Origin of the sequence: Paenibacillus sp. FSL L8-0663, assembly GCF_038008125.1 — a bacterium.
GTDB lineage: Bacteria > Bacillota > Bacilli > Paenibacillales > Paenibacillaceae > Paenibacillus > Paenibacillus polymyxa_D.
Genome location: NZ_JBBOYM010000001.1, coordinates 3,991,313 through 4,048,983, shown reverse-complemented (window position 1 = coordinate 4,048,983; position 57,671 = coordinate 3,991,313). Strand labels below are relative to the sequence as shown.

General features: G+C 43.6%; 56 protein-coding genes (2 of these 56 running past the window's edge). 41 read left to right on the top strand and 15 right to left on the bottom strand.

Going from position 1 to position 57,671, the window contains the following annotated elements:
- On the bottom strand, positions 1–2,646 hold the 5' portion of the coding sequence (locus MKY75_RS17790) for a polymorphic toxin type 43 domain-containing protein (RefSeq protein WP_165181854.1). Its footprint begins 360 nt before the window's first position; the window shows 2,646 of its 3,006 coding nt (coding positions 1–2,646); its start codon is at positions 2,644–2,646; its stop codon lies off the left edge, out of view.
- Positions 2,647–3,435: 789 nt separating this feature from the next.
- Here MKY75_RS17790 and MKY75_RS17785 point away from each other — a divergent pair.
- From MKY75_RS17785 to MKY75_RS17765, 5 genes are all read left to right on the top strand, one after another.
- A complete protein-coding gene (locus MKY75_RS17785) occupies positions 3,436–4,713 on the top strand; it encodes an ABC-three component system protein (RefSeq protein ID WP_165149684.1) in 1,278 nt (425 codons plus the stop codon).
- A 3-nt stretch (positions 4,714–4,716) separates the two neighbouring features.
- The gene (locus tag MKY75_RS17780; RefSeq protein ID WP_164964587.1) at positions 4,717–5,199 is read left to right on the top strand and encodes a three component ABC system middle component; all 483 of its coding nucleotides are present in this window, start codon (positions 4,717–4,719) and stop codon (positions 5,197–5,199) included.
- 3 nt (positions 5,200–5,202) lie between these two features.
- Complete coding sequence (locus tag MKY75_RS17775) at positions 5,203–7,215, top strand: DUF3732 domain-containing protein (protein ID WP_164964586.1); 2,013 nt, start codon at positions 5,203–5,205, stop codon at positions 7,213–7,215.
- Positions 7,216–7,447: 232 nt separating this feature from the next.
- Entirely contained in the window at positions 7,448–8,233 is a 786-nt protein-coding gene (locus MKY75_RS17770; protein WP_164964585.1) for an FRG domain-containing protein, read from the top strand.
- 14 nt (positions 8,234–8,247) lie between these two features.
- The gene (locus MKY75_RS17765) at positions 8,248–9,336 is read left to right on the top strand and encodes a DUF262 domain-containing protein (protein ID WP_164964584.1); all 1,089 of its coding nucleotides are present in this window, start codon (positions 8,248–8,250) and stop codon (positions 9,334–9,336) included.
- A gap of 349 nt (positions 9,337–9,685) precedes the next feature.
- Here the strand turns inward: MKY75_RS17765 and MKY75_RS25620 are convergent, their stop codons facing one another.
- Positions 9,686–9,829, bottom strand: a complete 144-nt coding sequence (locus MKY75_RS25620) for an IS3 family transposase (RefSeq protein ID WP_425312629.1) — start codon at positions 9,827–9,829, stop codon at positions 9,686–9,688.
- 679 nt (positions 9,830–10,508) lie between these two features.
- Here MKY75_RS25620 and MKY75_RS17760 point away from each other — a divergent pair.
- The 7 genes from MKY75_RS17760 (at position 10,509) to MKY75_RS17730 (ending at position 18,706) form a co-directional block, all read left to right on the top strand.
- Positions 10,509–10,814, top strand: a complete 306-nt coding sequence (locus MKY75_RS17760; protein ID WP_185156361.1) for a hypothetical protein — start codon at positions 10,509–10,511, stop codon at positions 10,812–10,814.
- A gap of 404 nt (positions 10,815–11,218) precedes the next feature.
- Entirely contained in the window at positions 11,219–12,613 is a 1,395-nt protein-coding gene (locus MKY75_RS17755) for a TldD/PmbA family protein (protein ID WP_165149686.1), read from the top strand.
- Positions 12,614–12,615: 2 nt separating this feature from the next.
- On the top strand, positions 12,616–13,959 hold the full coding sequence (locus MKY75_RS17750; protein WP_165149688.1) for a TldD/PmbA family protein: 1,344 nt from the start codon (positions 12,616–12,618) through the stop codon (positions 13,957–13,959).
- A 216-nt stretch (positions 13,960–14,175) separates the two neighbouring features.
- The gene (thrC, locus tag MKY75_RS17745) at positions 14,176–15,567 is read left to right on the top strand and encodes a threonine synthase (RefSeq protein ID WP_165149690.1); all 1,392 of its coding nucleotides are present in this window, start codon (positions 14,176–14,178) and stop codon (positions 15,565–15,567) included.
- A 381-nt stretch (positions 15,568–15,948) separates the two neighbouring features.
- Positions 15,949–17,325: an NADP-specific glutamate dehydrogenase gene (gene gdhA, locus MKY75_RS17740; protein WP_165149692.1), complete on the top strand. Its 1,377-nt coding sequence runs from the start codon at positions 15,949–15,951 to the stop codon at positions 17,323–17,325.
- Between the two features lie 283 nt (positions 17,326–17,608).
- A complete protein-coding gene (locus MKY75_RS17735) occupies positions 17,609–18,001 on the top strand; it encodes a MarR family winged helix-turn-helix transcriptional regulator (protein ID WP_029515555.1) in 393 nt (130 codons plus the stop codon).
- Positions 18,002–18,052: 51 nt separating this feature from the next.
- Positions 18,053–18,706 (top strand): nitroreductase family protein, encoded by a 654-nt coding sequence (locus MKY75_RS17730; protein ID WP_069010473.1) that lies wholly within the window; start codon positions 18,053–18,055, stop codon positions 18,704–18,706.
- Positions 18,707–18,849: 143 nt separating this feature from the next.
- Here MKY75_RS17730 and MKY75_RS17725 read toward each other — a convergent pair whose 3' ends face one another.
- The 3 genes from MKY75_RS17725 to MKY75_RS17715 all read right to left on the bottom strand — a co-directional run bounded on the left by MKY75_RS17725 (position 18,850) and on the right by MKY75_RS17715 (position 22,844).
- Positions 18,850–20,007: a VanZ family protein gene (locus MKY75_RS17725; protein WP_165149694.1), complete on the bottom strand. Its 1,158-nt coding sequence runs from the start codon at positions 20,005–20,007 to the stop codon at positions 18,850–18,852.
- A 7-nt stretch (positions 20,008–20,014) separates the two neighbouring features.
- Entirely contained in the window at positions 20,015–21,358 is a 1,344-nt protein-coding gene (locus tag MKY75_RS17720; protein WP_165149696.1) for an amino acid permease, read from the bottom strand.
- 181 nt (positions 21,359–21,539) lie between these two features.
- Complete coding sequence (locus MKY75_RS17715; protein WP_165149698.1) at positions 21,540–22,844, bottom strand: VWA domain-containing protein; 1,305 nt, start codon at positions 22,842–22,844, stop codon at positions 21,540–21,542.
- A gap of 179 nt (positions 22,845–23,023) precedes the next feature.
- Between MKY75_RS17715 and MKY75_RS17710 the strand changes: the two genes are divergently transcribed.
- Positions 23,024–25,018 (top strand): AraC family transcriptional regulator, encoded by a 1,995-nt coding sequence (locus MKY75_RS17710; RefSeq protein WP_340886131.1) that lies wholly within the window; start codon positions 23,024–23,026, stop codon positions 25,016–25,018.
- A gap of 173 nt (positions 25,019–25,191) precedes the next feature.
- Here the strand turns inward: MKY75_RS17710 and MKY75_RS17705 are convergent, their stop codons facing one another.
- Positions 25,192–26,244 carry a 2,3-butanediol dehydrogenase gene (locus tag MKY75_RS17705; protein WP_029515549.1) on the bottom strand — a complete coding sequence of 351 codons (1,053 nt, stop codon included), beginning with the start codon at positions 26,242–26,244 and terminating at the stop codon, positions 25,192–25,194.
- 340 nt (positions 26,245–26,584) lie between these two features.
- Here MKY75_RS17705 and MKY75_RS17700 point away from each other — a divergent pair, with 340 nt between their 5' ends.
- Both MKY75_RS17700 and MKY75_RS17695 read left to right on the top strand, forming a co-directional pair.
- Complete coding sequence (locus MKY75_RS17700; protein ID WP_013311372.1) at positions 26,585–27,622, top strand: LacI family DNA-binding transcriptional regulator; 1,038 nt, start codon at positions 26,585–26,587, stop codon at positions 27,620–27,622.
- A 118-nt stretch (positions 27,623–27,740) separates the two neighbouring features.
- Positions 27,741–28,391 carry a hypothetical protein gene (locus MKY75_RS17695; protein WP_029515548.1) on the top strand — a complete coding sequence of 217 codons (651 nt, stop codon included), beginning with the start codon at positions 27,741–27,743 and terminating at the stop codon, positions 28,389–28,391.
- 140 nt (positions 28,392–28,531) lie between these two features.
- On the opposite strand, the gene MKY75_RS17690 is transcribed toward MKY75_RS17695, so the two are convergent.
- Positions 28,532–29,461, bottom strand: a complete 930-nt coding sequence (locus MKY75_RS17690) for an AraC family transcriptional regulator (protein WP_340886130.1) — start codon at positions 29,459–29,461, stop codon at positions 28,532–28,534.
- 267 nt (positions 29,462–29,728) lie between these two features.
- On the opposite strand from MKY75_RS17690, the gene MKY75_RS17685 reads away from it, so the two are divergent.
- The 4 genes from MKY75_RS17685 to MKY75_RS17670 all read left to right on the top strand — a co-directional run bounded on the left by MKY75_RS17685 (position 29,729) and on the right by MKY75_RS17670 (position 32,492).
- Positions 29,729–29,959 carry an Atu4866 domain-containing protein gene (locus tag MKY75_RS17685; protein WP_340887100.1) on the top strand — a complete coding sequence of 77 codons (231 nt, stop codon included), beginning with the start codon at positions 29,729–29,731 and terminating at the stop codon, positions 29,957–29,959.
- Positions 29,960–30,008: 49 nt separating this feature from the next.
- Positions 30,009–30,746 carry an SDR family oxidoreductase gene (locus MKY75_RS17680; RefSeq protein ID WP_340886129.1) on the top strand — a complete coding sequence of 246 codons (738 nt, stop codon included), beginning with the start codon at positions 30,009–30,011 and terminating at the stop codon, positions 30,744–30,746.
- A gap of 223 nt (positions 30,747–30,969) precedes the next feature.
- Positions 30,970–31,248, top strand: coding sequence for an ArsR/SmtB family transcription factor (locus tag MKY75_RS17675; protein ID WP_029515545.1), 279 nt, complete (start codon positions 30,970–30,972; stop codon positions 31,246–31,248).
- Between the two features lie 71 nt (positions 31,249–31,319).
- Positions 31,320–32,492 (top strand): MFS transporter, encoded by a 1,173-nt coding sequence (locus MKY75_RS17670; RefSeq protein WP_340886128.1) that lies wholly within the window; start codon positions 31,320–31,322, stop codon positions 32,490–32,492.
- A 101-nt stretch (positions 32,493–32,593) separates the two neighbouring features.
- On the opposite strand, the gene MKY75_RS17665 is transcribed toward MKY75_RS17670, so the two are convergent.
- The gene (locus tag MKY75_RS17665; RefSeq protein ID WP_340886127.1) at positions 32,594–33,406 is read right to left on the bottom strand and encodes a GNAT family N-acetyltransferase; all 813 of its coding nucleotides are present in this window, start codon (positions 33,404–33,406) and stop codon (positions 32,594–32,596) included.
- 439 nt (positions 33,407–33,845) lie between these two features.
- Here MKY75_RS17665 and MKY75_RS17660 point away from each other — a divergent pair, with 439 nt between their 5' ends.
- Entirely contained in the window at positions 33,846–34,217 is a 372-nt protein-coding gene (locus tag MKY75_RS17660) for a hypothetical protein (RefSeq protein WP_029515541.1), read from the top strand.
- Positions 34,218–34,444: 227 nt separating this feature from the next.
- Here MKY75_RS17660 and MKY75_RS17655 read toward each other — a convergent pair whose 3' ends face one another.
- Positions 34,445–35,449 (bottom strand): chitosanase, encoded by a 1,005-nt coding sequence (locus MKY75_RS17655; protein WP_340886126.1) that lies wholly within the window; start codon positions 35,447–35,449, stop codon positions 34,445–34,447.
- A gap of 265 nt (positions 35,450–35,714) precedes the next feature.
- Between MKY75_RS17655 and MKY75_RS17650 the strand changes: the two genes are divergently transcribed.
- From MKY75_RS17650 to MKY75_RS17625, 6 genes are all read left to right on the top strand, one after another.
- Entirely contained in the window at positions 35,715–36,497 is a 783-nt protein-coding gene (locus MKY75_RS17650; RefSeq protein ID WP_340886125.1) for an isocitrate lyase/PEP mutase family protein, read from the top strand.
- 42 nt (positions 36,498–36,539) lie between these two features.
- On the top strand, positions 36,540–37,100 hold the full coding sequence (locus MKY75_RS17645) for a bifunctional transcriptional activator/DNA repair enzyme AdaA (protein ID WP_340886124.1): 561 nt from the start codon (positions 36,540–36,542) through the stop codon (positions 37,098–37,100).
- Positions 37,101–37,125: 25 nt separating this feature from the next.
- Positions 37,126–37,611, top strand: a complete 486-nt coding sequence (locus tag MKY75_RS17640) for a methylated-DNA--[protein]-cysteine S-methyltransferase (RefSeq protein WP_307347490.1) — start codon at positions 37,126–37,128, stop codon at positions 37,609–37,611.
- A gap of 13 nt (positions 37,612–37,624) precedes the next feature.
- Entirely contained in the window at positions 37,625–37,912 is a 288-nt protein-coding gene (locus tag MKY75_RS17635; RefSeq protein WP_023989726.1) for an antitoxin Xre/MbcA/ParS toxin-binding domain-containing protein, read from the top strand.
- 124 nt (positions 37,913–38,036) lie between these two features.
- Complete coding sequence (locus MKY75_RS17630) at positions 38,037–38,621, top strand: hypothetical protein (protein WP_340886123.1); 585 nt, start codon at positions 38,037–38,039, stop codon at positions 38,619–38,621.
- Entirely contained in the window at positions 38,612–39,601 is a 990-nt protein-coding gene (locus MKY75_RS17625; protein ID WP_340886122.1) for a stalk domain-containing protein, read from the top strand. Before MKY75_RS17630 ends, MKY75_RS17625 begins: the two co-directional genes overlap by 10 nt.
- Before the next feature lie 87 nt (positions 39,602–39,688).
- Here the strand turns inward: MKY75_RS17625 and MKY75_RS17620 are convergent, their stop codons facing one another.
- Positions 39,689–40,246 (bottom strand): YdhK family protein, encoded by a 558-nt coding sequence (locus tag MKY75_RS17620; protein ID WP_340886121.1) that lies wholly within the window; start codon positions 40,244–40,246, stop codon positions 39,689–39,691.
- A gap of 289 nt (positions 40,247–40,535) precedes the next feature.
- On the opposite strand from MKY75_RS17620, the gene MKY75_RS17615 reads away from it, so the two are divergent.
- From MKY75_RS17615 to MKY75_RS17605, 3 genes are all read left to right on the top strand, one after another.
- Positions 40,536–41,375 (top strand): MetQ/NlpA family ABC transporter substrate-binding protein, encoded by an 840-nt coding sequence (locus MKY75_RS17615; protein ID WP_069010487.1) that lies wholly within the window; start codon positions 40,536–40,538, stop codon positions 41,373–41,375.
- A 69-nt stretch (positions 41,376–41,444) separates the two neighbouring features.
- Positions 41,445–42,620, top strand: a complete 1,176-nt coding sequence (locus MKY75_RS17610) for an aminotransferase class I/II-fold pyridoxal phosphate-dependent enzyme (RefSeq protein WP_340886120.1) — start codon at positions 41,445–41,447, stop codon at positions 42,618–42,620.
- Positions 42,621–42,642: 22 nt separating this feature from the next.
- Positions 42,643–42,969 carry a phosphorylase family protein gene (locus MKY75_RS17605; protein ID WP_340886119.1) on the top strand — a complete coding sequence of 109 codons (327 nt, stop codon included), beginning with the start codon at positions 42,643–42,645 and terminating at the stop codon, positions 42,967–42,969.
- An 18-nt stretch (positions 42,970–42,987) separates the two neighbouring features.
- Here the strand turns inward: MKY75_RS17605 and MKY75_RS17600 are convergent, their stop codons facing one another.
- The 4 genes from MKY75_RS17600 to MKY75_RS17585 form a co-directional block, all read right to left on the bottom strand.
- On the bottom strand, positions 42,988–43,473 hold the full coding sequence (locus tag MKY75_RS17600; RefSeq protein WP_029515531.1) for a DUF5381 family protein: 486 nt from the start codon (positions 43,471–43,473) through the stop codon (positions 42,988–42,990).
- Positions 43,466–44,302, bottom strand: coding sequence for a hypothetical protein (locus tag MKY75_RS17595; RefSeq protein ID WP_029515530.1), 837 nt, complete (start codon positions 44,300–44,302; stop codon positions 43,466–43,468). Before MKY75_RS17595 ends, MKY75_RS17600 begins: the two co-directional genes overlap by 8 nt.
- Positions 44,303–44,337: 35 nt before the next feature.
- Entirely contained in the window at positions 44,338–45,423 is a 1,086-nt protein-coding gene (locus MKY75_RS17590) for a WXG100 family type VII secretion target (protein ID WP_241113381.1), read from the bottom strand.
- Between the two features lie 265 nt (positions 45,424–45,688).
- Complete coding sequence (locus MKY75_RS17585; protein ID WP_029515528.1) at positions 45,689–46,438, bottom strand: hypothetical protein; 750 nt, start codon at positions 46,436–46,438, stop codon at positions 45,689–45,691.
- Positions 46,439–46,597: 159 nt separating this feature from the next.
- Here MKY75_RS17585 and MKY75_RS17580 point away from each other — a divergent pair, with 159 nt between their 5' ends.
- The 5 genes from MKY75_RS17580 (at position 46,598) to MKY75_RS17560 (ending at position 50,211) form a co-directional block, all read left to right on the top strand.
- Positions 46,598–47,524: a cell division protein ZipA C-terminal FtsZ-binding domain-containing protein gene (locus tag MKY75_RS17580; protein ID WP_340886118.1), complete on the top strand. Its 927-nt coding sequence runs from the start codon at positions 46,598–46,600 to the stop codon at positions 47,522–47,524.
- A gap of 20 nt (positions 47,525–47,544) precedes the next feature.
- Positions 47,545–48,246 (top strand): DUF1963 domain-containing protein, encoded by a 702-nt coding sequence (locus MKY75_RS17575; RefSeq protein WP_029515526.1) that lies wholly within the window; start codon positions 47,545–47,547, stop codon positions 48,244–48,246.
- A 99-nt stretch (positions 48,247–48,345) separates the two neighbouring features.
- On the top strand, positions 48,346–48,816 hold the full coding sequence (locus MKY75_RS17570; protein WP_029515525.1) for a DUF6097 family protein: 471 nt from the start codon (positions 48,346–48,348) through the stop codon (positions 48,814–48,816).
- A 52-nt stretch (positions 48,817–48,868) separates the two neighbouring features.
- The gene (locus MKY75_RS17565; protein WP_029515524.1) at positions 48,869–49,348 is read left to right on the top strand and encodes a hypothetical protein; all 480 of its coding nucleotides are present in this window, start codon (positions 48,869–48,871) and stop codon (positions 49,346–49,348) included.
- 65 nt (positions 49,349–49,413) lie between these two features.
- Positions 49,414–50,211, top strand: coding sequence for a hypothetical protein (locus MKY75_RS17560; RefSeq protein ID WP_029515523.1), 798 nt, complete (start codon positions 49,414–49,416; stop codon positions 50,209–50,211).
- 29 nt (positions 50,212–50,240) lie between these two features.
- On the opposite strand, the gene MKY75_RS17555 is transcribed toward MKY75_RS17560, so the two are convergent.
- Positions 50,241–50,663, bottom strand: coding sequence for a hemerythrin domain-containing protein (locus MKY75_RS17555; RefSeq protein WP_029515522.1), 423 nt, complete (start codon positions 50,661–50,663; stop codon positions 50,241–50,243).
- Positions 50,664–50,832: 169 nt separating this feature from the next.
- On the opposite strand from MKY75_RS17555, the gene MKY75_RS17550 reads away from it, so the two are divergent.
- The 7 genes from MKY75_RS17550 to MKY75_RS17520 form a co-directional block, all read left to right on the top strand.
- Positions 50,833–51,621, top strand: coding sequence for a YwiC-like family protein (locus tag MKY75_RS17550; protein WP_049816889.1), 789 nt, complete (start codon positions 50,833–50,835; stop codon positions 51,619–51,621).
- Positions 51,622–51,635: 14 nt separating this feature from the next.
- Positions 51,636–52,751: a TIGR04053 family radical SAM/SPASM domain-containing protein gene (locus MKY75_RS17545; RefSeq protein WP_069010498.1), complete on the top strand. Its 1,116-nt coding sequence runs from the start codon at positions 51,636–51,638 to the stop codon at positions 52,749–52,751.
- Positions 52,735–54,156, top strand: coding sequence for a protoporphyrinogen oxidase (gene hemG / locus MKY75_RS17540; RefSeq protein ID WP_029515519.1), 1,422 nt, complete (start codon positions 52,735–52,737; stop codon positions 54,154–54,156). Before MKY75_RS17545 ends, hemG begins: the two co-directional genes overlap by 17 nt.
- Before the next feature lie 109 nt (positions 54,157–54,265).
- Positions 54,266–54,985, top strand: coding sequence for an iron-sulfur cluster repair di-iron protein (gene ric, locus MKY75_RS17535; RefSeq protein ID WP_029515518.1), 720 nt, complete (start codon positions 54,266–54,268; stop codon positions 54,983–54,985).
- 29 nt (positions 54,986–55,014) lie between these two features.
- A complete protein-coding gene (gene modA, locus MKY75_RS17530) occupies positions 55,015–55,869 on the top strand; it encodes a molybdate ABC transporter substrate-binding protein (RefSeq protein WP_340886117.1) in 855 nt (284 codons plus the stop codon).
- Positions 55,866–56,543: a molybdate ABC transporter permease subunit gene (gene modB, locus MKY75_RS17525; protein WP_340886116.1), complete on the top strand. Its 678-nt coding sequence runs from the start codon at positions 55,866–55,868 to the stop codon at positions 56,541–56,543. Before modA ends, modB begins: the two co-directional genes overlap by 4 nt.
- A 197-nt stretch (positions 56,544–56,740) precedes the next feature.
- Positions 56,741–57,671, top strand: partial view of a nitrate reductase subunit alpha gene (locus MKY75_RS17520; RefSeq protein ID WP_340886114.1) — the start only. The gene runs 2,744 nt beyond the window's last position; 931 of the gene's 3,675 nt are visible here — the first part of the coding sequence; it begins with the start codon at positions 56,741–56,743; its stop codon lies beyond the right edge, outside the window.

Below are 57,671 nucleotides of genomic sequence, written 5' to 3'. Positions count from 1 at the left end.
GCCTGAACCTTTCCAAGTAGGAACATTACCCGTCCCCTCAGTTTTAGGAGGTTTCTCCTTGGGTTTGCCTGCTTTTGAAGGCATAACTTCTGATGCGTTCTCAATAGGTTCGGATGCATTTTTTGTGGTGATGCCCTTCTGATCTATTCGTTGTTGAATTCTCCTCACATTTACTCTTGCGAGCCTAGCGTTCTCAGATGCCCCTTCTTTGCTCATTTTGGAGAATTCATTTTTAAAGGCTCTACCTTCACCACCTCGACCGTCGAGTGCAAACGGCTCTGCTGTTAGGTTTGCATAGCTCATCCATCGTTGTTCTTCCGGTGTGATGCCCTCTTGATTAGATAGAACCAAAAAATCTCCTGGATAGTTTTGTTTCCAGTCATCGTAGTATTTAAAATCTGGATCTCCATTCGCCATACGAACCACCCCGTCCTCAGCACGGTAGCTTCCTAGCGGAATTTCAGGTCTGCGATCACCTTCTAATGAAGCCCAATAGACATAATCACTATAAATTCTCTCATACTCTTCATCTGTAAGCTCTGGTGGCGCAGCTTCTTTTTTCGCTTTAAGGGCTTTAGCTCTAGCTTCTTTTTCTGCTTTAAGAGCAGCTTCAGCCCTTGCTTTTTCTTGTTCTTTATATTCCCTCAGCATACTATCTTTAACACTTTTAGGTACCTGTTGATAGGCATGAACCATGGTTTTCGATGTTGTCAGCAAGTTTTGGATCAACTCTAATCGGCTGCCGGAATGTACTATTTGACGTGCGCTTGTATACACTTTCCCCAGAATCCATTTGCTATAGTAGGCATGTCTCGCTTGCTCATGTTCATACTGAGTGATTAACCCTTGTAATGCTAGACCAGCCAAGTGTTTCAACGGATGAATGCCGTTCCCCTTACTGCCTCCAACGGTAGGGGTTCCTTTGCTCCGAACAGGGATCGCTGCGGTTGCTCTCAGAATCACACCTCCTGCAGGTCCACTTAGCGCTCCTGCAACAACGCCAGCCACTTTTCCCATCACTGGAATGGAACCTAATAGCTTGGATACTGTCCCCATCATGGCATTCGCCTGTTGAAGCTCTGCTGGACTGGTGACTTTTGCTTTAGGGGTAGAGGCTTGGCTGCTAGATGAATCCTTGGCTGCTGATTGAGCTGCTTCAAATGCTTTGATGCTCATCAGTGGCGGCTCAGGCACAGGAGGGAGGTCAGCAACGAAAACAGGTGCTTTTACCGTTCCTTCCTGATAAATCACTGGAGCTTTGGTATCCGTCTCACCATCCAGTACCATGCTGCTGGCTCCACCTTTTAAGTATAGCGCCGTGCCAGCTTCGAGTGATAGTTCCTCGCCTGCACCGAGCTTCACATGACCACCCTGAATCTGCACATTCCCCGGACTGTCGATGGTAATGCCGTTACCTTCATGAAGTGTAATGGAAAATTCACCGGAGGTGGATAGAGTCAGCTCATGCTCAGACATTTCTACGCTGCTACCTTGCACATGTTGCCATACCTTCACATTCGGCTGTCCATTGGTGTGGCGTTGTTGTCGCAGCGAATCCGTTACATAGGCATCCTGTTCGCGGTGTGTTGGCAGATACAATTCCACCAGTTCTCCTACTTCAGGCATATCGTACCAGCCGCTATGTTCTTCGGCAACATAACGGGTGGCTACCGGAAACCAGCACGCTTTGGCAGGATCTTGCTTCGGATCAATTTCCAGTTGAAGCTGTACAAAATCCTGTTGTACCTTCAGCACCGTTCCTGTCAGCGAAATCCCGGTGGTCTGATCGTTTTCATACCGGGCATAGCGAATATTCTGTTCAGCTTGAAGGTCATAACGAGTACGCAGTAAGCCATCTGCTAAGGTTGTCACGGCTCGAACCACGACCAGTTCTTTGCCTTGTCCAATAGGTAACGTGATGAGGTCGCCTAGTGCATAGTATTGAAGGCTTTCAATCATATAGGTGACATACGAGCCAGCACGTTCTCCCGGCTTTTCCGCATTCAACTCATGAAACGTTTTCCGTACTCGATAAAATACATCTCGCTCCACCTTATGCTGCTTGCCTTCTGGCATCCCGAAGAAAACCTTGGGCGAGGCTGCGGTTACCTCTGGCACAAGTACGGAACCAAAGCGAGAAGCGAGGCGTTTTAAAAACGCCCAATCCGTCTCATCATATTGTAAAACAAATGTCTCCAGTTTGGCATAGTTGCTTACCGTATCAATGGCATCTCCGTACTGATATTTTCGAACCAGCGCAGTGACCAGATCATCATAGGTGCGGTGAATATCTTGATAGGAGCGCCTTTTACATTTAATATCCATCTGGTATGAATGGGAAGCGGCCTCCAGTTCAAACGTATACACGCCTCGTACACAGTGTACGGACATACGTGTAACAATCCCATGAAACAGCCTTCTCAGCGATTCTCCCTGATCATTCAACTGACGAATCACAATCGGCTCTTGCTCCATATCCTGTCCGATGCATGCAGCTCCCTGTTCTTCGGAGAGCATGCCACTGATGTGTAAATAGGCATGATCGTTGATGGTACGTGTTATTTGAAGTTGTTCGATGTGTAGGGGCTGAAAGGGACCATAAAAGCGTAGGCTTTCATATCCGATCCCATCTGATAATACGCTCAAGTGAGTTCATGACTCCTTTCTAGATGCGATGGGGATTTCCAAGTAAAGCACGTCTTCTTGAAATTGCTTTTGATTAAAGAAGCCGCAGATGAGTATAACAGTGAGTCCATATAAATATGTATAACAAGGTTTGTACGCTAAAAAGGGGCAGGAGGTGATATTTAATAAACAACCCAGCATATGTATTTATCGGTTAAAAGCGAGATTTAGTTTACAGAATGACCCATTCGTTGGGAGATTTACTATTTGCATTTTTGGAAGTAAGAGAGGTGGGAGGCAAGCTTTAAGTAGAGTAAGTAATATCCTTTCCGTCGTTTTGGCATACGTGAAAGTAAATGTTTGTAATATGTCTGGAGCATGTGTTGAGGAATCTTAGGTGAACATATTATAGAAATAACAGTTGATTATGAGATTAATTGCTTAATTTGTTGGGGGCTTATTTTAAGATGATTTCACTTCATACACTAACTGTTTGTAACCCTTAAGTAGTTCTAAAGTAGTAGGATGTGGATGAAGTAATTTGAATAACTAGCTATTCTGTTTCTCTGCACTTGATTAAAGCTAATAACCTTTCAAGATATTTTTGCTGAAAAAGCCTCGTAAATATGCCTATATATGGCTCTGTTTTGTTTGTAAGTAAACAATATGGGGGGATATTTGACTAAATTTTAATTACACAAAATCAAATTGGGGAAGCCTAATAAAAATGTATTCAAAGTAAAACATATGTTCGGGAGGAAAATGTTACATAATGTCGAAAATAGATACTAGTTCAAAAGGTTTATTTTTTTGAATTTTAGTTTTAACGGACTATTTTTAAAGGCCAAGGAGAGGATTGTCATTTCTAATCTGAAAGATAAGCACGAAAAGCACGTAGCTCCCGGTAGCCTTGCAGGATATCTCTTCCAACCCGAAAGAGCCTTGTTTTGGCTAGTAAATAGCAAAAGTGGAGCGAAAATAGGGATTGAGACAGAAGATGATGTTGTGAAACAAGCCAAAAGCGATAATGAAAATAATGTGTATGAACAAGATAAGCATTCTATTTCTAAAAATATACCGTTTGGTAACCATAGTAAAGATTTGTGGAATACTCTCCATATTTGGTTAAAAGCAATTTCAAGCAAAGAAATAGATGTGAAAAACGCTGAGTTTCACTTGGTTACAAATAAAATTATTGAGGACGGAATAGTAAAGTCAATTGCTACTGCTCAAACTAAAGAGGAGATCACTAATTGTGTGGAAAGTTTAAGGAATATAGCTTTGGGTGTTCCCACTGGTGTAAAAGTTTACGCAGAGAAGGTTTGTGAGTATGATGGCGAAACTATAAGTATGTTGATTGAAAAAGTTGTTCTGTGCGATGGGAATGCTAATAGCTATGGCGACGGATTAAAAGAAGAGATGAGATCAAAATTACTTATACCAGAAAGTTTACCTTTTTCAGAGATATACGACTCGTTACTCGGATGGGTGCATAATTTTGCAATGAATTGTTGGAGAAATGACAAACCAGCTTGGTTACCAAGAGACACTTTTGCAGAATATTACCAAAGAATAATTTCTCGATATAAGCTTAAGACATTTGTTGAAACGGACCATTCATTAATTCCACTTTCTTTAGTCGATAAAGAAGCTCAATACAACGAACTTTTTGTAAGGCAACTTTATATACTAGCACTTGAGCAAGATAATGACATACTTACTGATTCAATTGAGGATTACTTAAGGTGTAAACATGAAAGAACAAGATTGAGTATCCAAGGGAACATTACTAAGGAGGAAATGGATAGATTCGATCAAAATCTATTTGAAAGATGGAAAATTATTTTTGCTGAATTTAACCGTAAGTATAAAAGAGGACAGAAAACATGCGATGATATAAACGATTTTGGTGCAGATATGGGTTTTAGTATTCTGACAAAAACATTAGATCATAGAGAGCCGTTAGCGGATCAACCAACAGAGCAATATTATTTAACCAGAGGGAGTTATCATAGATTAGCTAATAATAATAAGCTACAAATTGGTTGGCATCCTGAATATAAAATGCTGCTTGGACAAGGAGAATAAAACTTGACTGATTTAGATGAATACGAAGTGGTTCAAAATATTGCGTTGGGTTCACTTGCTCTTTGGTCTTTTTCAGTAGAGTACTATAAAACATTGGAAGAAAAAAGAGGAATTGATTTGCCGACACTTATGTTAGTGCTACCCTTAATTTATAATGAGTCCATTACAAATTCAGTATATAAAAGGAAATTCAAAGGAGGGCTTTTTAATTCATTAAATGATGATAAAGCTCTCTTTGTAGGTTTACAAGAACGTATGCAAGATATGTCAGCACTCTCACTAAAATCACTTAATCTATGCCTTTCTGGAAAATTATTGATGTATCAGCATAATAGTTATGAGTTTGTTCCTATTAGAATGGGAACCTCTAATCTTGGTTACGCAGAGTCTATAAAAAAAATATTATCTGCTTCAAAACGTTTTGGCTATTGGTTTGCAACTATTGAATTCAACGAATTATGTCAGCTTTTAAAAGTGAGGTTTTAACATATGGACTTTAAGATTAATAATATTATTTTATGGCCAAGAGATTCTAGCAAAAAAATAAGGAATCTAGAATTTAAACTAGACAAAATAAATGTAATCACAGGTGACAGCCAAAAAGGTAAATCTTCTATAATACCAATTATTGATTATTGCCTTGGAAGTTCCAAATGCACAATCCCAGTTGGGTTAATTAGAGAAAAAACTGAGTGGTTTGGAATTGTTGTTAGTGTTGAAGGAAAGAAGACTTTATTTGCTCGAAAAGAACCAGGAGTCCATAGTCAAAGCTCAGAAGTCTTTATTAGGGAAAATGTTGAAACTGACAAATTACCTAGGCCGACGGCAGAAAGAAATGTAACTTTTCTTAAAAACAGATTAAATGAGATTGCCGCTTTGCCTTATCTTACTTTGGCAGACGATTTTGATGAGAATGCTGCAGGGAAAAGAGCAAGTTTCAGAGATTTTTCCGCATTCCAATTTCAGCCTCAACATATAGTTGCTAATCCGTATACACTATTTTATAAAGCTGATACTTATGATAATCGAGAGCGTTTGAAAAATATTTTCCCGTTAGTACTTGGTGCTTTAGATAAAGAAACCCTAATTTTAAGGCAAGAACTAAAAGAACTTGAACAGGAATATTCTAAAAAGATAAAAGAATTAAATGAAGTTAAACGTACTACAGAACATTGGATTTATAGAGTGAAAAGTTATTACTCACAAGCAAAAGAGTATGGGTTACTTCCAAATGCTCCAGACTTTATGATTGGATGGTCGACTCAAGTCTATATTAAATATCTAGAGGAAGTTCCTCAATTAGTTAGCTCCAAAATTTTCTTAATTGAAAGTCAGGCTACTAACAGTGCTGTTAATGAATTAAATTTACTTCTGAATGAAGAACTAGAGTTATCTCGTGAAATTGGAACTCTTCGACAAAAGCTCTATAAGATGTCGAGGCTTTTTGAATCTGAGAAGCTTTATCATGACTCCTTAGAAAAACAGCAGGAAAGATTACAACCAACTAACTGGCTTCAAAAATTGGTGGAACCTCGTACTACATGTATTTTCTGTGGTTCTGAGAACAGTAGCGCTTATGAAGAACTTAATAGGCTATATAATTATCAAACTAAAATTAGTATAAGTTCGAATGACATTGTAAGATCCTACGATATGTTAGATAGAGAAATCGTAAAAATTAGAGCAAGGTTAAGCGAACTAGAAAAATCTCTAAATAACATCAGAAAACAGAAAAATAATTTAGAAGTAGAATCAGAGGAAATTAGGAAAATTAGGCAAACAGAGCAAGAGGTTTTTCGTTTTGTTGGAAGATTAGAAAAGGCATTAGAAGATTATAGATTTGTTCATGAAGATCACAATTTGCAAGATGAAGTGACAGAACTTGAAAAGCAGATAAATATCTTAAAAGAAAAAATAAATCCTCAACAAATTAAGATGAATTTGAAAGAAGCATTAAAAAATATATCTAGTAAAATAAATAGATATGCTGATTTTCTTGGAGTGGAAGATGCAGATCACCCTATTTCATTGGATATTACTAATTTAACGTTAAGGAAGACCTCTGGTAAAAGAGAAGATTTTTTGTGGGAAATTGGTAGTGGTGCAAATTGGATGGGATATCATATTGCTACGATGCTTGCGTTGCATGAGTTCTTTAAAGGGTTAAATTGGAATCCTGTTCCTCATTTTTTAGTAATAGACCAGCCCAGTCAGGTATATTTTCCTGAAAAAGTTATCGAAAACGAAAACACAAAAGAAAACGATGAAATTGAAAAAAAACAGATACCGCAGTTTAAACAAGAAGATGTAGTTAGAGTAGAAAAAATATTCACTGCGCTGTCTACTCATTTAAGTTTAAAAACTCTTAATAACTATTCCACTCAAATTATAGTAATTGAACACGCTGATGAGATTACGTGGAAAAGCGCTGAACATGACATACATGTGGTTGCGAGGTGGAGAGATGGAAATGATGCATTGATCCCCGAGGAATGGTTATGAATAAAATTTAATTAAAAGCTAAAGTGAGTATAGAGTCCTTTTTATAAGATGATCTGATAGCCACGAAGAGTGGACTATCTCTGAAGAGTAGATATTTGATCTCTACATCTTCCTGTCTGTTTCTCAAACAGGTAAATGTACCATGACTTTATAAAACCCGAGAAACATGGATTTTAAGATAGAAATTAATTGGTAAATTTTGAATTACCTATAAAGGAGAGATAAATTAAATATGGTAGGAACAAATACAGTCCCGGCTGTAAGTATTATTCCCCCAGTTACATCAATAATTGATTATTTAGAGAAAGTCCAGAATCTCTATTCGGGGAAAGATTTACTATGGTTTCGCGGACAGGGTAAAGATTATGAAAGATTGGTACCCAAATTAGTTCGACAAGAAAATGGACTAAGATTAGAGGAAAGTATATATTTTAGATTTCAATCACGAGCTATTCCTCTTCTGGATAAAGTCCCTAGTTCCTATTTTGAATGGCTTTTTGTAATGCAACATTATGGTATACCAACAAGACTATTAGACTGGACGTCTGACGCCCTGATTGCACTTTCATTTGCTGTAATGAACCGTATCGAAGGCCAAGATTATAATGCAGTAGTGTACTGTTTGGAGCCGTATAAATTAAATAATGAATTTACAAGAACCCATCAAAAACCTGAAAAGTTTATTCCAAATATAATCATGGAAGAAGTTGTGAATATTTTTAGTTTGAGAGGTAACAATCACTATAGATTTCCTCTAGCATGCGTGGGCCCTTTAAATAATATAAGGATTGTTGCTCAGAAAGGGGCATTCACGATTTTTCCAGCAAGACCTAATGAAGAGCACTCATTAAAACATCTAACTGAACTAGGAGATTTTATCACTACAATAGAAATTGATAAAAATTTTATAGCTCAAATCCAGGATGAGCTTAGAAAATTAGGCTTAACGCAGAATTCAATATATCCTTCCTTAGAAAATCTTTCATCTGAGATTTCCAAAGAATTTAATTTGTATTGAGGAGGGGCTAAAAGATGTTTGAAATAATACCTGCTAGAAGTGAGTCTAATCAATCAATATTAGACTGGTATAGAAGAAAGGAACAAATTGACTTTGATCCTCCTTATCAGAGAGTAAGTGGACTGTGGGATGTAAATGCAAGACAACTGTTTATTGATTCAATAATTAACGGATATGATGTTCCTAAATTCTATGTTCATAAACCATGGAACTTAAATGATAAATATCTCTACTCAATTATTGACGGTAAACAAAGATTGCAATGTATTTTTGATTTTATTGAGAATAAATTTCCCCTTTCTAAAGACTTTACTTTAGATGACGTGGAATCTGGAGATATATCAGGGAAAAGCTATGATTATCTAGCGGTAAATTATCCTAAAATAGTTGATCGTTTAGATAGATACACTCTAGACGTAGTTCAAATAATAACCAACGATGAAGAAAAGATTAGGGAATTATTCTTACGACTAAATGAAGGGATTGCATTAAATAATTCTGAGAAAAGGCTTGCTAAAGAAGGATATCTTAACAGGGAAATAAAACTTATTGTATCAAGACATAGTTTCTTTAGTATGCTACGGTTTAAAAATTCTAGGTTTTCATATGAGGAACTTCTTACAAAACTTTTATTGTTAGAATATAGTGATGTCTTGTCTTCGCTTACTAAAACCAATCTAGATAAATTTGTAGAAACATTTAAAATTCAAAAAGAAGAGATAGATAAAGTGATACTTAGAACTATAAGTGGACTTAAACTTATGAGCGTAATATTCCAGGGGATAGAAGATTTATTAACACAAAAAACGACTATACCAATTTATTATTTATTTATTAGAGATAATTGGGACAAAAATCCAGAAAAGTTGAGAAAATTTATATATAGTTTTGAGAAGATTAAAATGAATAATCGGAAGATGAGCTTCGAACGATTAAATCCTATATTAAATGAATATGATAGGTTAAATCAACAAGGCGCAAACTCATTAAATGCAATAAAAGAAAGATTATCTATATTAAAACAATATTATAATATTTATAAACGCCAAGGTTTTGTTGATGAATTAACCTTAATTGATTCTCATGAGTTAGAATGGGAATAAATTTAAAAATATTAATTTTATATCTATTATTTCAATTTTATAAAAGAACGCAAGTTGTTTCTTAGAATGGGTTTAAATAAAATTAAATCGGAATATTTGTAGTTGTAGATTTTAGAGATCTAAAACTTGTTATTATTTCAGAGGCAGTGCAGTATTTTCTATACGAAATTTCAAATGGAAGATGGTTAGTATGTGTATATGATTTATCTAACTCATCATCATTGTCTATATTTTCCCTTAGCTTAAGTATGAGTGTAGAAAGTGCTTATTCAATTCAAAATAAAAGCCTGACATCCGTAAAGGGGGGGGACCCCCTATTTGTGAGGCAGAGACCAAAATACCTTACAAATTACGCAGCCAGCCGTCGGAAACCCATCGGTGACTGGTAATTTAGTTTCGCTTGAATATGAGTTGAGATATAGTAGGTAATATATTCTCGAACCCGTTCATACAACGATTGCCGTTGTTGACAAGTTAGGCATCGAGATAGAATGTTTCAGACTTAAGTGTAGAAATGAAACAATTCGATGGGGGCATTATCAGCGGGCGTTCCATGTCAGAGATGCTAAAGGTATTGCCTTATCCTTTGACTGCCTTCTGGTAGGTCTGAGATATGTGCACACTACCTTGATCCTTTATAAGGATCATATGCTAGGTGAACTTGGAAGTTGGTGCAACTTATCCAAAATAAAAGACTTGTCTTGTTTACCTGCTATACTCTAAGTCTCACAATCTCACTGTTATATAAGTCCAAGATGCTCGATAAGTACAAGGTTTTCCCGCCGAATGGAAGATACGTAATCACTTTTGTTGCCATAGCAAAAACATCACCAAAGTTCTCCCATATCTTGAGACATAGGGCATTCTCTTAAAGATATTTTATTTTAACCCAGCCTATGAGGTCAGTTCTAAGTTTTGTAGTCGTAAGGATAGATCGTATCGGGGGTGTTCTCACTGATTACCCAGCATATGTGAAGTATTGCATGTTTACTGTACAAGGGTTTTGAGTATCATAAGTTTATTCTTTATTTTCTCCCGATATTTTCCGTCCTAATTCTTCCATCCTGAATTGCTCTCTAGGTCGCTCACTATTATTCTCTCATTGTTACGTATCTACGTACCACATCCGTCATCATCCTTTGCTACACTTTGAATAAAAAGGAGATGATAACTTGGATACCCAACCCAAGATACTAAAGAGCGTGGAACATACAAACCCATCTGAAAATACGGCTGAGCAATATGAAAGTTTGGTACAGCAGGAAGACGAACACATAGAGAGACTTAAAACATGCACAAAGCTCATTTGGGATGCGCTAGCTATCATTTCTCAAAAGGCAAGTGTACTGCACATGGAAACCGTCAAAGAAGCGGCCGATCATCTTCATATCATGGAACTGGATTTACGAAGAGAACTGTTTAAAGTTCGTTTGAAAAAAAGTATTTTGGCGAACAGAATGAAGCAAACCCAAACATAGCAGCGGAGGGGGCGGAATCGTTCTGAAGAAGCGCAGCGTTCGCCTTTAAACCCGGATTTTTACCGCTAAAATATAATCAAAAAAAATCTGGGGCAACAGCGATCGGAAGAATGATCCGTCTACGTAGCGGCCTCATATGCACTTACTTGCTCAATCCACCCAGTAATCAAAACGCTCAAAAACCCGACATGACCCTTCTCGGTCTGATCGGGTTTTCTCATTTCAATCCCTCCCTCCCCCGCGCATAAATCTTCACTCCCCCCGCAATCACCCTACGCCCAGATAGTTACACCCACTCCCAACATCATGTATAGTAAAGTTATGGGAAATAAACATGAACCCGCATATGATCTTGATCGCTTAGACGTACAATATGTAACATGGCAAAAACGAGGAGGAACGTGATGATACATCCAACACAGATTCAGGATATGCTGCAAGCCGCGCTGGAGACAGGCGGAGACTTTGCAGAGGTGTTCGTCGAGGACCGCACCAATGGACAATTGGGTATGACTGGGGGCGTCGTGGATACGGCGCTGTCGGGCCGGGATTTTGGGATTGGCATTCGGATCATGAAGGAGCACTTTTCGGTGTATGCGTACACCAGTGATATGAGCGAACAGAGCCTGATCAGACTGGCCAAATCGGCTGCCAAGGCTATTCGTGGCGGTGGAGCACCAGGTACACACACGATTACACTTCATCCCCATGTCATCCCTAACCAACATCCAATTGCGATCATCCCTGACGGTTCACAGAAACGTGCCAAGATCGACATGATGAGACGGGCGCATGAGGCGGCAAGCCAATACGATCCTTCCATCACGCAAACCTCTGTTGGGATTAGCAACTCGATCCAGAACATCTTAATCGCCAATAGCAACGGGCTGCTGGTGGAGGATACCCGCACGTATACACGCATGAGAATAAGCGCCATTGCGACTGATGGGGAGCATAGACAATCCGGGTTCCGTGGGCCGGGAGCGTATGCTGGGACTGAATTTCTGGAGAACCTGAATATCGAAGAAAATGCCAGACACGCCGCTCGGATTGCGTCCACAATGGTCAAAGCGGGATATGCGCCTAGTGGCAGACTGCCTGTCGTAATTGAGAACGGCTTCGGCGGCGTTCTTTTCCACGAGGCGTGTGGGCATGGGCTGGAATCTACGGCAGTGGCCCATGGAACCTCCGTGTTTGCCAATAAGATCGGGCAGCAGGTGGCTTCACCGCTCGTTACAGCTATAGATGATGGAACGATTCCAAATGCGTGGGGCTCGCTCAATATCGATGATGAAGGAGCGTCGACACAGCGCAACGTACTGATCGAGAACGGCATTTTAAAAGGATATCTGATTGACCGCATGGGCTCGCGCCAGATGGGTGTACCTGCGACAGGGTCAGGACGAAGACAGTCCTATAAATTCGCGCCTGCATCTCGTATGAACAATACGTTCATTGCGAATGGCGAGTCTACCCGTGAAGAGATCATTGCCAATACAGAGTACGGGATCTATGCCAAATCGCTGGGCGGTGGTTCGGTGAATACCTCGACGAGCGAGTTTAATTTTGCAGTCGAAGAGGCTTATATGATTCGCAATGGTAAAATTGCCGAGCCGGTCAAAGGCGCAACGTTGATCGGCAAAGGGATTGAAACCCTGCAAAATATTGATATGGTCGGCAACAATCTGGATCATGGTCAGGGGATGTGCGGCTCGGTTAGTGGAAGTCTTCCGGTGAACTGCGGACAACCGACGATTCGAGTATCCGAAATGACCGTCGGCGGACGAAAGGGGGAATAGCGATGAATATTCAGCAATTTCAGGAAGCGTTGTTCGCGAAAGGTCGGGAAATGGGCTACGCGGATATGGAAATCTACTATGTAAATGGAAGTTCTACCTCGGTGAAGGTACTGAAGGGAGAAATTGACCAATATACCATCGTTGAAAATGGCGGACTTTCCTTCCGTGGTGTCATTAACGGCAAAATGGGCTATGCCTCTACGGAGAAGCTGGAACCGGATGTGATCGACTTCTTATTGGAAGAAGCACGCAGCAACGCGGACATATTGGAGAGCGAGGAGCAGGATGAGCTGTTTGCAGGCTCTGAGAGCTACCCTGAGCAGCCTGCTTATGCCTCAACGCTGGCTGACACAGTTCCTGAGATTCTAATCGAAGCGGCGCTAGAAATGGAGCGTACAGCGCTTGCCGCAGACCCACGGATTGTGATGGCTCGGCATTGCTCGGTCAGCATTCGTGAGAATGAGGTCCTGATTGTGAATACCAAAGGACTGCACTGCCATCGTCACAAAAGTCTGGCGACCGCTTATGTGTATGTGATTGCAGCAGACCAAGGTGAGACCGTTACCGGGGGTTGGCATGATTATTCCCTGCGGAGCGTGGAGGAAATCGATATTGTGGATGTGGCGCATAAAGCCGTAAAAGAGGCGGTTTCCAAGCTGGGTGCGCACACGATCCAATCGGATAACTATCCAGTCATTTTCCGTCATGATGCAGCAGCGCAATTGCTGGCTGCGTATACGTCGGTATTTTCTGCGGAGTCGGTGGATAAAGGCTTTTCACGCTTGGCTGGGAAACTGGGACAAAAGGTGGCAAGCGAACATATCACACTGATTGATGATCCGCTAATGGAGAATGTTCCGGCAGGCAGCACGTTTGACGCGGAAGGCAGTGCGACCCGCCGCAACGAGATCATCAAGGATGGAGAACTGCGGACGTATTTCCATAACCGCAAGACGGCCCGTAAGGCTGGGGTGGAGAGTACCTCTCATGCTTCCAAAGGCAGCTATAACGGTAAAATCGGGGTGTCGTATCATAATCTGTACGTGGCTCCAGGCGCGTCTTCGTTGGAAGACATGATTCGCAAGATGGATCGCGGGCTGATGATCGTTGAGCTGCAAGGGCTGCATGCAGGTACGAATACGGCGTCCGGTAATTTTTCGCTGGCTTGTCTGGGCTACTGGATTGAGCAGGGGCAAGTGGTCAGAGCGGTTAATCAAATTACCGTATCGGGCAACTTCTTTGACGTACTACAGCAGGTAGAGGAAGTGGGCAACGATTTGCGTTTTACAGGAAGCTGCACATCTCCTTCGCTCAAGCTGGCTGCACTCTCGATTTCAGGCTCCTAATGGCTGAAGCAGCCTGCTTTTTTTCAGACTTACGACCTGTTCCTGACGTTCTGATTGTCTAGCAATGATAGATGCCTGATGCATCGGGGTATGGTAAAGTAGGAGAAAGTCTTTAAAATATGAAAAAAAGGCTTGGTTACAGCACCGCGACAGGGTATTATAGACAATAATATATTCGAAAAAAGGTTCGAATTGAATTTTTATTGGGGGATGTATATGAGATATATAAGCACTAGAGGTCGAGTAGAAGCCAAGGGATTTATTGATACTGTGCTCATGGGGTTAGCTGACGATGGAGGTCTAATGGTACCGGAGCAGATTCCGACCGTGTCGGCAGCTACTTTGGAGCAATGGGCGACATTGAGCTACAGAGAGCTGCTGCTGGAAGTTTTTGCGCTGTATATCAATGATGAGATTCCTCGTGAAGATTTGGAGCAGCTGGTAGAGCGCAGTTATGCAAGCTTCCGCCATCCAGAAGTTACGCCAGTGAAGAAGATCAACGATTCCCTATCTATTTTGGAGCTGTTCCACGGGCCTACGTTCGCGTTCAAGGATGTGGCGCTACAATTCATGGGGGAATTTTATTCCTACGTGTCCAAAAAGCAGAATGAAATCATTCACATTTTGGGTGCAACCTCGGGCGATACCGGGGCAGCAGCGATTCAGGGCGTGCGCGGCAAGGAAGGAATTAAAATCTGTATTTTGCACCCACACCAAAAGGTGAGCAAGGTACAAGAGCTGCAAATGACGACGGTAGACGATGAGAATGTACTGAATCTGTCCGTAAAAGGGAACTTTGATGATTGTCAAAAGGTCATTAAGGACCTGTTTGCCGATCTGGATTTCAAAGCCAAACATCATTTGCGGGCGATTAACTCAATTAACTTTGTGCGCATTTTGGCGCAAACCGTATATTACTTCTATGCTTATTTCCGGGCACAGGAGTCTGCGGGTACGAAGAAGATCAATGTCAGCGTGCCATCCGGCAACTTTGGCAATATCTTTTCCGGCTTTCTTGCGAAGAAAATGGGTCTGCCCATCCATAAGCTGATCATTGCCACGAACGAAAATAATATTTTGGAGCGCTTCGTGAAGACTGGCGAATACCAACCGGGCGATTTCAAAAGCACATACAGTCCTTCCATGGACATTCAGGTGGCAAGCAATTTCGAAAGATACCTGTACTACTTCCTCGGGGAGGATGCGGCCAAGGTATCTGAATACATGGATAAGCTCAAAACCGAGGGACGGATTGTGATCGGTGCAGAGGATTTGAAGCGTGTCCAGCAGGATTTTGAAGCGCTGGGTGCTTCGAATGAGCAGTGTCTGGAGCTGATCAAAAAATACAAAGCCGAGTACGATTATTTGCTCGACCCGCATACAGCTTGTGGTATTGCCGCGTATGAGGCGTATAATGGCGCAGACGAAGTATGTGTGACCTTTGCAACAGCACATCCGGCCAAATTCGATGAAGCGATCCGTCTGGTGGACATCAAGCAGGAGTTCCCGGCGCCAATTGAACAATTGTTCTCCAAGCCGCAGCATCAGCAGGTGGTAGAGCATGACGAAGCAGAAATTGTGCGTCAGCTTGAAGCCTTTTATGTGTAACAGAATGGGAAAAGAGGCTACGCCCTGTGCGCAGCCTCTTTTTTTATATCCATATTTTCCAGATATGATGTATGTATTAGTTTGAATTTGTTCACATTATAATGCCATATAGAGTAAGGTGTTTGGGCCTTAGAAATCGTGAAAAAAGCCCGTAAATCAAGGGATTTAGCTTCAGGAAACTAACAGGCAATGAGAGGTTCATAGAGTTATTTAATGAAGGATACAAAAATCTTTTATAGGCGAATTTGCTGTATTATTATAAAAAATCATGTATAGTTAACTAAATTTTATGAATACATAAGGTTCCACTCTCAAAGGTGCAGAATCAAGTCGTTCCGTCATTTAACAGAGGGGCTAATTATAAAAGGGGTGTATTAAGTAATGACCATGATCCGTCCAGAGCAGAGTCAACAAGCAGCAGCCGAATATGTGCAGTCCGTTTTTGAGAAGGTTATCGCGCGCAATCCTCATGAGAATGAATTCCATCAGGCCGTCAAGGAAATATTGGATTCGCTAATTCCGGTATTGGCTAAGCACCCTAAGTATATGCAGCAGGGGCTTTTGGAACGGCTAGTGGAGCCGGAGCGGGTCATTACCTTCCGAGTACCTTGGGTGGATGATGCGGGGGTTGTACAGGTCAATCGTGGCTTCCGTGTGCAGTTTAACAGTGCGATAGGGCCTTATAAAGGTGGACTTCGCTTCCATCCGTCTGTCTATCTGGGAATCGTCAAGTTTTTGGGTTTTGAGCAGATTTTCAAAAATGCATTGACGGGTCTTCCCATTGGTGGTGGTAAAGGCGGCTCAGATTTTGATCCCAAAGGGAAATCAGATAACGAAGTGATGCGTTTTACACAAAGCTTCATGACGGAATTGTATAAATATATTGGTCCAGATGCCGACGTTCCGGCAGGGGATATTGGTGTAGGCGGACGTGAGATTGGCTATATGTTCGGGCAGTACAAGCGGATTCGCGGAGGACATGAAGGCGGCGTCCTAACGGGCAAAGGAATTCATTACGGAGGCAGTCTCACACGTACGGAAGCGACCGGCTACGGTTGTGTGTATTTTGTAAACGAGATGCTGCAGGCTCAGGGATCGTCCTTTGAAGGAAAGCGTGTCGTCGTGTCGGGATCGGGGAATGTATCCATTTATGCGATTGAAAAAGCACAGCAACTCGGTGCTACAGTGGTGGCATGTAGTGACTCGAATGGCTACATCTATGATCCAGACGGTATCGATCTGCAGCTGGTGAAGCAGCTGAAAGAAGTGAACCGTCTGCGGATTAGCGAGTATACGCAAGAACGTCCAGGCGCAATCTATACAGAAGGCTGTTCGGGGATCTGGTCGATCCCATGCGACATCGCACTGCCATGCGCCACTCAGAATGAAATTGACGAGCAGGCAGCCCAATTGCTGGTAAGCAATGGCGTAAAAGCTATAGGCGAAGGTGCCAATATGCCATCCTCGTTACAGGCCATTGAAGTGTTTTTGGACAATGGAGTTCTGTTTGGGCCAGCCAAAGCTGCCAATGCAGGTGGAGTAGCCGTGTCGGCGCTCGAAATGTCACAAAACAGCATGCGTCTGTCTTGGACCTTTGAGGAAGTGGATGCCAAGCTGCATGATATTATGAAAAATATCTATGCTAACAGCGTAAAGGCGGCTGAGGAATACGGCGTGCCGGGCAATCTGGTTGTCGGAGCCAATATCGCAGGATTTGTGCGTGTGGCTGATGCTATGCTGTCTCACGGGATTATCTAACTCAACGGCACAACTCCTTATCTCTATTGTACAATGATTGAATAACCTAGCTAATAAAAGCAATATTGAAGCTGAGCGACTCTGTGTGAGTCGCTCAGCTTTAATTTGGAATGAGACACTTTATTTTTATCAGGGACTTGATTTATTTTTAAAGAGGATGTATATTACTTGATAGATCAATAATTGATGGATCAAAGGTTGGATCATGAAGCCCAGCGATATGCTTAAGGGAGGAGAGATTGATATCACCCAGACACCATCCGAGCCTGAGTATATTTTTGACATGCTGTTGTTGCTGAACAAGCAGATTAGCTCCAAGTTTGAGCGTTGTGCAGGAGTCAGCGCATCCAGATTGCAACTATTGTGCAAGTTGTATCAAGTGAAGGAAATCAGTCAAACTCTGTTGCAAAAAGAGGTTGGCATTGACGCTGCAGCCGTAACACGCCATTTGAAACAACTGGAAGCGACAGAAATGGTCACTCGACGCACAAAGCCAGAGGACAACAGGGTTACCTTGGTAAGCCTGACCGATTATGGGCGTGCACGCATTGTCATCTTTAAGCAGGAGCGTTCACAGTTTGTAGCTCAGATGCTACAGAGCTTCGACGAGACCCAGCGGCACCAGCTAGCTGATATGCTGCAAGTGATGAATAGTCATATATCCGATATGGACTGACAACATTTTTTTAACATTACTATACCCACAGAGGGATAAGGAGAGATTGGAATGAATAATACGAATACATCCAGTACTGTAAAAACGAATGATTTTAAAGAAATCGCCCTGGGACGCCGTTCGGTAAAAGTATACGATCCGTCCGTGAAGATCAGCCGTGAGGAAATGACTGAGATTTTGACAGAAGCTACACGCGCACCATCTTCCATTAACCTGCAACCTTGGCGTTTCCTCGTCATTGACAGCCCTGAAGGTAAAGCCACACTGGCACCATTGGCCCGTTTCAACCAACGTCAAGTGGAGACATCTTCGGCAGTGATCGCTGTGTTTGGAGATTTGAACAACTTTGATAATTTCGAACAAATTTTCGGAGAAGCTGTAGAACTGGGCTATATGCCAAAAGACATTAAAGAAATGCAACAGGAAAAAGTAGCAGCTCACTTTGCAGCGCTTGATCCCGTTGTGAACAAAGAAACGGTCCTGATCGACGGTGGTTTGGTATCCATGCAGCTTATGCTGGTGGCGCGCGCTCATGGATACGACACCAACGCTATCGGCGGTTATGAGAAGGATCAAATTGCTGAAGCCTTTGGTCTGGACAAAGATCGTTATGTCCCTGTTATGCTCATTTCCATGGGTAAAGGAATCAACGATGGTCATCCTTCCACACGTTTACCTATTGATCAAATTGCACAGTGGAAATAAGTTAAGTTATATCTATATGCAACATAAAAATATACGCAAAATAAAAACAGGCGGAGCAAAGGCACATCCCTTTGCTTCGCCTGTTTTTTTATTCGCCAGGATGCAATGCAGATCCGGGGCTTGATGACGTGTCGATCCTCTGGTTATTTTTGTACTATATTCGCTCCCGACGTCTGTGTTGGGTCAGCGGGGTCATTCTGAGTAGGATGGTAGCGCTTGGGCCATATAATCTGGTGCGAAGTATGACTAAGCTCCTCATAAAATAACGGTGCTTTCTTGAATAGGCGTATGACTAGATGGAAAAAGAACCATCCGTTCATCACCAACAGCACAAGGCTGATCATAACATTTATCCAAGGAGACAGATGAGATCCCAGTACAGATCCACCTAGTACGTAATTAAGTCCAAAATACAACCAATACAAGAGACTGTAGCGCTTAATGAGCTCCCACAGGGCAACTCTTTTTCCTCTCCCTATCAGATGAATGCGTACCAGCCACTTCCCCGGAGTTCGTCCATTTGTCAGGTAAGGAACCACCATAAAGTAAATTCCACTGGAAACCCAGAAAGCAGCAGATACATGCATGGACTCCATAATGCTGAGCAACCCTGCCCAAAGGATAGAATCCACGAAAAAGGCAACACCCCGTCGGGTATAGGACACCCGTTTGGTCGTAATGTCCAAATGCTTGTCCAGATGCTCCAAGCGAGGCAGGAAGCGTGAAAACCATTCGCCTAATAGAAAGCCTAGCATACCGCCCAATGTATTAGCCAGCAGATCGTCCACATCGAATACACGATACGCATGGTCAAAAAATCCATATAATCCTGTCAGCTGTGTCACCTCAAAGAAGAGGGACAGGGTGAAAGACAGAATCAGACACCATCCCCATCGTGCACGGAAATAATAACGTAAGAACATACCGAAAGGCATGGTCATCACAACGTTAAAAACGACTTGTAGAAAGGCACGCTCCTTCAGCAAATGAACATAGCTGGAGGGATGAGCGGGTGAGACGGATGTTTCTCTTATAATGTCTTGAACGAACTGCAAGGGCATTAACTGCAACGCTCCCCCGGTTAATGCAGCATTATGACGCGATGCCGGAAGCGGTAATATGACCAGAAAGAAGGCGTTCATCAAGTATAAAAGCATCAGGTAAAGCAGCCATGCTCTAGCCTTGTGAATATAGCCATGCCTGCGATATTGCACGATTAGGAAAGGCAGTGTGAACAATAACGCAGCAAAAGGAAACGCAAGAAAGGCATATGAAACAGGAAACAGGTACGATTGAATCATGTGCTGCTTACGCCTGCTTTCTCCGGAACTTCACCAAAGACCAAATGACCAGAAATACCATGAAAGCCACGCACACGCTAATGCTGATGCGATTTTGCGGGTCAAGCAAGAATAGAACCGCGATTATCCATAGGCATCCCACTGTAATCGCCGTTACATAAGGGAATCCCCATATCTTGAAAGTAGGCTCCACTGGATAAGATTTGCGCAATTTCAATTGGGACAGACAAATGCAGCTCCAGACGAGCAGCACGACGAAGCCCGGCACAGCCATCAAAATACGGAACAGCCCGTCCTGAGCGATATAAGCAACCATGGAACCGACAATCAGGACTACAGCGCAGAATTTGAGACTATTCACTGGAACCCCATTAGAAGATACGCGAGCGAGTGATTTAGGACCTTCTCCATTGACCGCCAACGAATGCAGCATACGTGTAGCCCCGTAAATCCCCGAATTGGCGGCAGACAGTACAGCAGTGATCAGAATAAAGTTCATGACATGAGCCGAGCCTTGAAGCCCTACAGAAGACAATACCTGTACAAACGGACTGGTATTCGTATCCAGTTGGTTCCAGGGAATCAAGCCACAAATAATGAGAATGGGCAACGTGTAGAACAGAACAACGCGAAGAATGAAGCTTTTAACCACTTTAGGCAGCACCTTTTCCGGGTTTTCTGTCTCCGTCAACGTCAGTCCAATCAGCTCGGACCCTCCGTATGAAAAGGTAACGACCAGCAGCGCTGAAAAGATAGCCAACCAGCCATTGGGTAGAAATCCGCCGTGCTGCACATAGTTGCTTAGATAAGGTGGAGTTTCAGTGTGAATAATCCCGAACAGTATACAGCCACCCAAGGCGATGAAGATAATAATCATGGCTATCTTAATACCCGCAAGCCAAAATTCCAGCTCCCCTAAACCGCCGACACTCAGCATGTTGACGACAATAATGAAAGCCGCACTCACTAAACTGAGTACCCATAGAGGGACATCTGGCAACCAATATTGCAGGAAACTTCCCGCAGCAATGACCTCAATGATACAGACGGCCAGCCACATGAAGCAATACAACCAGCCGATAATAAAGGACAGTCGTTCTCCAAAAGCTTTGCGAATAAAATCCTTCATATTCATGTTGGGATAGACGGTAGCCATCTCGGCAATTGCGCCCATAACGACCAAGAGCAGGAGTCCAGCGAAGACATAGGATAGAATAACACCTGGTCCCGCCAAGCTAATCGTTTCGGTGCTTCCTTTAAAAATACCCGTCCCGATGACTCCACCCATAGCCATAAAGGTAATATGCCGTGGGAGCAGCTTTTTGTGCAAAGTTGCTTCATTTGATTTCAATATGAAATCCTCCTTCATATAATGTATAGCTTCAGCATGGCCCAAACAGGCTTACTTCAATTAGACTTATACTACATGAAAATATCCAATTAGGAAATGAAAGAAATAGGATCTGGTAGGGAGATTGAAATCGATAGAGGACAAACTGAAGAAAATCGCGTATTATACAAGCTTCTAGGAGCTAGCTTCGTAATATTTTCTTAGCTCGTACCTTTTTAAGCCATCCAGGGAACTCGTTCAGTAGACGGTCGTATAATTCGCTGTCCGTCACCGAGTCGAAGTCATCCAAGGCAAAGAAATCAGCATTATCCACTACGCGGCCGCGCATCTTATCCAACTTTCGAAGAATTCCGTAATCGGCTTTACCAAGACCTACAAATTGCCAGAAAATCGGAGTGCTTGAGCTTTTAATCAGCAGCTGTTCTATTTTTTTTTGTTCATAAATACCTCCATCACTAAAAAAGATAATGTAGGTCGGGATCATGTCGTTGGGATCTTCTTTTGTGTATTTAAGTATGATATCCTTCATGACTTCTGGCTCGTTATTGCCCCACCCCAGCTCACTATCTTCACTAGGCTCAGCATAATTCCTATGAATGTAATTCTCGAAATTCCTCTCTGTGACGCTTGGAGCACGCTTGGCTTTGTCCGCAAAAAACCATACATCCATTTCACCATCGTCATCCATACAGGCGGCTACAGCCAACACACGTTCGCAGGCTTTTTGCACAGTCCCACCCGTGTACAATTTGAACATAGAAATAGAAGCATCGAATACAACCGCTACACGTGCTTTTTCACGGTCTATTTTTTTCTTTTTCAGTGAAAATTGTACATTCTGCTTGTGCAGATTAATTCTTGCGTTAATGGGGGCAGTCTCTTTTCCGCCAGCTTTAGCACCTACCGCGCTTAAGATCGCCGATGTAGGGATGTTCATCTGAACGGTATCCACTGGCGATTCCGTTTCCTCCACGGTCACACCATGAGCTTCGGCAAGCGGCTTTAGTCCTCCGTTGAAACCACGCCCAACTGCGCGAAGCTTGAAGCCAGACGTATGACGATACACTTCTGCCAGCACAAGCGATGTCTCACTGGTGGCTTCGGTGATGCTGTAGGTGATATGGGATTGCTTGCCTTGAGCAGTAACTGAGCAGCCGACCACATCGGCAAAAGTACCTGGGCCGTCCAGTGTGGCCGCAAACACACATTTTTCCACCCCGGTTCGTTCCAGTTCCTGGAGCGCTACAGTAAACTCAGTGGTTCTGTCATTTGGACGCTGTAACCGTACATGGCCGTGCGGGTCAGCGGGTTGATTGTAAAAAACGAAATAGTCATCTGAGGAAACCTTTCCGTCTGCTCCTACCATAAAACAGCTAACATCCAGTTCGGCAGGTGCATGCTTCCATGTAATGGTGACCCGCACTGTATCTTCCTTACCGAATGGTGCATTAGCTCCTGTACTCAATGCAACGTTGGGACCGCTCATGCTGTCAAACCCCCTATGTATTTTAAATCTTGTATTATACAAATTGTACCATGGAAATGGTATATTCACTTTGTTTCGTGCAGGAATATTTGTCTCATGGTAGACGCAGTAAAAGATGATATATAATGAGGTTGGTTTGGATACAAAGTATGATATTTATGAAGCGGAGGCCTTGACAAGTGAAGCAGGACCGGAAAAAGCAGACAGGTTCCCACACCGGGACGAGTAAGGAGCATGAGGCTGACGAGCTGAACGAGCTGCTGTCCTTATGGCTCCACTCGTCGATCCGTGTCATGGATGTCCGGCATATTCGACTGGAGCCAGAAGAGTTGCTTCAACCGTATCGTCTTCCAGCGCAGGCTTTTGTATTTGTATTGCAGGGTAGCGTGCGTTTGGATGGTGATTGGAAGGATACGCCACATTCAGGGTACGTACTGCATGGCAGCAAAGGCTTTGTACTGAATATGAAACCCTCGCAATGCGGGATTGAATATATCCTTGTACTATATAAAGCGACTTCACTATCGGGACATACGGTGTATAATCATCCTTCGATAGTTCATGGTTTTTCACCGCCTTATCCGGTTATACTGTATCAAAAGCTTCAACTACTGAAGTACGCATGGCAGGATCAAGAGGCGCTATCCAAGATTCAGGCTCAGGGTCGGTTCTATGATTTTGCATATGAATGTATGAGGCAATTGCAGGAACCGAAGGCTCGAACTTCTGCGCGGGGTATCGTGACACAGGCCATTCGATTTATGCAGGATTGTTACGCGGAGTCCATTACGCTGGAACGTTTGGCCGGATTATTGGAATGTAGTCCGCGGCACCTGACCCGGTTATTTAAAAAACAAACAGACTGTAGCCCGATTACGTACTTGATTCAACTGCGAATGGACAAGGCGAAGGAGCTTTTGCGGAAGACGGATGCCACTTTACAGGATATTGCTGTCAGTGTGGGGTACCCGGATGTCTATTTCTTTAGCCGAGCATTCAAAAAATATACTGGCGTATCCCCGGTTCACTATCGGGACAGCCTATATTCATCTGCTTTTATGGGAGATACACGTCTAGATAATCCATTGAGCATGTCCGAATGTTCCATTGATTCGATAAGTGGCGCCCTGCATACTGGTATTGAGGATAATAATCATTATCAAAATTATGATGAAGGGATTTTACGAATGAATAGAAACGCAAAGCATTCCATGGCATTTATTTTATTGCTTAGTTTTACCCTGCTGCTCAGCGCGTGCTCAGACACATCCAGTCCTACGGCAACCGATGGTGCTTCGCAAGGGAACAATAATACATCAGCGGAACCAACATCACAGGAAAGGGTGCTGAAGGATGCACTCGGGCATGAGGTGAAGATTCCGGCTCAGCCTCAACGTGTGATCGCTTCTTATCTGGAGGATCATCTGGTGGCGTTGGGTGTTAAACCGGTAGCCCAATGGTCGGTGGGTAAAAATTCAGTTCAAGCTTACCTGCAAAAAGAACTGAAGGATGTTCCTACCATCGCTTCAGATCTTCCGTTTGAGGCGGTTCTGAACTTCAAGCCTGATTTGATCATTATGGACAGTGCGAGCATGGTGGAAGGCGACAAATATAATCAATACTCTAAAATTGCTCCAACCTACGTGGTAGGCAGTAATATGAACAATGATTGGCGTCAAGAGCTGCTGACCGTGGGTGAGGTGCTGAATAAGAGCAATGAAGCGAAGCAGGCATTGAGCAACTACGACAAAAAAGCAGCAGAGGCTAAAGCCAAGCTGAGTCAGACGGTGGGACAAAAAACTGCGGCGGCATTATGGGTAACGGATAAAAACGTGTATGTCGTAAACCAGAATCTATCCAGCGGTGATGTATTGTATAAGGATTTGGGATTCAAGATTCCACAAGTCGTACAGGAGATTTCCAAAACGGCTAAGGCGAACTGGAGTAATTTATCGCTGGAGAAGCTGGCCGAGCTGGATGCGGATTATGTCTTTATCGTGAACAGCAAAAACGTAAGTAAAGAAGATATTGTAAAAGATCCTGTATGGGCGGGAATTCCAGCCGTTAAAGAAGGCAATGTATACGATTTTGGCAAGGATTCCAGCTGGTTGTATACAGGTACAATTGCAAACAGTCAAATGATTGACGATGTTCTGAAAAATGTAACTAAGTAATGTAACTTAATAAACTAGATTATAATAAAACAGCGCTATTCTCACTTAACGGCAGAGGCCACAGTAGGAGAGCGCTGTTTTGTCTTTTTAATTCCGTATGGACTCTTGCCGTGCAATCCGGTTTTATAATAAAAGATGTCTGCATAGAGCAGACATCTGGTTTATTTTCTAAATTAGGCTTGCGGAGATACCAGGATTTTAACCTGATTTTTCTCTTTCAGGAGACCTTCAAAACCTTGCTCAATCACTTCTTCAAGCTTAATACGTTTGGTAACCAGCTTGTCGGCTGGGAAATATCCTTTTTCCATCAGGCTGATAACAGCCGGGAATACATCACGGTAGCCGATAATACCCGTCAGATTGCGTTCCTTCATGACAATATTGTTCGGTTTAATCGGAGCTTCTTTTTCAAAAATGCTGACGATCATGATTTGTCCGCTGATTTTAGTAGATTCAATAGCTTGAGTCAGCACAGGAGGTACTCCAGTGACTTCATAGGCTACATCTACGCCACCGTTGGTCCGTTTGTGCAGCTCTTGCACCACATCATAAGTCTTAGGATCAAGCACAATAGCACCCAACTCTTCAGCTTTAGCTTTACGCTCCTCAGAAAGCTCTACTGCATAAATCTCAGATGCGCCCGAAGCTTTCAACGCTTCAATAACCAGCAATCCGATAGGACCAGCGCCAAATACTACAGCTTTATCGCCGACTTTCAGTTGGCTTTGACGAACAGCATACAAAGCAACGGCCGAAGGCTCTACCAATGCGCCTTGCTCAAAAGATACGCTTTCTGGAATTTTGTGAACCATGTGCTCGTCAGCTGCGACATATTCAGAAAATCCACCGCCGCCGCCTGCCAGACCGAGGAAGCCCATTTTATCGCAAAGATTATATTTGCCTTGTTTACATGCATCACATTCTCCACATGCAAAAACCGGTTCTACAACGACACGGTCGCCAACCTGAATCTTGGTTACACCTTCGCCGATTTCGACGACTTGTCCAGAGAATTCATGTCCCATTACGATCGGTGCTTTTTCGCCAGTCAATGGATGCTGAGCATCTTGGGGAATAAAGATTGGTCCTGCTACATATTCGTGAAGATCACTTCCGCAAATGCCACACCATTCTACTTTGATTTTTACTTTTCCTGCCAGAGCGGCGGGCTGCTCAATGTTTTCCAATCGTAAGTCTTTTACTCCATGCCATCTCAATGCTTGCATGTTTGTCATCTCCTTGAAGAATATATGATCATTGCCTCTATAAAAGTGAATGAATTAGGAAACGTTTCCGAAAAATAATATGTCACAAATTTTACACATTGTCAAACCAAATTCATACAAAAAGCACTTGATTTTTTTGTGAATATAATCACTTGTGACTGCAGTGCTATATTTGGCTCGTTACTTTTATACAAAGAGATTTTGTGGATTTTTCAGTTGAAGCAAAGACAAGAAGAAAACGACTTCAATTTTTAGACACTCATTCTGTGCTATAATATCAGTATTAAGACTTTATTTTAGAAAGTCAGAAAACGATTCCGTTCTTGAAAGGATTTTGGGCGTGACAGATCAAAAGAAAGTAACCATAGAGGATGTAGCCAAGCGGGCAGGAGTCGGTATTGCGACTGTCTCCAGAGCTATTAACGATAGTGAGGGCATCAGCCCGAGAACGAAAGCCTTGATTTTGCAAGTGATTGAAGAGATGGGGTTTACGCCCAACACCTCGGCTCAAAGCTTGAAAGTGCGTCAGACACGACAAATCGCGCTGGCCGTGCCGGACATTCGTAACGCGATTATTCCAGAAATTGCATGGTCCGTAGAGCAGGCCGCCAAGCAGCATGGTTACCGTGTCGTGCAAATTAATACCGCCGGGAATGCCAGAATGGAGCTTGAAACCGTTCGTGAGGTCAAGAAGCTGCATGTCGACGGGCTCATCATTATGCCGCTGGCGTATCCGAAAATGTTGGTAGATCTGATTAACAAAGCTAGCGTTCCCGTGTCCATTATTAACTATGGCAAGAAGCTGGGCGAAGATGTCAAAGCGGATATCGTCAGTCTGGCCCGGCAAGAGGGAAGACTCGTGATGGAGCATTTGCTTAAAATCGGCAGAACAAGAATTGCCTATGCAGGTGCTGCGAAGGACAAAATCGAGGAAAGATACTTTGCTTATGAGCAGTCTCTCCAGCATGTGGACCCTTCACTCGTTTATTTTGGCGATGATTTCTCTTTTGAGACAGGGCTGCGTGCTGCCGATTATTTTTACAGCTTGAAACATATGCCGGATGCTATTTATGCGGTTAATGATATGGTGGCGATAGGGATCGTCAATCGATTTAAGGATTTGGGCGTAAAAGTGCCGGATGAGGTTGCTGTAGTTGGTATTGATAACAATCTGTGGGCTATGGTAACGACTCCTCAGATCAGCTCAGTTTCCATCATGGGGGAAGAGGTGGCACGATTGGCTGCGGAGCTGCTGCTCAAGCGGATTCAGGAACAGACACCTGGGGATTATGAGCGTGTGCAATTCGAGCCTCGTCTGATCGTGAGGGAATCGAGCGTCTCCGTGATCCGTAAGCCTACGGTGGGACGTGACGCGTAAAAGTCTAGATGGAATCTTCCTATTGTTAGATGGATGAACGGTTGCAGGCGTAGCAAGATAGGAGTGGATTTTGGGCAATTATAACGACCATTGTTTGTTCAGACAGGAGAGTGGATTCATGTTAAAAGGGAATGGGTTCGTTTCTGCAGCTTGTACTGCACTAATGCTGGCTGTAACCATAGGGTGTACTCCCCAGCCAGTGGGACAGGATGCTGAAACTGTGGCGCCGTCCGGAGCAAACCATGGGGAGTCTAAGCAAACTGCAGCCGATACGCAGCATACCCAGCAAAGTAAAGAGGAGCTTGTGCTGTCCTTTTATAAGGATTCTTCCCTCAGTGATGAAGCAAAAGTACGTCATATAACGGACCATTTAGCAGGAATCCAATGGGGAAAGATGAACGAAAACAATGAACATCAAAGCCTGGAAATGATCGAATATTTGTATAGGCAGCGAGCTTTTATTCCATCGAAAAGTTTTCCAAATGTGATCCGAGCTTCTGAAGGTTTGGATGGAGCTTTAAGCGAAAGCTATGCTGCCCTTATGGGAGATTTGTTTACAAGAGACAGAACTGCGATGACTCGAGCATTGGCAAATATGGACAAAACCAACCGCACACAAGGTATAGGAAGCATCGGGTATGCTCTCAGCTATAGAGAACCCAAGGAAGTCAAAAAAGAGATTCAACAATGGCAGGCAGGACAAAAGCTTACTACGGCAGAGAAGGATGTCATTCGAGCTTTGTTCGTCAAGCTGGATAATCCGTATTGATGCATGCATAGAGGGAATATTGAACAGCCGCGTCTCTACCGGAGGAGCGGCTGTTTGTGCTGTTTTTTTACATCCTGCCATCTATGATGGGATAAGCGTTAGTAGGACCATTGGTTTCATATGTTCATCTAACAACGTGATCAAGTGGTCTGGTGATCCTGATCCGAGCGCAAGCGTTTGATGTCACTAATTGGAGGCAGGCCGAACAAGCGGGCGTATTCGCGGCTGAATTGTGAGGGACTCTCGTAACCTACCTGAAAACCTACATCTGCCGCATCCGCTGATTCGGATAACAACAGGCGGCGGGACTCTTGTAGACGTAATTGTTTTTGATATTGCATGGGGCTCATAGCCGTAACCTCTTTAAAATGACGATGTAGTGACGAAGGACTCATATTCGCTAGTTTGGACAATTCTTCAATACGCAACGGCTTATCATAATCCTGCTTAATCCGCTTTATGACTTCTGCGATTCGGTTGGAATGGCTGCCGATCATGACCAGTTGTTTTAAGGATTCCCCCTGATTACCCTGTAAAATCCTATACAGTATCTCACGAATGACTAATGGAGCAAGCACCGGAACATCTTGCGGGTTTTCCAAAAGATGCACTAGCCTCACCACGGCATCCAGCAGTAGAGAGTTGGTTTGACTTACATACAAGCCTCGTCTGGAATCAGGCATGGGGCTTGTGGGAAAAGCAGATTCCTTGATCAGGTCCAAAACCTGATGCGGATCAAAATTGAGCCGGAGGCACAAATAAGGAGCTTCTGATGACGCTTGGATGACCTGCCCCGAGATCGGCAAATCCACCGACACAACAAGGTAGTCGGATGTGCCGTAATGGTAGCTTTCCTCTGCGAGCATCACGACTTTTCTGCCTTGTGCCACAATACATAAGGCAGGTTCATGGACTTGATGTACCGGAACGGTTGTATTTGAACTTCGGACGAAGTGAAGCGAAGGTATGGCTGTAGTGAGAACTCCGTCCTGATTTGAAAATCGTTCTATAAGCCTTGCCAATTCGGCTTGTTTTTCCATGGTAGAACCCTCTATTTTGGTCGCCCCCATCTTGACACATCCCTTCTTTCAACGTAGCCCGTTTTCATTTTCAGTAGTTTATTACATATTAAGGGTCTTTGGAGGATTAGGCAATAATTTGCTCTGATTCTTCTACCAGCCCGATGGACATTCCTCTCATAATAAGATGCAGATACAACACCTAATGAGCAAATGAGAAAAATGAGCAAATGAGAAAAAAATAAAAATGCAAAGGAGTGAAATAGTCATGGAGAGCAAAAAAAGGAAAAAAGTGTACACGCTTCGCAGCATCCCTATATAGGGATGTGGGTAACTGAAGACGGAAATATCCGTCAGGAACTCTTGCCTAATGGCCGTTATGATGAAGCACGGGGTCAGAGGCAAAGTGCCTATACAGGAAGCTATATCATCGTAGAAGATGACTATATCGAGTATGTGGACGACACTGGATTTACGGCAGATGGCGAATTTAAAGATGATGTCTTGTATCATGCAGGGATGGTTTTTTACAGGGAAGAGAAAAAGTAATCTATTTTATCTTTTTTCAGTGACATTTTAAACTAGAGGAGGAATAAGCATGTTGGATATTAAAGGGAAAGTCGTAGCTATTACGGGGGCAAGCAGTGGGATCGGTGAAGCTACTGCCCGTTTACTTGCTCGCCATGGGGCTCATGTGATATTAGGGGCCAGACGCACAGAGCGACTGGAGGCTCTGACATCCGAGATTCGTTCTAAAGGTGGATCGGCTGATTATCAGCAACTGGATGTGACGAAGAGGGACCAGATGGAAGCGTTCATTAACTACGCGGAAAAAACATTTGGGCGTGTGGATGTCATTTTGAACAATGCGGGAGTGATGCCTCTTTCAAAATTAGAGGCCCTGAAGGTAGAGGAATGGGATCGCATGATTGATGTAAATATACGAGGCGTTCTGCATGGGATTGCGGCAGGGCTTCCGATTATGAAAAAGCAAGGATTTGGTCAGTTTATCAATATCGCCTCTATTGGCGCGTATAGTGTAACCCCGACTGCAGCGGTGTATTGCGCTACGAAGTATGCGGTTCGGGCGATCTCTGAAGGATTGCGCTTGGAGGTGGGGGGAGATATTCGCGTGACGTTGGTATCGCCGGGAGTAACCGAATCTGAGCTTGCTGACAGTATTTCAGATGAAGAGGCCCGGCAAGGAATGAAAGAGTATCGTCGTATTTCGATTTCGCCTGATGCCATAGCCCGTTCCATTCTGTATGCCATGGAGCAGCCAGCGGATGTAGATGTTAATGAAATTATTGTCAGACCCACGGCAAGCCTGAATTAACGCCATGGCATCCACGACGTTTCTCCCTCTATACTCAGTTTTTTTTCCTCCATCCTTTATGGATGGGGGATTATTTATCGGATGAGAAAGACCATCATTCACACCTCAGAGTGTAAAAAAGCTGTACCTTTATAATAAACGGGTTTACTTTTACAAATGTTTGTGATAACTTTATTTCGACAAACATCGAAATTAAGACTGGAACAGAAGGGAGCCGAACAGGGTGAAAGATACAACGGAAATGCAACAAGCTGTAAAAATATATAAAGCACTTGGAGAACCAACTCGTCTCAAGATAGCACTTCTGCTAAAAGAGGAAAGTGGCCAATGCTGCTCTGTGCTGGGCGAGAAGCTGAACAGTGTAGCTATTTCAACGCTATCGCATCATCTGAAGCAAATGGCAGAGTCGGGGCTGCTCACATACCGTAAAGAGGGGACGTTTATCTATTACAGCTTGGATGTGGAAGCAGCGCAGAAATATGCCCCGTTCCTGATGACATAATTTTTTTTAGTCTTAATTTCGATATTTGTAAAAATATAAAAACAATATAAGAAAAGAGGCGTTATTTAAAAATGCAGAGCACGTGGAAAGTGTATATTTTGGCCATTGTTAGTTTTTTGGTAGGCACATCCGAATACATTATCTCAGGCATTTTGGATCAGATTGCGACAACCATGGGGATTACGGTGTCCGCAGCGGGACAGTTGATTACAGTCTTTTCTCTTGCTTACGCGATTGGCACGCCGATTCTGATGGCAGTAACCGCTAAATGGGACAGACGCAAGCTGCTCCTGAGTTCGCTCGGATTATTTGCAGTAGCTAATGCCCTCTCCTTTATTCTGCCGGGTTTTGGAATGTTTATCGCCGCACGTATTCTTATGGCCCTCGGGGCGGGGATGGTTGTGGTTACAGCACTGAGCATTGCTGCGAAGATTGCTCCAGCCGGCAAGCAGGCCAGTTCTATTGCTACGATCACTATGGGTTTTACAGCCTCGCTGATTATCGGGGTGCCGCTTGGAAGAATGATATCTTCTGCATATGGCTGGAAAACCGTATTTCTCGGCATCGCTTTGACAGCGATTATTGCTTTGATCGTTATCGCTATGACAATCCCTCGCTTAAAAGGAGATCAACCGATTCCCTTACTACAGCAATTTGCTCTTCTGAAGAAGCCTGAAGTTGCTTTGGGATTGGCGATTACCTTCTTTTGGGGAGGGGGATATTTCCTCGCGTATACTTACATTTCACCGTACTTGCTGAATGTATCAGGTGTAGGGGATAATATGCTAAGCTCAGTATTACTTGCCTTCGGGATTGCCAGCCTGATCGGGTCGAAAATCGGTGGATACAGCGCAGATAAAAAGGGTATTTCCTTTACATTATTCGGGGGCATGGTGTTGCATGTCTTTTCCTTGCTTTTACTTCCTGCCGCCGCTCATTCCCTGATCGCAGTATTTGCTTTATTGATCCTTTGGTCGTTCGCTGCCTGGACAACTGGACCTACTCAACAATATAACTTGGTCACTCTTGTGCCTGAATCTTCCGGTGTGATGCTGAGTCTCAATCAGTCTACGATGCAGCTTGCCATGGCGGCCGGAGCTGGGATCGGTGGTGTAGTTGTTGGTCAGGTTTCGCTGGCTTCCATCACCTGGTTTGGAGCAGCAGGGGTCGTTATAGCTATTGTGGCTGTATATTTACTTTCACGAAGATCCTCAGTCCACACGGAATTGGGTGTTACGGAGTAAAGCTTATAGATAAGTGAAAAGGAGGCCCAGTGATGAAGGTGACATTGTGGTCTTCTTTGATTTTGAATGAACAATAATATGCTCTCTTGCAGTAGGAGGGCTTATTCAAACGTAATATCAGTGATTTTGCCGGCTTCCTTAAAGCCGATATTTTTATAAACTTGATTGGAAACCGAATTTTTTAAATCTGCATATAGCATGGGTACTAAATGCTCATTTTCCAAAATCGAACATAGCTCGGATACCATTCCGCTGGCAAAACCTTTCTTTCGTAAATTAGGCGGGGTATACACAGCATTAATGCGAGCATGTCTCGGCGAGCGGTGAGCAATATTAGCCATGGACACAGGCATGTTATTTACAATCCAAAGATACAAATTTCCTGTCCCGATGGTCTTCTCCGCAACCGATATTTGACTAACCGGATCAATAAAACTACCTAAAGCTTCTTCTGAAAAACCAGCTAGAAACTGGGCAACTAATTGTACATCCTCTGGGATGGATTGTCGGATCATTCCCTCAACGCCCGAGGGCTTTTTATATTTAGGACAGAAATAAGATTCCATGACCATATGGGTATGTACCTGAGCAGCATGACGACGTTGTGCGTAAGCATTTGCGAACTTCTCGACTGTTTCGGCATCACCACATACACCTGATAGGGTGGTTCCTTTTAAATAACGTAAGAGTTCTCCTATATAGGTCAATTTATGATTATCTGTAGTTTGTTGTGAGATCCATAACCAGGCCTTATGTCCGGGTGATTGAGCAAAGACCATATTTTTATCGGACGTTTTGAGGCATGTTGATCCTTCTGACTCACAAATTCGATGGATCAAATGGTATCGAACTTCATCAGCCAAAAATAGATTTTGATTTAATATATCGTCGTTTGGGACTAGTTGCTCAATCATGACTCTGCCTCCTAATGAGCTGTGACCTAAGCACTTGTAAAGTGCTATGAAGCTATGAAGATTCGGTTGTTATATCTACTAGGATTTAAACTTCCGCGCTATACGCTTCTTATTTTTTTGTCGCCAAATCCATCTTTCGATAAAGTTTTTTTCTTTTCTTTCCTGAAGTGTTTCCTTCATACCCTTAATAAGAAATTCGGATCTTCGCTTGTCGTTTCTGCTAATTTCACGTAGTTCCTCAATAAATTTATCGTCCATGTCCGCATCTCCGTTAGTTCAGGATTTTCCAAATTGCTAAGCTAGATTATACAGAACATATGTTCCTTTTTCAAGTCTGCATCGCTCTATTCAATCACATAACCATTTTTAGATGGATGCTGCGAGGCCCGCGCCAATCGGATGGTGAGGCATAAGATAAGTTGAAAGGAGGAATTACAACATGGACAACAAAGCATATGTATCTCAAACGTATCCACGACTTACAGTTTACAACGAAGAAAATTTTCGGGGTTCCAGGAGAGTATTCAGAGGAAACCTAGGCATTCGTAATACCGATAACATTCTCGACGGCATCGAAAGTCTGCGTTTCTTTTCTACCAGCAGCAATGCTACACTGGTACTCTTTACAGGCACGCGGTTTAGAGGTAACTTCCGTGTGTTTAGAGGCAATCGCAGCATCGCCGACCTGGATGATCTGATTCGTGGGAATGATGTGGAATCTATTATCTCTACCAATCAACGTTTGACGTTGCAACAAATCCGTAATATCCGCAGTAGCGGTAGACTTCCATCTGGCTACCGAATCATCTAACGGCCTTATTTCGACTTCATAACCATTTTACAAGACTGTTTCAGGAGCTTGCAACTTTCGGGCTTTTGGGACAGTCTCTCTATTTGCACACGCGACCCACATATTTGAATGATGAGAGGAACTGTTTGGGAAAATGGGACCTTGTTAGTAGTCAACACCAACTCAATATTTATGAAAATAAATAAAGGAGGACATACGATATGCCCTCCTAATGACGTATATTGTATTTACTTCAGTTCCCAATTCGTTGCTTTGATCACGGCTGCATCTGCGTTCTTAAGATCTGTTTCGCCAGAAGCTAAGAGAGAACTCCATTGTTTCACACGATTCTTACCATTGGGAGGTTGGTTATAATCGTTGGTATCGACAACCAATGTACGCTTAGCATAGAAGCTAGTCATGAAATTCTTCTCATTCATACTACTGCCTGAACGTGAGAGGATTCCTTCAAGACTACCTGAATCACCAGTAGCGCCTTGATTGAGTGCTGTGTCGACAAATGATCCAATCGTTAGAGCAGTATTAAATCCGCGTTTATGTGCTTGCTGTACACTATATTCGATATAGGTGTCATAGAACGTACGCCACATGGCTTCTCTCCAAGCTTCATTGTTTTGGAGAGCGTTGATCTTCTTCTTGATTACACTATCGCTATCGCTGAGCTTTAGAATCGAACCATTCATCTTCCCCTTTAGACCAGCACGTGTTAATCCACCTGCAATGGAAGGGTTGCTAGCTCCACTAGCAGCATCAAAAGCTTTAAATAAGTACGGGCCATCTGGTCCCGTATCATTTGAACCGCCTGTTGTTGCTCCAAAGATACCAATGGTGTACCCACGATTATCGCCGATATCTTCAGCATAGCCATAGAATTCAGTCCATTTCAAAGAATCTTGCTCTGGTTTGTTCACTAGCTTCATAATATTATCCCACTGCTCACCGTCGAGTCCTGTATTAGCCTTCAGGAACTGAAGTGTTGAAGGTGAGAAATTAGCATCATGGTCAATAGCTGTAACCGCTGCTTGGCTAGTAGCTTCTTCGCTGGTAAGGGATAATGGCTGTATACTAGCTTCATTTGAGTTGTCGAATCCCTCATTTAAATCGATCGTTTTCTGCACCGGAGTCCCATTCTCTTCAGCAAAAGCCTTGCTAGGTGAAGAGCCGGACAAGCTAGAGAAAGAAGCGACTACAGTAAAGCTTAGCAAGATCATAAGGAACTTTATTTTATACATATAACTCCTCCTATAAAATGTAATTGTGAAAGGCTAAAAGCGTAGATTTCCATCTAACTCGAATGGATTTAGCAAGAGTATAGATAAGAAGCATAGGATTGAATAGAGCTTAAATAACCGTTTTCTTCAAAAATTATGATTTATATGTGAATAAATGGACCAAGTTGTTCCTGGATTCCTACAGACCATAAGTGCAAGAATGAGGACGAAACAAAGATAGCCTCTTGATAAAATGAGTTACATCACATATCAGGAGGCTATATTTATGAACAAAATCCAGCAGTTTCATGCACTTCACACATTAGAGGAACTTTTATTTTTAGGGAACGCCTGGGATCTGCTATCTGCGGTGGCTCTGGAGAAAGCAGGTTTTAAGGCGATAGGTACGACGAGTTGGGGGATTGCCAATACGCTTGGATTTTCAGATGGAGAGCTTATTGATTTTGACCAGCACGTAAGTATTATTCGGACGATTGTTGAGCATGTTCAGATTCCAGTGTCGGCAGATATTGAAGCAGGATATGGAGAGGACACGGCAACGATTGTTGAGCATGTTTTAAGGGTAGCCGATGTGGGAGTTGCAGGGATTAATATTGAGGATTCTTTGAAAATGCAAAAGGGACTTCGAGAAGTGGGTCTGCACAGTAACCTATTGTCCAAAATTAGAGCGGCCTTGGATGTGCGTGGGTTTCAAGCGTTTTTTATAAACGCAAGAACGGATACATATTTGCAGATGAATACTCCACTTTCAGAGACCATAGAGCGGGCCAAAGCGTATGAGGATAGTGGTGCGAGCGGAATTTTTGTTCCAGGATTAAAGCGTGATGAAGAGATCAGGGAAGTTGTGTTTAATATCCATGCTCCGCTTAATGTTTTATCCCTGCCGGGTCTGACGAATGTCCACCAGCTTCAGCAGTTGGGAGTTAAACGGTTTAGCTTTGGAAATGCATTTTCTGATAAGATAATAGTTGCTTTGCAAAAGAATGCAGAACAGTTGATAGAGCTTCAAGATACATCACATTTATATGAGGATTTTGCAAAATCCTGAACTAGATGAATATGAACTATAGAAAGGACAGAGCATTCGATCATGGCTAACATCAATCTTTCTTTTGAAGAAATGTGGGAGAAAATTATAGCGTGTGATCGTAAGTATGACGGGTTGTTCTTTACCGCTGTGAAAACAACCCGCATATACTGCCGACCTTCCTGTCGATCCAAAAAGCCGAAGAAAATAAATGTGGAGTTTTACTTTGATTTGGACAAAGTGGAAAAGGCGGGTTTTCGTGCTTGCAAAAGATGCCAGCCCCATACAGACTATTCGCCGTATATCAGACTTGTGCAGAATGTGGTAACCTTCCTGGTTAATCATTACAAGGAAAAACTTGTATTGCAGGATATTGCGGATCATATCGGAATAAGCTCCTTTTACTTGGATCGGATCTTTAAACAGGAAACCGCCGAAACCCCGCGCACGTATTTGGAAAAAATAAGAGTAGATAAGGCAGCCTATCTTCTTAAAAGTACAAATCTTACGAATCTTGAGATTTGCTATGAGACGGGCTTCCAAAGTCCCTCCCATTTCTATAAGGCGTTTCGTAGCTTGAACCATTGTTCTCCTAGTGAGTATAGAAAGTTGAGTAGGGAATAGAAAAGGAAGGAGGTTGTATCCTTTTATGAGCGAACTATACGTAATGAAGTATGTATCGCCGATTGGAGAGATAGATATACAGGGCACAAATGAGGCTGTCTATTCTATTATGTTCTCTAATCGGAATGAGCTCTTAACGAGGGCTATAGAAGAGGTTCCAATCCAAGTATTAGCGGAATGCGCTATCCAGCTTGACGAGTATTTTAAAGGTGAGCGCTTTGAGTTTACGTTTCCTTATGCCTTTGAAGGTACGGATTTTCAGCAAAAAGTATGGAATGCTCTGGTGTCCGTGGGGTACGGTAAAACGACAGCTTATAAAGATATTGCTCTTGCTATTGGAAATGAAAAAGCGATCCGAGCCGTAGGCAGTGCTAATGGAAAAAATAAGCTGAGCATTGTGATTCCATGTCACCGAATTATCGGTTCCAATCAGAAACTAACGGGCTATGCAGGAGGGCTATGGAGAAAAGAATGGTTGCTCCAGCATGAAAAGCGTTGTCTGAGGCCCTAAGGAGGGTTCGTAGATGAGAGACATATATTTGAAAGAGTTTAAGCCGGAGAACTGGGCCAACATGGTTCAGATCTATCAGGAGCGGTATGCACAGGTGGATCCGGCTATAAGAGCAAAAGTGGTCGAAAGTAAAATTCCAAAGGAGATTCAGATTGTGCTGCTGCCCGATATGGGGGAATATTTGCTGACTTGGATGGATCGAAAAGTCCCCGCACTCGGCAACGAAACACCGTCGGATTATTTGAAAAGCGAAGAAGGCACTAAAGCACTGAAGGCGGCCATATTACGTATGCCACGTTGAAGAAGCGGGCCAAGGAGATACATATGAACATTGAACAGATGAACAGAGCGCGAATGATGGAAAAAGTGAGTTCGCATATCCATAACTGTAATCAGATGGCATGAACTTCATCTAACCCTATGCTATGATTACCGACAAGACTATAGATTCAAAAGGGGAAATAAGAATGAAGCTCAAAAGAATGATGTTCCTACTTTCGTTTTTAACGATACTCGTAGGGTTGTTCACTTTGTGTACAGAAAGTGTTCATGCTGCCAATTCGACAGTATTCAGAGATGGAGATAAGCTTAAGCTTATTCTTGATGATGGTAATGGAGTAAACAGGGTGTTTAAATTCGATCTCCCGTTTACGATTAAGCCTGATACACCAATTCGTCTGTATAGCAACAACATTGAAATTCCTTCTGGTGACTTTACAATCGATTATGCCAACTCCACAATTTCGATTGCGGATTCACGACCAGCACCTGGGCCAGGATCAGAAAATCATATAGAGTTTCCTATAGTTACAACTATGAAAGGCACTGTGCAGTCAGTCGATGAATCTACAGTAACTCCACTTGCGGAGGAGCCGAAAGTAACGCAACCCGAGGTGGAGACTAATGTAAAAGAGACTCCCGCTGCCAGTGAACCCAAAGTTGCTCAACCTGTGGATGAACCGAAAGTAATTGAACCGCAAGTAACCCAGCCGAGGTTGAGGTGTTTATAGACGGTAAACTGCAACAATATGAGCAGCCTGCGACCTCTATTAGCGGAAGTATGTTGGTGCCATTTCGTGCCGTTTTTGAGGCGCTTGGGGCGAAAGTGAAGTGGGATGGAGCTACCAAGACCGTTACTGCAACCAAAGGAAATACAACGATCAAGTTAACTGTAGGCTCCAGGGATGCCTATATCAACGGAAAATTAGTGCGTCTCAATGCGGCGCCAAGACTCATTAACGGCAAAGTAATGGTTCCTATTCGCTTTGTAAGTGAGGCGCTGGGTGCGAAGGTAAAGTGGAATATTGCAGCTCAGAGCGTTGTGATTTTCCTTGCTCCACCGCAGGTTTTGACAACTAGCGAAAGTGAACAATTAATGGAGGAAAATGAAGATGCTTCCGAATCACAATCCAATCCAACGATTCTGAAAAAGATATCCACCACCTTCTCCAAATCTACGGATATTGTGTTCGTCATAGATGTTACGAGTAGTATGACAGGGACGCTGGATTATGTGAGACAGAAGGTGAAAGGCTTTGTTGATTCCGTTCCAGCAGGTTCTCATTTTGCTGTCGTTGCATTTCGGGATATCAATCTGAAGGCAGATAAAGATTTAGAATTTTTGGAGTTTACGACCGATAAAAATAAGTTAAAAGGTAACATGAATATGCTGCGCCCTTCCGCTGGCGGGGATTTGAAGGAATCGGGATTAGAGGCTATTCAGTTAGCTATAAGTAAATTTCCCAAAAATTCTAATTCTAAAACAATCATATTCATTACAGATGCACCAGTTCATGATAAGAATACAGCCCTGGGTAAAGCCCGTTTTTCAGTAGATGAAATCAACGAGCAATTACAGAAAAATGATGTTATTTTTAATGCAATCGTGCCTGCAAATGGACTAGCCAACAAACAAATGAAAAAGCTTGTAGATTCCAACGAAGGGACTTTGTATGATATCAAGGAGGCCAAGCTGAATTTGGCGAAGTAGGTTTGTCCAAACTCAAATAAAGCCGTATAAAGGGAGCCGATGTAAGGCTCCCTTTTGTTATCACAAGCGACCTGTGATAAAAGAGTTCTAATGGGCTGAAAGCTCACTCTCCGTTACCCATTTATGATTTTTGACAGGCTCTCCTCCTGTAGTCGGCGTATAATCTACCATATATACGGTCGTTGGCTCGGCGGAATCAATGGTAGCCTTAGCCCCATCCATCCCCTTCATATGATCTGCTGCAAGGATAACCTCTGTGCCCGGTGCATAGGGCTCACTACTTACATCCTTAATTTCTTCATGAATAACCCACTTATGATTATTCACTTTCTCTTCTCCAGTGGTTGGTGTATAGGAGACTGTATAAGCAGTAGTCGTATAAGCACCCACAATCGTGGCAGTAGCCCGATTCATGCCTGCCATATGGTCAGCTCGTATAGTCGCTTGACCACCAACTTTGAAGGCTGGATTTTCAGCTTCTTTTAATCCGGCAGGAAGCTCACTGGAAGTGGAATGGTTCATCTCCGATGTGTCGTGCTGTTGACTGCTGTTTGCCGTGTGCTCTTGGTTTGGCGCGTTACTGTTCCCGCACCCACTCAAAATCATCATGACTGTACCAGCGAGCAAAGCCCATTGCATTCTCATATTTAATAGCTCCTTTAGGGTTTTATTTTCATATCAATTATACCCCCAGGGGGTATAATTGAAACGGAATAATATTACAAACTTGTGAAGTGTTTTTACCTACAAGGGGATCGCCTGTTGTGATCCCTTATTTGTTATGCAGAAGATGCGTAATTAAATGTTGTTGACAGTGAATAAAAAATCATTGTAATATCTATAAAACGCATCAAGTTACTTGGTATTTTGAGCGACTGTAAACATTCTAACTCACCAAAAGTAGAAGATATCAAGGAGCAGGGGGAGACATCAAATGAAGAAACCATGGATTTCATTTATATTGCTGCTGGGAGCAGTCGTGCTTTTTATTTCAGGCTGCGGCAGCAAGAATACGTCGGGCAATGCTGCGGGTGAAGAAAAGAAAACACTGCATATCGGCTTTAATCCTGGTCCATATAGCGATCAGTTTAAGAATGGTGTGGCTCCATATTTGGAGAAGAAAGGATATAAGATTACATATAAAGAGTTTACAGACGGTGTTCAGCCCAATGTAGCCGTGGCTAAGGGGGATATTGATGCTAATGTGTTTCAGCATTCGCTTTACCTGGATTCTATGAATAAGCGGGAGAATATTGATCTGATTGGTGCTGTACAGGTCCCGACTCCTCCAATGGGATTGTACTCCAGCAAGCATACCAGCCTTGACGAAATCGGCGATGGAGCCCAAATCAACCTGCCCAACGAGCCAGTCAATATGCTGCGTGCGCTGAATATTTTGAAGGAAGTAGGCTGGATTACGTTAAAGGACAATATCGATCCATTGCAAACCTCGGTGAACGACATCACCTCTAATCCGCATCATCTGCAATTTGTTGCTACCGATCCGGCACAGGGGCCACGTGTACTGAAGGATGTTGATTTTGCGGCTATACAAGGGAACTTTGCTGTATCGAATGGAATAAAGCTGACCTCGGCATTAAAGCTTGAAAATATGACAGATCCGTTCACGAACGTGGTCGCTGTGGACAGCAAGAACAAGGATAAGCCCTTCGTCAAAGACATTATTGAAGGATATCATTCAGATGAATTCCAAAAGTACATCCATTCGAACCCTGATTATGAAGGCTACAAGTTGCCAAGCTATTTCAAATAATATGGGGCATTATCTTCTGCGGGCTGACGTTGTCAGCCTGTATCTTATGGATAGAAGGTGGATATGAACGTGATTTTTTCATCCTCTGATCTCGTCAAGGCTCTGCCTGACAACTATTTTAGCGCAATAGATGACAAAGTGAATCTGTATAAAAGTAAAGGAATAGATGTAATTAATCTGGCAGCCGGCAACCCGGATCAGCCAACATCGGCGCATATTATCAGCGCTTTGAAGGAAGCGGTTGATCAACCGATCAATCAGGGCTATCCGCCTTTTCATGGAAAAAAAAGCACGCTGGAGGCTGTCGCCGCGTTCTATAAACGGGAGTATCAGGTGGAGCTGGATCCGGACCGGGAGATTGCCATATTCAACGGCTCAGCCATAGGCGTAATGGGGATTCCACAGGCGCTATTGAATCCAGGTGATTGGTTATTGACCACCGATCCGGCATATCCCCAATATTATTCCGCTGCTACGCTGGCAAGAGCCCATATTCATACGATTCCGCTTGATGAGAAGCATGGTTTCTTGCCTGATTATACAACCGTGCCGGAAGAAATTGCAGAGCAGGTCAAATTGCTTATGATTAATTATCCGAACAATCCGACTGGAGCCGTAGCTACTGCAGACTTTCTGACGAAGACGCTGGATTATGCCGCTCGGTATCAGTTTCCAGTTATGAATGATTTTGCTTACGGTGCTCTTGGATTTGACGGGCATAAGCCGATTAGTTTATTGCAAATCCCCGGCGGCAAGGAGTATGGCGTCGAGACGTATACAGCTTCCAAAACGTATAACATGGCTGGATGGCGCTTCGGCTTTGCGGTTGGAAATGTGTCCGTTATTGGTGCGCTCAAGCATTATCATACGCATGCCTACAGCACTGTTTTTGGCGCGGTACAGGATGCGGGAGCTGTCGCATTGCTGGGCACCCAGGAGCCAGTACAGGAGCTCGCGAAGTTATATGAGCGGCGCCGTAATGTTCTTATTGCAGCGTTACGAGGTATTGGCTGGGATGTAGCAGCTCCCCAAGGGTCTTTTTTTGCCTGGTTCAAGGTGCCGGAGGGGCATACATCGGCTTCCTTTGCAGACTTTTTATTGGACGGTGCGCACGTTGCGGTCGCTCCTGGAGAAGGCTTTGGTCGTGCAGGAGCTTCTTATGTGCGGGTCAGTCTGGTAAACAGTGAGGAAAGGCTGCTGGAGGCGGTGCAGCGTATCGCAGCGACGGGGGTTTTTCAAGTATAAGCCGGAATACAAGGAAGTTATTTTGCTGCAATCAGGAATTGGCAAAGCGAACGTTGCCTCGACTACGGCCCTGCTGATTGAGCGTTTTAGCCCAGAGCTTGTCATTAATACCGGGTCTGCGGGTGGGCTCGATCCAGCGCTGCTTGCTTTTGCGACAGAAGCGCTGGCGGAGACCAGGATTGAGGGGAAGATCGTCAAGGGTTTGATTACGACGGCAGACTCCTTTATCTCCCAGGCTGAGCGCGCCCATTTTATCCGTAGCCAGTTTGGTGTTCCATTTTTGGCTGCGGCCAATTCGGCCGCATTGGTTGTGGCTCTTGTAGCCGCATATGATAGAGACAAGCTTTGATATATTCAATGGCACTATTCAGGAACGTTTTTTCTTGGACTTGCCATGCTGGTTAATGAGAGTTCGAAGTTGTTTCCCGGCTTGGTTCAGCTCCATATCGTTCAACACATAGTCGGTGCTGACTTCCCAGGTGCTGTGGTCATTCAGATGAAAAATAAAGGCGGGAAAGCGAGGGCGCAGCCATTTGCGGATGGAGGCCCCTTCGAATTCGACTTTAGTGATTGCAGCCCACGGGACAGTTCGAATACCATCTGAAATGCTGTGCTCGTCAAAGATGAACAGGTAGGTATCCTTTCGAAGCGTTCTGCTCAAACAAACCACGAGATAGCTACCGAAAAAAGGAAGTCCGACAATGGCGGACGTAATAAAGAAGAAGATTTGTAGAGCTGAGATATCTTCGTCGATAAAAATGAGCAGCAGCAAAAACAGACAAATAAGCACAAACATCAAGCTGCCCATGGCTTTCCAAAATGCCAAAGATCTTCGATATACAATTTTATCCACGGAATACCGCCTCGTCGGGAACAAACGCCTGAATGAAATAAGTTATTCGTTCTCTCCAGTCAGCTTCGGTCACACTTTCAATTCGCAGACATGGAGTGGCCTGCATATTCAGTTCTGTATTTCTTACAATCCACACATCATTCTTTCCTTTAAGAACAAATAGCAGATTTGTAACAGAAGGACCATCTTCATCCGTATCCGTGTATACCATTTGGCTCAAATTATCAAGGCTACACTGATTACGATCAAAGTCCTCCCGCCAGTCTTGTATCATTTGTTGAGCCGACTCATGAAGCTTCCACGTTGCCATTTGCTGCATGGTGAAGTTGGATGAGGTTAACTCATTCCACTGTTCTTCGGTCAGATCGACGTATCGGCTGTGCGCATTGAAGTTCGGAGCAGACAGGCCGAACAGTTGATCAATGTCGTGATGCCAGTCTTCTGGAGAAGACCAGCGAAAGAAATGGAGTTCATTGTGACTGGAGAAATGATACAGAAAACGTTCATTTCCATGGTGTATCGTTAACGTATTTTGCTTATCTTGTTGCTCCTTAAAGCCACGTAGCATCTGACGACTTTGTACCAGATGAGCTAAAATTTCAACAATGAACGCATCAAATTCGAGCTGTTGTTGCTCGTCATCCCGTTGTTCCATCAAACCCTTGGATATCATGCTATGCGTTGCGGCATGAAAAAGTAGTTCCCAGCGATCTTCGGTTAGTTCCCCGTAATAAGATTGGAGCAGACCAGAAGCCATATCTTCTGCGCCCAATGCGGTCAAGGCAAAACCTAGCTCCTCAAGCGTTAAAATTACCGTTTGTTTGTCCATAGTCAGGCTCCTTCTCCATCTGTTAGGTGTGTATATTATTTAAATAATTTGCTGGCCCAGCGTATCCCTTTTTCCGCAAATTTGGCGACTTTTCCGCCTGCCCAGCTTCCCACTGTACCGCCGACGTATGCCCCGACGGCTGCGCCGACCGGACCACCGATAGCACCGCCTATGGACCCCAAAACGACAGCGCCGCCATAAGTTGCGGCGGTTTTAATCGCTACGTTAGAGGCAGATACAGCTACATCCGTTCCGGTAAGCTTCCCGCTTTTCCATTTTCCAGCCAGACTGATGCCCTCGCCCACAATATTCATGGTGGCATTAATAGGGTAGAGCTTTTTGGCAATCATACCGGGAATTTGGCGGGTGGCTATGCCGTAACGTCCTTTTTCCACCCCGGCGATGACGTTCCGTGTCCACTGAGGAAAGCTGTTGGCTTTGTTGAATCCGAGGCCGAGCTTACCCATTTGAAGCTTTCCAGCTAATCGATCAAAGCCCTTTAACCCCTTCATCACAATACCGGGTTTGGCGAATTGGCGGTTTAGGCTTTTGCCCAAATTACGCATAAAAGCATTGTTCCCCTTGCCTTTCACCCATGCCGCATTATGTATAACCGCTCGAGTGGGATTCTTCAGACTTTTCTTGAATTCTACTGTTTTGGTGAGCACAAGTGTGGAAGCCAGACCGCTATAGATCGCTGTTCCGGCAAATCCTAGTTGCCCGCGCCATTTGTTGGCCTCTGACAGGCTGTTAATGGCTATATCTGCTGGATCGGGTCCTTTTTTCCCGGAAGTTGCCCCTTCGCTGTTGCTGATCTGTCCGCTGTGATCTCCTTTGGTAATCCCCGTGTCTGCTTGGGTATCTGTTTCCTTAAATTTTACTGCAATGGAACGCAGCTCTGTGCTGACAGAACTGACAGTTTGAGTGAAAGCATCCATTTGTCCACGCGCTTTATGAAAATCCTGATAAAAGCGCTGCTGTGTTGTTCCTGCCCAGCTATTTTCCAACATCTGAATATGCTGTGACAGTTGTCCGCAAATTTGTGCCCCCAGCTCACGTGCCTGTGCGAACTGCCTGGAAACCGCTTCTAGTTTCTCAGGAGGAACCATAATTTTAGCCATGATGTCCACCTCGGATGATTAAAATAATTACTTATATTTTAGTGAATCCAGTGGGGGTTAGCAAAAAAAGGAGGGGGTTTTAGTGAAAAATAAGTCATTTGTATGAGTTCATGAGGGTGCATAAGGGAGAATAGTAGGAGGTGTATGATCCGAAGTTCTTATAGTCATTCATAACGAAACGAAAAAAGCCACTCTTTTCAAATGGAGCTTTCCATTAGAAAGAGAGGCCTTCTTGCGTAGAGACTAATACATATTTCGCGTCGGTTTAATTACTTAACGGAATCTGCTTGGACAGCTTTTCAAACTGCTGCAAGTGAGGAGTGACCTTGGCAGTAATACCTTTGAGATACTTAATGGACGCTTGTCTTTGGCGTTCTTTGGTAGCAGTCTCTTCAGGGAACATGGAGTATTCTTTTTGGACAGAGCCATTTTTATAATTTACGGAGAAGAGGTCTCCTTTTTGCCACCTTTGGACCAGATCTTGATTACTGTGTAAGATATTTATTATTTCATTGCTATTTTTATAAGTGAAGCTGTAGTCTGGATCGGCCACAGCGTGGATCACTTGGTAGCCGTTCTGTAATCCATTGTTCTGAAAAGTACCTACCTGGATCTCGTTCGAACGTACGGTTTCATCCATTTGCGTCACTTTTTCAGTCTGCGTACCCTTGCCGTTCATCGTGTCATTGCTCCAAGTTCCGTTGTATACGACTTTATGATTCTGTCCATCTGCATCCGTGTATTGATTTGTATATTTTCCGGTACCTGATCGCTTGCCATTCACAAAATCACCCGAATACTGCTTATATTCGCTCCATTTGATCGTACCACGTCCGTTAGGCTGCCCATTCTCGACCTCTCCATAGTAAGTAGTCTGACCGGATAGCTGGAGCAATTCCTTGGTTGCAGCCGCATTCGCCGCAGGTGTACTTACAGACAGCGCTCCAGATATCAGCGATGCGGACACCATAATAGGCAGTGATAGAGCCTTCCCTTTTTGCCAAAGTTTTTGCATCATGAGTTCTCCCCTTTCGAAGCTTTGAATTTCTAAAAGTTAAGTTCAACAACCCAGCACCGTTTTTATACTATTTTGTGCTTGGTGATTTATAGTTTAATATATATTGAGAATTATAGGAAACTGTAAAGTGAAAACAGCTAGTTAGGAGAGAGATTCATGAATTTACCCGAACATGGGAGTGAGGATGTATCGAGCATCCTTGCCGTGGAGTTGGAACATGAGCCTGTCAAGACCATAAAAGGAATCCATCAAGTGGAGCCTGATGCTAATATCTATTGGCTGATTGATGTGGAATTTAGTGGTTTTACGTTGTCAGATGAGGATATTTTGCAATTGCTCAAAGGATATATCGTGTATGGGCATGTTCATGATTTACAGGTGTGGACTAGTGTGGGGCGCAGACCAGCAGGCGAATGCCATTTTGATAAAATTTGTGTTTGTATAGATATATTCGATAATGTAGAGATGCAGGTTTGTTTGGATGAAGCCAAGGTTGCAGACTTTATGAACACACTGCCAGCGCGTTTTCAGGAGAAGGGAACTGTTCATGTGCTTCCTCGAGAGGATGCTGCCCATGCACGTGCAAAAGCGGAAAAACTTAAAGCATTTACAGATCAGGAAGGTGAAAGGGAACACGCTGTCATGCTTAGGCTTGTAGCGGATCAAGGCCAATCTTACCGTGGAGCGGATATCTGGGATGTCATGCTGAGTCTCGGAATGGAGTGGGGAGATATGGACATTTTCCATGCGCACCATCACGGGACGGGAGGTTATGATGAACTATTTAGCGTACATACGGGAACCGAGCCTGGCTTTTTTTGGTTGAGTACACTCGCAGAGGATCGCTTTGCAGATTTAATTTTTAGTATGGATGGGGTGCGAACCGCGCAGCCGCAAACGGTGTTTGAGGTGATGTGGAAAAGTGCCGAATATGCACGCACCAGACTCGGTGGGACATTAGTGAATGAACAGGGTCTGCCAGCTGTGCCGGAAGATTATCTACATCAGATTCAAGAGATGGAAGATCGAATAAGAGAGTTTGGATTTAAAGCAGGCGAGGATGTTGTTCTGTTTCTATTCTAGATTAGAAAGGAGTGATTTCGTTGTCCAGCAACGCTATTGAGAAGCTAAGAACGATTCTAAAACGTAAAGCTACGATTTTTCATACAGGGGGTCGTAGACCGTCGGATTCCCTTGAACAAAGCTGGATTGGTAGAGTTACAGTGGCTTTGCCAACAGAGGAACGACCCATTGATGTACAGGGGAATGCTATGGCTCCGATCATGCAATTGTATTTGCCGGCCTTGCCCTTTGTCCCTGAAGCTATGCGTAGCATCAAGCTGTTGACAGTCTTCCTGTCTCCCGATGTACTGGATCATGAGGACATGGAAGGGTATATGTGTATTCGTGAGTATACGTCGGTAGAGGATTTGGTCGAAAAAGATTTTGGTCCGTCATTTATGCAAATCAAAGCATTTCCGCTGTTCCCTGAACTCAAAGAGAATGATTATCCGGTCTGGGACGGTGATGACATCCCTGAGGAATACGGCGATGCCCTTAACCAAATGGACGAGGAGGAACCCGACTATTTTGAGGACATCGTAGAGGAAATATATGCGGTTCACAAAATCGGTGGCTATCCCAGCTTTATTCAATCGGGCATTGACTTTGGCGAGGGCTATGAATTTGTATTTCAGATTGCTTCGGATGCCAAAGCCCAATTGAATATTGTGGATGGAGGCAGCTTTTATTTTGCCAAGCATCAGAATGACGGAGTCTGGCGGGGTTACTTTGATTTTTACTAATAGGCTCATTTAGAGAGCAGTCTGGAACCGATCGTTTTGTAGAGCATGGCAACCCTATATACTCGTAAGTTAGATACTATTGAAGTGGAGTGAAAAGATATGAATGTTTTAGGTCAGCTGGGATCTGCTATCCAGAGTAGTTTATTTATTCAATCCGAACTGAAGAAAGCTCATGCATTTATTCAGGAGCACGATCTGCCTGTAGAGCAGGTAGAACATGATTTTCACAAGCAGATCATCGTGCTGGAGCAATATGCGGGAACTCGCGTTTTTCAGCGAGGGCTTGCCAAATACAAAGTAATCAATGCAATGCTTATGATTATATCAGTGATCATATTGCTGGCAGCAGGCATCGTTGCAGCAATGGAATATTTACAACCCGAACGACATTTGCTGCAAGTGCTGGCGAATGCCATGTTTGACTATTGGGTTCCCTCTATTACTTTGCTCAGTGTTGTATTCGTGGGTGTGATCGTTCTCGCCATCGTTAGAACTGTTTATGCCAAACAATTACATACGAGGGTGCTAGATCGGGCCTGGCAGGCCATTTTCAATCATGTGGACAAATAAGGGCAGAGAGCAACTGTAGGAGATTGGCATAATAGCTGAAGGAGTGGCAGCAATGAATGACTGGGAATCGGGAATCATTCAGGTCGATGGTGAGCGTGCGATTTACTCATATTTAACGGAAGATCAGTTGTTAGAGGCCGATTGGTATTCTAAATATTTTCATTCTGTAAGAAAGCTAGGAAATGAGTATATCTGGTATCATTTCGATCAGGTTTCTTTGCTGCGTCGGCATTTTTTTGTGTCTGTATGCTTTAAGGATACAAGCCTAGTTGTCGCGGAGATTTCGCTCCAGGGCAATGAATTTCCAACTTCGTGGGATAATTGGTCTGAAGAAGGGGAGAGAAAGCGGCAAAGGGAGCATGATCGTTTGTTACAGCAACATTTGTCCGTAAAGCCAAGCTATCGTCAAACAAAGCCTTACCCCTATATGGAATATAAACTGAACTGGGGGAAAATCTCTTCTTATTTTGACCCCCGGTCGGGAAATACGGCCATTGCCTTTAAGTATAAAATGAATAGTGATCTTACATAAAATACACGACAACCCTGCGCTTTGTGCTGGAGGTGAGGGTGTTGGATGAGTAAGGGAGATATGTTGTGGATAAAAAGGCGAAAAAAATACTGATGAACACATTCTGGTCCTCTAGCGGCTGGAAGCAGGAGCGGGGATCTTTTTCGGGTGAGGATTTTGAATATGCCAAAAGTAAGGGCTTGATGTTCGATCCGATCACCATTACACATAACGAGATTATAAACAGGCTGCATGAGCTGCACCAGCAAAAGGCTACAAAAGAACGAGTGGCAGCAGCATTTTTGCATAGTCTTTCCACGAAAAAGGTTCATTTACGAAGCGCCTTATCGAGCTGGGCATTAACCGCAGGGCTTCCTTTGCACACCTATGGGGAGCGGCCTGTCGTCCTGCCCAATTACAGTAGCTGTGGGGATTGTAATTTTAATAAAATGATGTCCGATAAGGAATACGTCAATAAAGATTTGAATGTACTAAATTTTGAACGAATCAAATGGGGCGGTATTCGTCTGAACTACCTTCTGTATTGCTGGATGGACCTTGAATTGTTCAGTCAAGAAGAGGATGTTCAGGTTTCCGATGAGGATCTAGCTATACTCCATAACATGCTCGAAGCTGTTCAGAACTGTGATGCTCAAAGCAGTGCACGTCAATTGGAAAAGCGCTGGAAGGATGTGTTTCCATCCAGCAAAAACGAGCGTGATGTTGTCATGGAGGTGTGGGGATATGCCGGACTGCTGGTCCCACAGGACACGCCTCGTAAACGACAGCACGGCAATCATGATTTTTATTCCGTAGCAGCCTGGCAAGGAGATGACGGATACTCACAAGAGGCGTTGGACTATTTCTTTGGTACGTTTTTATAGAGAATGTGAATCGTCATGCCACATCTTGATTATGACGGTTGCTCAAACAATAAACGTTCTTCTTCCCGACTATGAATGGCATTGACAACCAGAAGCGCGTGGAACTGTTGAAGAACTTCAGGCGTAAGCCCTTCTTCACGGATCCCGGCTTTGAGCTCTTTTACAATGATTCGGAGCAAATCATGATCTCGTGTAAGTTTGACGACAGCCTCCTGCAGTTCTGGTTTTTTCTCGACCATCTCCTGATAGAATCCTTCCTCTTCTGCATCAGCATGGCTGAGAATGCGGGTTTCCCAATATTCGATCAAGTGGTCGGCAGCCTGGCGCGCCACCTGGAATTCTTTTGCTTCGAGTAATTCCTCTACTTCTCTCGTCTTATCTAGAGCGCCAGATAGCCCGCCTTGATGAATGGCATGATGAGCATGCAGTTGACGTAAAGAAGGTCCTCCCATAACAGTTCATCCTTTCTTTGTTCCCTTTTTTAGTACAGTATAGCATAAGAAAATAGCGTTATTTTTCCGGTTAGGATTTTCCCCTCTAAGGAAAAGGGAACTCCCTAATTGGTTCAATTTCATATAATACTTAGAATGAAGTTAGAAGATAAAACTCAATCTTGGGGGAATGGATGATGAATCGATTAACCGAAATAACAGACATAAAAAAGATTGTGAAAAAAGGATCAAGGGTTTGAGGGGGATGAGCAGATACATACCCAATCAACATGGAGCCTGGGCTATGCTCATTCTTCCATTTTTATTCGGTTTAGCTGCTTCTCGAGGGGATCTCATTCATATACCCCTATTTGTGTGCTGGTTTTTTATCTACTTATTCAGTTTTCCTGTCCTCCAATGGATCAAAACAGGCAGCAGTGAAAGATACCGCAAACCCGCCGTTGTATACGGAGTGATATTACTTCCTTTGTTAATTTCACTGATATGGTTTGAGCCTGCCTTGATCTGGTATGGAGTTCTTTTATTGCTCTTTTTTATGGCTAATATTTATTTTGCGAGAACGAAAAATGAACGTGCTTTACTCAATGACATTGTTGCAATTCTACTCTTTTGTTCTTTTATATATCCCGTTATTTATATGGGGGGAGGAGAGGATTGGAGGGTAGCAACAGAGCTATTCTTGCTTTTGGTGCTTTACTTTATCGGAACTGCTTTGTATGTCAAAACGATCATTCGTGAAAGAAAAAATATACGTTACCATTATGCTTCCGTTATCTATCATGTGGTGATTTTGTTGTTTGCCATTTGGTTAAAGTTATTTCTGTTTGTTCCTTTTTTAATTTTTTTGATAAGAGCCATATGGCTTCCTAAACTCGGATTAAAGGCAAAACAAGTTGGCATGGCGGAAATTGGATTTTCAATGATGCTCTATGTTTTTGTGTTGTTTTTATATTTCTAAAAGGAGAGACATCAATGATATCTTTAAAAACGCCGCGTGATTATCATACTGACCCGTTTATAGTCATCTGGGAGGTTACACGAGCTTGTGCTTTAAAGTGCCTTCACTGTAGAGCGGAAGCTCAGTACAAACCTGATCCTCGCCAACTGACACTAGAAGAAGGTAAGAAGCTAATAGATCAAATCGCTGAAATGAATCATCCGTTGCTTGTATTCACAGGCGGAGATCCTTTAATGCGTCCTGATCTGTTTGAACTGGCTCAATATGCAATTGAAGAGAAAAATCTGTCGGTTTCAATGACCCCCAGTGCCACTCCTAAAGTGACACGAACAGCGGTAGAAAAAGCAAAGCAAGTTGGATTATCGCGGTGGGCATTTAGTCTGGACGGTTCATGTGCCGAGATTCACGATCATTTTCGGGGTACAGCGGGTTCTTACGATACGACCATGCGAGGAATTGGTTATTTAAAGGAACTGAACATCCCTATTCAAGTGAACACTACGGTATCCCGGTACAATCTTCATGATCTGGAGCAAATTGCAGAAAGAGTAAAGGAAATGCAGGCCGTGTTATGGAGTTTATTTTTCCTTGTTCCAACTGGACGTGGCATGGAGAAAGATATGATTACTCCTGATGAGCATGAAGCCGTAATGAAATGGTTGTATCAAATACAGCAACAGATGCCGTACGGAGTGAAGGCTACAGAAGCTCCTCACTACCGGAGGGTCGTGCTGCAGCAAAAGCACAGCGCAGGTGAGAACAGTGTAGCAGACGGACAAAAGAGGGCAGATGTTTTAGGACGTGCTCCTAAAGGCGTAAATGACGGAGATGGATTTGTTTTTATTAGTCATATCGGCGAAGTATACCCGAGTGGTTTCCTGCCTCTTATGTGCGGGAATGTACGAAAGGATAGCTTGGCAGATATTTATCGCAACTCTCCGATCATGATGAATCTTAGAGATAAGTCCCTACTTAAAGGTAAATGTGGAGTCTGTGAATTCAAGGCTGTCTGTGGGGGCTCCAGAGCAAGGGCTTTTGCAATAACAGGAGACTATTTGGAGAGTGACCCTTATTGCGCTTATATACCCGGGGTTGGAGAGGAAAAGTGTTTTCATGAAGAAAAGTTCTAAAAAAGTCGTTATTCTCGGTGGAGGAATAAGCGGTTTAAGTGCTGCCTTTTATGTGAAAAAGCTGGCTGAGGATCGGCAACTTGAAGTGGAGATTACACTGGTGGAGAAAAGTGAACGTCTAGGAGGAAAGCTGCAAACCGTTCGCCAAAACGATTTTATGATCGAAAAAGGACCGGATGCTTTCTTGGCCAGAAAGACGGCAATATTGGATTTGACTATGGAGTTGGGGCTGGAAGCAGATCTGGTATCGACAAACCCGAAAGCCAAATCTGCTAGCATTTTGCATAAGGGCAAACTTCATACGATGCCGATGGGCTTCATTCTGGGCATTCCAACAAAGCTCACTCCCTTCATTCGGACAGGACTTATTTCTCCGCTGGGAAAAGCACGGGCAGCCCTGGATTTAATCATTCCGGCAAAGAAAGGTGATGCAGACGAATCTCTAGGTGATTTTATCAAACGGCGTCTCGGCAAAGAAGTTCTGGACCAGATTACGGAACCTCTGCTGTCTGGAATTTACGCTGGGGATACACATTCCCTGAGCCTCATGTCAACCTTCCCTCAATTTAAACTAATGGAACAAAAGCATGGAAGTCTGATTAAGGGTATGTCTAAAGGGGCGGGGAGAAAGCCAGCAGTACAAGACAACCTGCCGGATATCGCTAAGAAAAGTATGTTTCTTTCTTATCGGCTAGGATTATCTTCGATCGTGGAGCGGCTAAAGGAAAGGCTGGATACCGTACGTTTTGTTATGGGGCAAGGTGTAGTTGAAGTAAGGAAAGAAAGCGGTTATCAGGTCATTTTAGAACATGGACAAAAAATAGATGCGGATGCGGTGATTTGCGCTGTTCCAGCTTTTGAAGCGGCTACATTATTCTCCGGCGTTGCAAGCGCTAGCTGGTTACACAAGATTCACTATGTTTCCGTAGCCAATATTGCTCTTGCTTATAAAAACACAGATCTTAATCTTAATTTTGAGGGAACGGGATTTTTAGTACCCCGCAAAGAAGGCAAAAAGATTACGGCATGTACTTGGTCTTCGACGAAGTGGAGCCATACTGCTCCTGAAGGATATACGCTTTTACGGACCTACATTGGACATGCAGGTGCACAGGAGTGGATTCAGATGACAGACGATCAACTTGTGGATGCCGCGCGTAAAGATTTGAAAGATTTAATGGGCCTGGAAGCGGAACCGGAATTCACCGAAGTCAGTAGGTGTGATCGATCAATGCCGCAATATCCGATTGGACACAAAGAGCATATGGCGAAGATCAGACAGGACTTCGCACAGGATTTACCGGGTGTTTTTCTATGTGGTGCCGGCTATGGGGGCGTTGGAATTCCAGATTGCATCGCTCAAGGGAAAGAAGCGGCTGAACAGTTGCTTTCTGATTTTTTATAATCAGGCTCTTTCCACGAATGAAAGAGGGAACCCCCTGATTGGTTCAGCTTTAAGGGAGACGTAGAATGAAAGTTAAGTATAAAATCGAAGTAAGATGGAGGAATGGAAGATGAGCCAGTTAACGGAAGAAACATGGGTGGCGGACATTGTGAAAGCAGTACCCAAAACGGGAGATCTGTTCCGCAAACTGAGGATTGATTTCTGCTGTGGAGGGAAAATATCGCTCCGTGAAGCAGCAGCCAATCAAGGTCTCCACGCTGGTGAACTGCTGACGCAGATACATGAAGTGGAAGAAAAGCAGGCACAGCATAAGCAAATGCAACCTCCTTCACTCGAACCCAAAGAACTAATCGCCTATATTCAAAATGAGTATCATACGAAGCTTCGGGAAGAACTATCGGCGTTAACGCCGTATGTAACCAAACTAACGCGGGTTCATGGCGAACGTTATCCGCATCTAAAGCGAGTTAACGAACTGTTCACCTTGCTTAAACAGGAAATATCAGAACATATTCAATATGAGGAGGACCTTGTGTTTCCGATGATTGAAGCATTTTTACAAGAATCAACAATGGAACGAGCAGATGAGTTAAATCCAATTTTGTCCAAGTTGCAAAACGAACATCAAACGGTGGTGGAATTCCTGAAGGAAATGCGCTTGATCACAAATGGCTTTGAGCCGATGCAGGAAGCTTGTGGTACGCACCGACTCGTATTGAAGCGGTTAGAAGACCTGGAAGCAGATATTTTTAATCATATTCTTCTTGAAAATTGTACATTGATCGAACGTACGAAACAGGCACAGCTAATAGCGAAACCCATTAATTAATGATGAACTAACATGAGGAGCCGAACCAATTGCATAAATTAATTAAAAGTAGCACTGTTTTCGTTTTGGTTATTTCCATCATTTTATTACTTTCAGGGTGCGGTGCGGGGCAACAATCAGCTTCAAATGGTAGCAGCACGGCCCAGAACAACGAGGTCTCCAGCCAGGATTCTTCGAAAAAGGCTGAAACTGTTGAGCTTACCATATCCGCAGCTGCAAGTTTAACGGATGCGCTCAAAGAAATTCAGCATTCATACGAATCAACCCATACAGGCACCAAATTGAATTTTAACTTCGGCGGCTCTGGTGCGCTGGAAAAACAAATTGAGCAAGGAGCGCCGTCGGATTTGTTCCTGTCCGCTTCGAAGAAAAACTTGAAGTCTCTCGTAGATCAACAGTTAATAGAGAGTAATAAACAAAAAACATGGCTGACGAATGAATTGGTCGCGGTTATCCCAGCAGATGGGACGATGGACATTGCGAGTGTAACCGATTTAACAAAAAGAGAAGTGAAGAAAGTTGCGATCGGAATTCCTGAAAGTGTTCCTGCAGGCAACTACGCACAGGAAGCGCTGACGAAAGCGAAGCTTTGGGACACGTTACAGAGCAAGCTGGTTCAAGCGAAAGACGTTAGACAAGTGCTGCAATATGTGGAAACTGGGAATGCTGATGTCGGATTTGTATATAAAACAGATGCGTTGACTTCACAAAAGGCAAAAATCGCCTTTGAGGTGGATCCCAAAACCTATTCACCTGTTGACTATCCAATCGGGATTATCAAAGGTTCAAAGCACATTCAAGAAGCCGAAGACTTTTATGCATACCTACAATCACAAGAATCTCTGAATATTATGGCTAAGTATGGATTTACCATACCGAAGTGAGCATGCAAGATATAGATTGGAATGAATATTGGCCTCCTATCCGCTTATCGTTGCAGGTTGCACTGTTATCCAGCGTTCTAGTAATCATATTAGGCTTGCTTGTGGCATGGTCCATGTCACGGTTAGGTTTATATAAAGGGAAAACGGTTGTTGAAACTGTGCTTATGCTGCCCTTGGTACTCCCACCGACGGTTGTTGGTTTTTTACTACTAATATTACTAGGACGAAAAAGCGGGTTCGGACGTTTTGTGGAGCAATGGTTTGGAGAACCTATTATATTCTCGTGGTGGGCTGGGGTTATAGCAGCGGTGGTAGTGGCTTTTCCTCTTGTCTATCGGACACTGAAAATGGGATTGTCTTCTGTTGACCAGGACTTGGAAAACGCGGGACGTTCGATGGGTGCAAGTGAATGGCAGGTTTTCCGGTATATCACCTTTCCTTTAATTTTCCCTTCTTTTAAAGCTGCCTTTATACTCGGTTTTGCCCGCGGTCTGGGCGAATTTGGTGCTACGTTGATGATTGCCGGAAATATTCCGGGTAAAACACAAACGATTCCGACGGCCATTTATATTGCGGTGGATTCTGGGCATCTTCCTATGGCCTGGGCCTGGACGTGCTCTATCATACTCATTTCTTTTATCATGCTCCTGTTAACGGGCCAAAAGAACAATTAATCTCTTCATATAAGCTTCCTTTAGCAGAGGGAGGCTTTTTTGTATCTTTCGATAGAACGAGGGATTTCCTGTAGCGCTATAGGACATTCCCTAATGGGAACAGCGATGAATGAATTACATAATGAGAGTAAGCGAATGAACCTTCCCATGGAACTTGCGTTGGGATGATTTATTCTAAAAAGGAGTGTTGGTCATCGATGAAAAAAAAATACAACCTCAACTTTTTTAAACCGATCGAAAGCTATTCGGGAAATTGGTCAATCCTTGAGGAAAAAAATAGAGAATGGGAAAACGTGTACCGACAGCGTTGGTCTCACGACAAAGTGGTTCGGACGACTCACGGAGTGAACTGCACCGGTTCCTGTAGTTGGAAGGTTTTTGTGAAAAACGGCATCATTACCTGGGAAAATCAACAGATCGATTATCCTTCCTGCGGTGTAGATATGCCAGAATTTGAACCGCGAGGATGCCCGCGTGGCGCTACATTTTCCTGGTATGAATACAGTCCATTACGTGTGAAATACCCTTATATGCGCGGTAAGCTGTTGCGGCTTTGGCAGGCTGCCATCCAGGAACATGCCAATCCGGTGGAAGCATGGGCAAGCATTGTGGAAGATCCGGAGAAAGCCAAGCTCTACAAAGCAGCTCGCGGAAAAGGCGGTCATGTCCGTGTCGCTTGGGACGATGTCCTGCGTCTGATCTCGGCGCAACTCATCTATACCATTCGTAAGTATGGTCCTGACCGGATCGCGGGCTTTACGCCAATACCGGCGATGTCAATGATAAGCTACGCTTCAGGAGCCAGATTCATTTCGCTTCTTGGTGGACAGATGTTGAGTTTCTATGACTGGTATGCCGACCTTCCGCCTTCATCTCCTCAAATTTGGGGTGAGCAGACGGATGTACCGGAATCTTCTGATTGGTACAATGCGGGTTACCTGATCATGTGGGGATCGAATGTACCACTTACCCGGACGCCAGACGCTCATTTTATGACGGAAGTACGTTATAAGGGGACAAAAGTTGTATCAGTGGCTCCCGACTTGGCGGAGAATGTGAAGTTCGCTGACAACTGGCTTGCACCACATCCGGGTACAGATGCTGCTGTAGCCCAGGCTATGACACATG

Coding starts and splice junctions, on each gene's coding strand:
- MKY75_RS17775 (WP_164964586.1), top strand. CDS start 5,203: ATGGACTTTAAGATTAATAATATTATTTTATGGCCAAGAGATTCTAGC.
- MKY75_RS17770 (WP_164964585.1), top strand. CDS start 7,448: ATGGTAGGAACAAATACAGTCCCGGCTGTAAGTATTATTCCCCCAGTT.
- MKY75_RS17765 (WP_164964584.1), top strand. CDS start 8,248: ATGTTTGAAATAATACCTGCTAGAAGTGAGTCTAATCAATCAATATTA.
- MKY75_RS17755 (WP_165149686.1), top strand. CDS start 11,219: ATGATACATCCAACACAGATTCAGGATATGCTGCAAGCCGCGCTGGAG.
- MKY75_RS17750 (WP_165149688.1), top strand. CDS start 12,616: ATGAATATTCAGCAATTTCAGGAAGCGTTGTTCGCGAAAGGTCGGGAA.
- thrC (WP_165149690.1), top strand. CDS start 14,176: ATGAGATATATAAGCACTAGAGGTCGAGTAGAAGCCAAGGGATTTATT.
- gdhA (WP_165149692.1), top strand. CDS start 15,949: ATGACCATGATCCGTCCAGAGCAGAGTCAACAAGCAGCAGCCGAATAT.
- MKY75_RS17735 (WP_029515555.1), top strand. CDS start 17,609: ATGCTGTTGTTGCTGAACAAGCAGATTAGCTCCAAGTTTGAGCGTTGT.
- MKY75_RS17730 (WP_069010473.1), top strand. CDS start 18,053: ATGAATAATACGAATACATCCAGTACTGTAAAAACGAATGATTTTAAA.
- MKY75_RS17725 (WP_165149694.1), bottom strand. CDS start 20,007: ATGATTCAATCGTACCTGTTTCCTGTTTCATATGCCTTTCTTGCGTTT.
- MKY75_RS17715 (WP_165149698.1), bottom strand. CDS start 22,844: ATGAGCGGTCCCAACGTTGCATTGAGTACAGGAGCTAATGCACCATTC.
- MKY75_RS17705 (WP_029515549.1), bottom strand. CDS start 26,244: ATGCAAGCATTGAGATGGCATGGAGTAAAAGACTTACGATTGGAAAAC.
- MKY75_RS17695 (WP_029515548.1), top strand. CDS start 27,741: ATGTTAAAAGGGAATGGGTTCGTTTCTGCAGCTTGTACTGCACTAATG.
- MKY75_RS17690 (WP_340886130.1), bottom strand. CDS start 29,461: ATGGGGGCGACCAAAATAGAGGGTTCTACCATGGAAAAACAAGCCGAA.
- MKY75_RS17680 (WP_340886129.1), top strand. CDS start 30,009: ATGTTGGATATTAAAGGGAAAGTCGTAGCTATTACGGGGGCAAGCAGT.
- MKY75_RS17670 (WP_340886128.1), top strand. CDS start 31,320: ATGCAGAGCACGTGGAAAGTGTATATTTTGGCCATTGTTAGTTTTTTG.
- MKY75_RS17665 (WP_340886127.1), bottom strand. CDS start 33,406: ATGATTGAGCAACTAGTCCCAAACGACGATATATTAAATCAAAATCTA.
- MKY75_RS17660 (WP_029515541.1), top strand. CDS start 33,846: ATGGACAACAAAGCATATGTATCTCAAACGTATCCACGACTTACAGTT.
- MKY75_RS17655 (WP_340886126.1), bottom strand. CDS start 35,449: ATGTATAAAATAAAGTTCCTTATGATCTTGCTAAGCTTTACTGTAGTC.
- MKY75_RS17650 (WP_340886125.1), top strand. CDS start 35,715: ATGAACAAAATCCAGCAGTTTCATGCACTTCACACATTAGAGGAACTT.
- MKY75_RS17645 (WP_340886124.1), top strand. CDS start 36,540: ATGGCTAACATCAATCTTTCTTTTGAAGAAATGTGGGAGAAAATTATA.
- MKY75_RS17640 (WP_307347490.1), top strand. CDS start 37,126: ATGAGCGAACTATACGTAATGAAGTATGTATCGCCGATTGGAGAGATA.
- MKY75_RS17635 (WP_023989726.1), top strand. CDS start 37,625: ATGAGAGACATATATTTGAAAGAGTTTAAGCCGGAGAACTGGGCCAAC.
- MKY75_RS17630 (WP_340886123.1), top strand. CDS start 38,037: ATGATTACCGACAAGACTATAGATTCAAAAGGGGAAATAAGAATGAAG.
- MKY75_RS17620 (WP_340886121.1), bottom strand. CDS start 40,246: ATGAGAATGCAATGGGCTTTGCTCGCTGGTACAGTCATGATGATTTTG.
- MKY75_RS17615 (WP_069010487.1), top strand. CDS start 40,536: ATGAAGAAACCATGGATTTCATTTATATTGCTGCTGGGAGCAGTCGTG.
- MKY75_RS17595 (WP_029515530.1), bottom strand. CDS start 44,302: ATGGACAAACAAACGGTAATTTTAACGCTTGAGGAGCTAGGTTTTGCC.
- MKY75_RS17590 (WP_241113381.1), bottom strand. CDS start 45,423: ATGGCTAAAATTATGGTTCCTCCTGAGAAACTAGAAGCGGTTTCCAGG.
- MKY75_RS17585 (WP_029515528.1), bottom strand. CDS start 46,438: ATGCAAAAACTTTGGCAAAAAGGGAAGGCTCTATCACTGCCTATTATG.
- MKY75_RS17580 (WP_340886118.1), top strand. CDS start 46,598: ATGAATTTACCCGAACATGGGAGTGAGGATGTATCGAGCATCCTTGCC.
- MKY75_RS17570 (WP_029515525.1), top strand. CDS start 48,346: ATGAATGTTTTAGGTCAGCTGGGATCTGCTATCCAGAGTAGTTTATTT.
- MKY75_RS17565 (WP_029515524.1), top strand. CDS start 48,869: ATGAATGACTGGGAATCGGGAATCATTCAGGTCGATGGTGAGCGTGCG.
- MKY75_RS17555 (WP_029515522.1), bottom strand. CDS start 50,663: ATGGGAGGACCTTCTTTACGTCAACTGCATGCTCATCATGCCATTCAT.
- MKY75_RS17550 (WP_049816889.1), top strand. CDS start 50,833: ATGGATGATGAATCGATTAACCGAAATAACAGACATAAAAAAGATTGT.
- MKY75_RS17545 (WP_069010498.1), top strand. CDS start 51,636: ATGATATCTTTAAAAACGCCGCGTGATTATCATACTGACCCGTTTATA.
- hemG (WP_029515519.1), top strand. CDS start 52,735: ATGAAGAAAAGTTCTAAAAAAGTCGTTATTCTCGGTGGAGGAATAAGC.
- ric (WP_029515518.1), top strand. CDS start 54,266: ATGAGCCAGTTAACGGAAGAAACATGGGTGGCGGACATTGTGAAAGCA.